The 54,716-nt window shown below is 60.5% G+C and carries 59 protein-coding genes and 3 tRNA genes (1 of these 62 running past the window's edge); 34 read left to right on the forward strand and 28 right to left on the reverse strand.

Translation table 11 applies throughout. The features are described from left to right. The 10 genes from serS to AC1DIJ_RS24380 all read right to left on the reverse strand — a co-directional run. A protein-coding gene (serS, locus tag AC1DIJ_RS24335; RefSeq protein WP_112387973.1) for a serine--tRNA ligase crosses the window boundary here: on the reverse strand, positions 1–29 show its 5' end (the start). Its footprint begins 1,255 nt before the window's first position; 29 of the gene's 1,284 nt are visible here — the first part of the coding sequence; it begins with the start codon at positions 27–29; its stop codon lies off the left edge, out of view. Positions 30–126: 97 nt separating this feature from the next. Next, positions 127–954 (reverse strand): twin-arginine translocase subunit TatC, encoded by an 828-nt coding sequence (tatC, locus tag AC1DIJ_RS24340; protein ID WP_112387972.1) that lies wholly within the window; start codon positions 952–954, stop codon positions 127–129. Continuing rightward, complete coding sequence (gene tatB, locus AC1DIJ_RS24345; RefSeq protein WP_112387971.1) at positions 951–1,619, reverse strand: Sec-independent protein translocase protein TatB; 669 nt, start codon at positions 1,617–1,619, stop codon at positions 951–953. The genes tatC and tatB overlap by 4 nt, the downstream gene beginning before the upstream one ends. Before the next feature lie 49 nt (positions 1,620–1,668). Next, positions 1,669–1,860, reverse strand: a complete 192-nt coding sequence (locus AC1DIJ_RS24350; protein ID WP_112387970.1) for a twin-arginine translocase TatA/TatE family subunit — start codon at positions 1,858–1,860, stop codon at positions 1,669–1,671. Positions 1,861–2,047: 187 nt separating this feature from the next. After that, complete coding sequence (scpB, locus tag AC1DIJ_RS24355; RefSeq protein ID WP_112387969.1) at positions 2,048–2,764, reverse strand: SMC-Scp complex subunit ScpB; 717 nt, start codon at positions 2,762–2,764, stop codon at positions 2,048–2,050. Then, complete coding sequence (locus tag AC1DIJ_RS24360) at positions 2,761–3,621, reverse strand: segregation and condensation protein A (RefSeq protein ID WP_112387968.1); 861 nt, start codon at positions 3,619–3,621, stop codon at positions 2,761–2,763. Before AC1DIJ_RS24360 ends, scpB begins: the two co-directional genes overlap by 4 nt. A gap of 20 nt (positions 3,622–3,641) precedes the next feature. Then, entirely contained in the window at positions 3,642–4,655 is a 1,014-nt protein-coding gene (nagZ, locus tag AC1DIJ_RS24365; protein ID WP_112388162.1) for a beta-N-acetylhexosaminidase, read from the reverse strand. 121 nt (positions 4,656–4,776) lie between these two features. Then, positions 4,777–7,770, reverse strand: a complete 2,994-nt coding sequence (locus tag AC1DIJ_RS24370; RefSeq protein ID WP_112387967.1) for an SPOR domain-containing protein — start codon at positions 7,768–7,770, stop codon at positions 4,777–4,779. A 61-nt stretch (positions 7,771–7,831) separates the two neighbouring features. After that, positions 7,832–9,589: an arginine--tRNA ligase gene (gene argS, locus AC1DIJ_RS24375; RefSeq protein ID WP_112387966.1), complete on the reverse strand. Its 1,758-nt coding sequence runs from the start codon at positions 9,587–9,589 to the stop codon at positions 7,832–7,834. A 65-nt stretch (positions 9,590–9,654) separates the two neighbouring features. Beyond that, positions 9,655–10,872 carry a deoxyguanosinetriphosphate triphosphohydrolase gene (locus AC1DIJ_RS24380; protein WP_112445171.1) on the reverse strand — a complete coding sequence of 406 codons (1,218 nt, stop codon included), beginning with the start codon at positions 10,870–10,872 and terminating at the stop codon, positions 9,655–9,657. 221 nt (positions 10,873–11,093) lie between these two features. Between AC1DIJ_RS24380 and erpA the strand changes: the two genes are divergently transcribed. After that, positions 11,094–11,426 carry an iron-sulfur cluster insertion protein ErpA gene (gene erpA, locus AC1DIJ_RS24385; RefSeq protein WP_112387964.1) on the forward strand — a complete coding sequence of 111 codons (333 nt, stop codon included), beginning with the start codon at positions 11,094–11,096 and terminating at the stop codon, positions 11,424–11,426. A gap of 116 nt (positions 11,427–11,542) precedes the next feature. Further along, positions 11,543–12,334 (forward strand): exodeoxyribonuclease III, encoded by a 792-nt coding sequence (gene xth / locus AC1DIJ_RS24390; protein ID WP_112387963.1) that lies wholly within the window; start codon positions 11,543–11,545, stop codon positions 12,332–12,334. Between the two features lie 6 nt (positions 12,335–12,340). Here the strand turns inward: xth and exoR are convergent, their stop codons facing one another. Beyond that, on the reverse strand, positions 12,341–13,141 hold the full coding sequence (gene exoR, locus AC1DIJ_RS24395) for an exopolysaccharide production regulator ExoR (protein WP_112387962.1): 801 nt from the start codon (positions 13,139–13,141) through the stop codon (positions 12,341–12,343). Here exoR and AC1DIJ_RS24400 point away from each other — a divergent pair. After that, positions 13,132–13,620, forward strand: coding sequence for a hypothetical protein (locus tag AC1DIJ_RS24400; RefSeq protein ID WP_162705970.1), 489 nt, complete (start codon positions 13,132–13,134; stop codon positions 13,618–13,620). The genes exoR and AC1DIJ_RS24400 overlap by 10 nt on opposite strands. 246 nt (positions 13,621–13,866) lie before the next feature. On the opposite strand, the gene AC1DIJ_RS24405 is transcribed toward AC1DIJ_RS24400, so the two are convergent. The 4 genes from AC1DIJ_RS24405 to AC1DIJ_RS24420 all read right to left on the reverse strand — a co-directional run bounded on the left by AC1DIJ_RS24405 (position 13,867) and on the right by AC1DIJ_RS24420 (position 20,228). After that, positions 13,867–15,108, reverse strand: a complete 1,242-nt coding sequence (locus AC1DIJ_RS24405) for an OmpP1/FadL family transporter (RefSeq protein WP_112387961.1) — start codon at positions 15,106–15,108, stop codon at positions 13,867–13,869. Positions 15,109–15,509: 401 nt separating this feature from the next. Further along, positions 15,510–18,350, reverse strand: a complete 2,841-nt coding sequence (locus AC1DIJ_RS24410; protein ID WP_112387960.1) for a valine--tRNA ligase — start codon at positions 18,348–18,350, stop codon at positions 15,510–15,512. A 119-nt stretch (positions 18,351–18,469) separates the two neighbouring features. Then, positions 18,470–19,351, reverse strand: a complete 882-nt coding sequence (locus tag AC1DIJ_RS24415) for a DUF2497 domain-containing protein (protein WP_112387959.1) — start codon at positions 19,349–19,351, stop codon at positions 18,470–18,472. Positions 19,352–19,583: 232 nt separating this feature from the next. Then, positions 19,584–20,228, reverse strand: a complete 645-nt coding sequence (locus AC1DIJ_RS24420; RefSeq protein WP_112387958.1) for a protein-L-isoaspartate O-methyltransferase family protein — start codon at positions 20,226–20,228, stop codon at positions 19,584–19,586. Between the two features lie 656 nt (positions 20,229–20,884). Here AC1DIJ_RS24420 and AC1DIJ_RS24425 point away from each other — a divergent pair. Beyond that, entirely contained in the window at positions 20,885–21,028 is a 144-nt protein-coding gene (locus AC1DIJ_RS24425) for a hypothetical protein (RefSeq protein ID WP_162705969.1), read from the forward strand. Between the two features lie 21 nt (positions 21,029–21,049). Here AC1DIJ_RS24425 and AC1DIJ_RS24430 read toward each other — a convergent pair whose 3' ends face one another. Next, on the reverse strand, positions 21,050–21,283 hold the full coding sequence (locus AC1DIJ_RS24430; protein WP_112387956.1) for a hypothetical protein: 234 nt from the start codon (positions 21,281–21,283) through the stop codon (positions 21,050–21,052). Between the two features lie 159 nt (positions 21,284–21,442). On the opposite strand from AC1DIJ_RS24430, the gene AC1DIJ_RS24435 reads away from it, so the two are divergent. The 5 genes from AC1DIJ_RS24435 to AC1DIJ_RS24455 all read left to right on the forward strand — a co-directional run bounded on the left by AC1DIJ_RS24435 (position 21,443) and on the right by AC1DIJ_RS24455 (position 23,960). Beyond that, a tRNA-Cys gene (locus AC1DIJ_RS24435) sits at positions 21,443–21,516 on the forward strand. Between the two features lie 194 nt (positions 21,517–21,710). Continuing rightward, positions 21,711–21,944 (forward strand): hypothetical protein, encoded by a 234-nt coding sequence (locus tag AC1DIJ_RS24440; protein ID WP_112387955.1) that lies wholly within the window; start codon positions 21,711–21,713, stop codon positions 21,942–21,944. Between the two features lie 58 nt (positions 21,945–22,002). Further along, on the forward strand, positions 22,003–22,170 hold the full coding sequence (locus AC1DIJ_RS24445) for a hypothetical protein (protein WP_477831647.1): 168 nt from the start codon (positions 22,003–22,005) through the stop codon (positions 22,168–22,170). A gap of 144 nt (positions 22,171–22,314) precedes the next feature. Then, positions 22,315–22,956, forward strand: a complete 642-nt coding sequence (locus AC1DIJ_RS24450) for a DUF47 domain-containing protein (protein WP_112387954.1) — start codon at positions 22,315–22,317, stop codon at positions 22,954–22,956. Next, positions 22,956–23,960 carry an inorganic phosphate transporter gene (locus AC1DIJ_RS24455; RefSeq protein ID WP_112387953.1) on the forward strand — a complete coding sequence of 335 codons (1,005 nt, stop codon included), beginning with the start codon at positions 22,956–22,958 and terminating at the stop codon, positions 23,958–23,960. The genes AC1DIJ_RS24450 and AC1DIJ_RS24455 overlap by 1 nt, the downstream gene beginning before the upstream one ends. Before the next feature lie 9 nt (positions 23,961–23,969). Here AC1DIJ_RS24455 and AC1DIJ_RS24460 read toward each other — a convergent pair whose 3' ends face one another. Then, on the reverse strand, positions 23,970–24,269 hold the full coding sequence (locus AC1DIJ_RS24460; RefSeq protein WP_112387952.1) for a hypothetical protein: 300 nt from the start codon (positions 24,267–24,269) through the stop codon (positions 23,970–23,972). Between the two features lie 117 nt (positions 24,270–24,386). Here AC1DIJ_RS24460 and AC1DIJ_RS24465 point away from each other — a divergent pair. Beyond that, positions 24,387–24,461: transfer RNA gene (locus AC1DIJ_RS24465), tRNA-Asn, on the forward strand. Positions 24,462–24,484: 23 nt separating this feature from the next. Next, positions 24,485–24,805, forward strand: a complete 321-nt coding sequence (locus AC1DIJ_RS24470; RefSeq protein ID WP_162705968.1) for a hypothetical protein — start codon at positions 24,485–24,487, stop codon at positions 24,803–24,805. Here the strand turns inward: AC1DIJ_RS24470 and AC1DIJ_RS24475 are convergent, their stop codons facing one another. Next, a complete protein-coding gene (locus tag AC1DIJ_RS24475; RefSeq protein ID WP_112387950.1) occupies positions 24,806–25,126 on the reverse strand; it encodes a hypothetical protein in 321 nt (106 codons plus the stop codon). It abuts the gene before it with no gap. A gap of 180 nt (positions 25,127–25,306) precedes the next feature. Here AC1DIJ_RS24475 and AC1DIJ_RS24480 point away from each other — a divergent pair, with 180 nt between their 5' ends. The 6 genes from AC1DIJ_RS24480 (at position 25,307) to AC1DIJ_RS24505 (ending at position 32,097) form a co-directional block, all read left to right on the forward strand. Then, on the forward strand, positions 25,307–25,615 hold the full coding sequence (locus AC1DIJ_RS24480; protein ID WP_112387949.1) for a hypothetical protein: 309 nt from the start codon (positions 25,307–25,309) through the stop codon (positions 25,613–25,615). A gap of 152 nt (positions 25,616–25,767) precedes the next feature. Further along, positions 25,768–27,219 carry a cryptochrome/photolyase family protein gene (locus tag AC1DIJ_RS24485; protein WP_477831648.1) on the forward strand — a complete coding sequence of 484 codons (1,452 nt, stop codon included), beginning with the start codon at positions 25,768–25,770 and terminating at the stop codon, positions 27,217–27,219. Next, positions 27,216–28,562: an FAD-dependent oxidoreductase gene (locus AC1DIJ_RS24490; protein ID WP_112387948.1), complete on the forward strand. Its 1,347-nt coding sequence runs from the start codon at positions 27,216–27,218 to the stop codon at positions 28,560–28,562. The genes AC1DIJ_RS24485 and AC1DIJ_RS24490 overlap by 4 nt, the downstream gene beginning before the upstream one ends. Then, a complete protein-coding gene (locus AC1DIJ_RS24495; protein WP_112387947.1) occupies positions 28,559–29,413 on the forward strand; it encodes a DUF1365 domain-containing protein in 855 nt (284 codons plus the stop codon). Before AC1DIJ_RS24490 ends, AC1DIJ_RS24495 begins: the two co-directional genes overlap by 4 nt. An 80-nt stretch (positions 29,414–29,493) precedes the next feature. Continuing rightward, positions 29,494–30,753 (forward strand): SAM-dependent methyltransferase, encoded by a 1,260-nt coding sequence (locus tag AC1DIJ_RS24500; RefSeq protein ID WP_112387946.1) that lies wholly within the window; start codon positions 29,494–29,496, stop codon positions 30,751–30,753. A 36-nt stretch (positions 30,754–30,789) separates the two neighbouring features. Beyond that, a complete protein-coding gene (locus tag AC1DIJ_RS24505) occupies positions 30,790–32,097 on the forward strand; it encodes an MFS transporter (protein ID WP_477831649.1) in 1,308 nt (435 codons plus the stop codon). Here the strand turns inward: AC1DIJ_RS24505 and AC1DIJ_RS24510 are convergent, their stop codons facing one another. Next, the gene (locus AC1DIJ_RS24510; protein WP_112387944.1) at positions 32,098–32,934 is read right to left on the reverse strand and encodes an SDR family NAD(P)-dependent oxidoreductase; all 837 of its coding nucleotides are present in this window, start codon (positions 32,932–32,934) and stop codon (positions 32,098–32,100) included. It lies immediately after the preceding gene. 101 nt (positions 32,935–33,035) lie between these two features. Further along, complete coding sequence (locus AC1DIJ_RS24515; RefSeq protein ID WP_477831650.1) at positions 33,036–33,692, reverse strand: ChrR family anti-sigma-E factor; 657 nt, start codon at positions 33,690–33,692, stop codon at positions 33,036–33,038. Between the two features lie 217 nt (positions 33,693–33,909). Between AC1DIJ_RS24515 and AC1DIJ_RS24520 the strand changes: the two genes are divergently transcribed. From AC1DIJ_RS24520 to AC1DIJ_RS24545, 6 genes are all read left to right on the forward strand, one after another. Continuing rightward, the gene (locus AC1DIJ_RS24520) at positions 33,910–34,950 is read left to right on the forward strand and encodes a cysteine synthase A (protein WP_112387943.1); all 1,041 of its coding nucleotides are present in this window, start codon (positions 33,910–33,912) and stop codon (positions 34,948–34,950) included. 6 nt (positions 34,951–34,956) lie between these two features. Further along, the gene (locus AC1DIJ_RS24525) at positions 34,957–35,694 is read left to right on the forward strand and encodes an alanyl-tRNA editing protein (protein WP_112387942.1); all 738 of its coding nucleotides are present in this window, start codon (positions 34,957–34,959) and stop codon (positions 35,692–35,694) included. A gap of 43 nt (positions 35,695–35,737) precedes the next feature. After that, on the forward strand, positions 35,738–36,607 hold the full coding sequence (sseA, locus tag AC1DIJ_RS24530; RefSeq protein WP_112387941.1) for a 3-mercaptopyruvate sulfurtransferase: 870 nt from the start codon (positions 35,738–35,740) through the stop codon (positions 36,605–36,607). A 4-nt stretch (positions 36,608–36,611) separates the two neighbouring features. Then, positions 36,612–37,172: a GNAT family N-acetyltransferase gene (locus AC1DIJ_RS24535; RefSeq protein WP_112387940.1), complete on the forward strand. Its 561-nt coding sequence runs from the start codon at positions 36,612–36,614 to the stop codon at positions 37,170–37,172. A gap of 103 nt (positions 37,173–37,275) precedes the next feature. Further along, a complete protein-coding gene (locus AC1DIJ_RS24540) occupies positions 37,276–38,067 on the forward strand; it encodes a M15 family metallopeptidase (protein WP_112387939.1) in 792 nt (263 codons plus the stop codon). 75 nt (positions 38,068–38,142) lie between these two features. Then, complete coding sequence (locus tag AC1DIJ_RS24545) at positions 38,143–38,643, forward strand: DUF1203 domain-containing protein (protein WP_112387938.1); 501 nt, start codon at positions 38,143–38,145, stop codon at positions 38,641–38,643. A 16-nt stretch (positions 38,644–38,659) separates the two neighbouring features. Here the strand turns inward: AC1DIJ_RS24545 and ald are convergent, their stop codons facing one another. Then, complete coding sequence (gene ald, locus AC1DIJ_RS24550) at positions 38,660–39,778, reverse strand: alanine dehydrogenase (RefSeq protein WP_112387937.1); 1,119 nt, start codon at positions 39,776–39,778, stop codon at positions 38,660–38,662. 157 nt (positions 39,779–39,935) lie between these two features. Between ald and AC1DIJ_RS24555 the strand changes: the two genes are divergently transcribed. From AC1DIJ_RS24555 to AC1DIJ_RS24570, 4 genes are all read left to right on the forward strand, one after another. Beyond that, a complete protein-coding gene (locus tag AC1DIJ_RS24555) occupies positions 39,936–40,397 on the forward strand; it encodes an Lrp/AsnC family transcriptional regulator (RefSeq protein WP_112387936.1) in 462 nt (153 codons plus the stop codon). Positions 40,398–40,469: 72 nt separating this feature from the next. Continuing rightward, complete coding sequence (locus AC1DIJ_RS24560) at positions 40,470–41,351, forward strand: DMT family transporter (protein ID WP_112387935.1); 882 nt, start codon at positions 40,470–40,472, stop codon at positions 41,349–41,351. Positions 41,352–41,435: 84 nt separating this feature from the next. Then, complete coding sequence (locus tag AC1DIJ_RS24565; RefSeq protein WP_112387934.1) at positions 41,436–41,771, forward strand: PilZ domain-containing protein; 336 nt, start codon at positions 41,436–41,438, stop codon at positions 41,769–41,771. 141 nt (positions 41,772–41,912) lie between these two features. Continuing rightward, positions 41,913–43,901, forward strand: a complete 1,989-nt coding sequence (locus tag AC1DIJ_RS24570) for a bifunctional 2',3'-cyclic-nucleotide 2'-phosphodiesterase/3'-nucleotidase (protein WP_112387933.1) — start codon at positions 41,913–41,915, stop codon at positions 43,899–43,901. 42 nt (positions 43,902–43,943) lie between these two features. Here the strand turns inward: AC1DIJ_RS24570 and AC1DIJ_RS24575 are convergent, their stop codons facing one another. Next, positions 43,944–44,906, reverse strand: coding sequence for a LysR family transcriptional regulator (locus tag AC1DIJ_RS24575; RefSeq protein ID WP_112387932.1), 963 nt, complete (start codon positions 44,904–44,906; stop codon positions 43,944–43,946). Positions 44,907–45,041: 135 nt separating this feature from the next. Here AC1DIJ_RS24575 and AC1DIJ_RS24580 point away from each other — a divergent pair, with 135 nt between their 5' ends. Then, a complete protein-coding gene (locus AC1DIJ_RS24580; RefSeq protein ID WP_112387931.1) occupies positions 45,042–45,656 on the forward strand; it encodes an FMN-dependent NADH-azoreductase in 615 nt (204 codons plus the stop codon). Positions 45,657–45,734: 78 nt separating this feature from the next. Here AC1DIJ_RS24580 and AC1DIJ_RS24585 read toward each other — a convergent pair whose 3' ends face one another. From AC1DIJ_RS24585 to ilvA, 3 genes are all read right to left on the reverse strand, one after another. Next, positions 45,735–47,006, reverse strand: a complete 1,272-nt coding sequence (locus AC1DIJ_RS24585) for a GGDEF domain-containing protein (RefSeq protein ID WP_112387930.1) — start codon at positions 47,004–47,006, stop codon at positions 45,735–45,737. Between the two features lie 193 nt (positions 47,007–47,199). Next, a complete protein-coding gene (locus AC1DIJ_RS24590; protein WP_112387929.1) occupies positions 47,200–47,532 on the reverse strand; it encodes an HlyU family transcriptional regulator in 333 nt (110 codons plus the stop codon). A 37-nt stretch (positions 47,533–47,569) separates the two neighbouring features. Further along, on the reverse strand, positions 47,570–48,826 hold the full coding sequence (gene ilvA, locus AC1DIJ_RS24595; RefSeq protein WP_112387928.1) for a threonine ammonia-lyase: 1,257 nt from the start codon (positions 48,824–48,826) through the stop codon (positions 47,570–47,572). A gap of 177 nt (positions 48,827–49,003) precedes the next feature. Between ilvA and AC1DIJ_RS24600 the strand changes: the two genes are divergently transcribed. After that, entirely contained in the window at positions 49,004–49,399 is a 396-nt protein-coding gene (locus AC1DIJ_RS24600; protein WP_112387927.1) for a VanZ family protein, read from the forward strand. Positions 49,400–49,432: 33 nt separating this feature from the next. Further along, a tRNA-Leu gene (locus AC1DIJ_RS24605) sits at positions 49,433–49,518 on the forward strand. Positions 49,519–49,523: 5 nt separating this feature from the next. On the opposite strand, the gene AC1DIJ_RS24610 is transcribed toward AC1DIJ_RS24605, so the two are convergent. The 3 genes from AC1DIJ_RS24610 to wrbA form a co-directional block, all read right to left on the reverse strand. Further along, the gene (locus AC1DIJ_RS24610) at positions 49,524–49,931 is read right to left on the reverse strand and encodes a GFA family protein (RefSeq protein WP_112388159.1); all 408 of its coding nucleotides are present in this window, start codon (positions 49,929–49,931) and stop codon (positions 49,524–49,526) included. A gap of 75 nt (positions 49,932–50,006) precedes the next feature. Then, positions 50,007–50,270 carry a hypothetical protein gene (locus tag AC1DIJ_RS24615; RefSeq protein WP_112387926.1) on the reverse strand — a complete coding sequence of 88 codons (264 nt, stop codon included), beginning with the start codon at positions 50,268–50,270 and terminating at the stop codon, positions 50,007–50,009. A gap of 423 nt (positions 50,271–50,693) precedes the next feature. Further along, positions 50,694–51,290: an NAD(P)H:quinone oxidoreductase type IV gene (wrbA, locus tag AC1DIJ_RS24620; protein WP_112387925.1), complete on the reverse strand. Its 597-nt coding sequence runs from the start codon at positions 51,288–51,290 to the stop codon at positions 50,694–50,696. 223 nt (positions 51,291–51,513) lie between these two features. On the opposite strand from wrbA, the gene AC1DIJ_RS24625 reads away from it, so the two are divergent. The 4 genes from AC1DIJ_RS24625 (at position 51,514) to AC1DIJ_RS24640 (ending at position 54,687) form a co-directional block, all read left to right on the forward strand. Continuing rightward, positions 51,514–52,290, forward strand: coding sequence for a competence/damage-inducible protein A (locus AC1DIJ_RS24625; protein ID WP_112387924.1), 777 nt, complete (start codon positions 51,514–51,516; stop codon positions 52,288–52,290). Positions 52,291–52,401: 111 nt separating this feature from the next. Next, a complete protein-coding gene (locus AC1DIJ_RS24630) occupies positions 52,402–53,244 on the forward strand; it encodes a universal stress protein (RefSeq protein ID WP_112387923.1) in 843 nt (280 codons plus the stop codon). Between the two features lie 159 nt (positions 53,245–53,403). After that, the gene (gene gpt / locus AC1DIJ_RS24635; protein ID WP_112387922.1) at positions 53,404–53,898 is read left to right on the forward strand and encodes a xanthine phosphoribosyltransferase; all 495 of its coding nucleotides are present in this window, start codon (positions 53,404–53,406) and stop codon (positions 53,896–53,898) included. Positions 53,899–54,093: 195 nt separating this feature from the next. Next, complete coding sequence (locus tag AC1DIJ_RS24640; RefSeq protein ID WP_112387921.1) at positions 54,094–54,687, forward strand: PDC sensor domain-containing protein; 594 nt, start codon at positions 54,094–54,096, stop codon at positions 54,685–54,687. The last annotated feature ends 29 nt before the right edge of the window (positions 54,688–54,716 follow it).

The raw sequence follows: 54,716 nt of genomic DNA on the forward strand, positions 1-54,716 counted from the left end.
TTCTCACGGATCCATTTGATATCGAGCATTGTCGTTCCGGGTCGTTACAAAACAGGAACCGGCCGGAGCCTGACCTGGCTGCGGCCGGAAGATACGGAAGCGTACGGGAAGAGATTGCGAAGCCGCTCAGACGCTGTCCGTGTTGGCAACATCCGCGGATCGTTCCGCCTCTTCGACCGACTGCCGCGCACGCTGGCGCTCGACGAGTCGAGCCGCGTGGATTGCAATCTCGTAGAGAAGGATCGTCGGCAGTGCAAGACCGATCTGGGACATCGGATCGGGCGGCGTCAGAACCGCAGCGACGATGAAGGCCATGACGATCGCGAACTTGCGCTTTTCGGCAAGCCACTGCGAGGTGAGCAGGCCGACGCGGGCGAGCAGCGTGGTAATGACGGGGAGCTGAAAGACCAGGCCGAAGGATAGCACCAGCGTCATGATCAGGCTCAGATATTCCGAGACCTTCGGCAGCAGCGAGATGGCGACGTCGCCATGGCCCGGCGTCTGCTGCATGGCCAGAAAGAACCACATGACCATAGGCGTGAAGAAGAAATAGACGAGTGCGGCGCCGAGCAGGAAGAGGATTGGCGAGGCGATCAGGAACGGCAGGAAGGCCGCGCGCTCGTTCTTGTAGAGGCCGGGCGCCACGAACTTGTAGATTTGCGCGGCGATGATCGGGAATGCGATCACCACGCCGCCGAACATGGCGACCTTCACCTGCGTGAAGAAGAATTCCTGCGGCGCCGTGTAGATCAGCTGCGCCTTGTCGACATCCATGCCCGCCCAGATGACGGCGAGCTTGTAGGGATAGACGAGGTAGTTGAAGAGATGCTTGGCAAAGAAGAAGCAGACGATGAAGGCGATGAAAAACGCGCCGATCGACCACATCAGCCGCCTGCGCAGCTCCATGAGGTGCTCGATCAAGGGCTGCGGCTTGTCTTCGATATCGCCGCTCATGCCTCATCCTTTTTCGTTGCCGCTGCCTTCTTCGGAGCAGCTGCGGTCTTCTTTGCTGGTGTGGCCTTTGCGGCCACGGTCTTGGCAGGCGCCTTTGCTGGGGCCGCCTTGGCGGCCGCAGTCTTTGCCGGAGCGGCAGAGGCCTTGGCAGCCGGTGCAGGCTTTGCCTCGGCCGCGGGAGCGGCAGCCACGGGCTCAACCTTTGCAGCAGCCACGGCACGCGGTTTGCGCACAGCCTTCTGCTTTTCAACGGTCGCGGCAACAGCCGGCTCGGGCAGCGGCGCCACGATCGGCGGCGTTTCCGGCAGGCTCATCGACGGTTCCGGGACGCTGACAGGAGGCACTTCGGTCTTGTTCTCGACCTTGGTGGCGCTCTGCAGGTCTGCCTTGATGTCGTTGCCCATCTGGCGCAGCGGGTTCATCGCATCGCGCAGCGTATTGGCCGGGTTCAGACGCTGGGCGTCGGCAAGTGTCTGACGCACCTCGTCGAGATCCGCCTCACGCAGCGCCTCGTCGAACTGTGCGCGGAATTCACCGGCTACCTTCTTGGCGCGCTGGGTCATCTTCCCGAACGCACGCAGCATCGGCGGCAGGTCCTTCGGACCGACCACAACAATCAACACGACCGCGATGACGAGCAGCTCGGTCCAGCCAATATCGAACATTCAAGGCTCCTGGATGGGAAGCGGGGCAAGCCACCCGTTTCCGGACTGGTTACTTCGTTTCGTCGGCCTTGTGATCGACGGTCTTGCCGTCAACCGGCGCGTCCTCGTCGTTCATGCCCTTCTTGAAGCTCTTGATGCCCTTGGCGACGTCGCCCATCAATTCCGGGATCTTGCCGCGACCGAACAACAACAGCACGATGACCAGAACGATCAACCAGTGCCACATGCTAAAAGAACCCATTACGCATACTCCCTGTTGCGATGTCTCTTCGATGTAAGAGTTTCCGCCATCGTTTCCAACACCAAAATTCCCCTTGGATTGACGCTTAATGTCACGGCTTCGGCCATTGTGACAAGTCATTGCGCCATCGAATTATGGTGATCACTATTGTTTTCGCCCTCGGTGTCAAAACAAAGACCAGCAACCGTTAATCTTCGGAGGCGCCGCCGGGGGCAAGAAGCCCCAATTCCTCCAGATCCATCTGGGTGATCGGGTCCTCATCCTCCGTCAGTTCGTCGCTCATCAGCGGTGACGGGATGTTGAAATTCGCCGGGATACGGCCAGAGAGCAGCCCTGCCCCCTTGAGCTCTTCGATACCCGGCAGATCGCGCAGTTCCTCAAGGCCGAAATGGTCGAGAAAGTCCCGCGTAGTGCCGAGCGTGACGGGGCGGCCGGGGGTGCGGCGGCGACCGCGGAAACGAACCCATCCAGCCTCCATCAGCACATCGAGCGTGCCGCGCGACGTCTGGACACCTCTGATGTCCTCGATCTCGGCGCGCGTCACCGGCTGATGATAGGCGATGATCGCCAGGACCTCGAGCGCGGCCCGCGAAAGTTTCTTCGCCTCGTTCTCATCACGGCGGATCACAAATGAGAGATCGGCGGCCGTGCGGAAGGCCCAGGCGTCGTCGACCTGCACCAGATTGACGCCGCGCGGCGCATATTGCTCCTTCAACCGGAGCATGATGGCGCGGACATTGAAGTGCTTGGCAATACGATCGGCGATGAAGGCCTCGGAAACGGGCTGCGACGAGGCGAAGACCAGCGCCTCGGCGATACGCTCTGCCTCAAGCTCCGCCTGGAAATCCCGGCTTTCAACGCCCTCGCCTTCCTCTCCGCCGACATCGCCCTCAGGATCGATCACAGTGGCGTCTCCTGCTCGATAACTTGCAATGTGGCGTGCTTCGGTCCGCGGCGCATGTAGAGTGGTTCAAAGGCGCCCTCCTGGCGGATTTCGAGCTTGCCCTCGCGCACCAGCTCCAGCGACGCCGCAAAGGCGCTGGCGATTGCCGTGACGCGTTCTTCCGGCGAGGTCATGTAGCGCAGCAGATAGTGCTCCAGCGCCGTCCAGTCGGAGACATCGCCGATCATCCGGGTCAAGAGCTCGCGCGCTTCGGTCAGCGACCAGACAGTGCGCCGGGCTATCGTGACCTGCGTCACCGCCTGGCGCTGTCGCAGCGATGCATAGGCGGTCAGGAGATCATAGAGGCTGGCATCGTAGGCGGACCGGTGGCGGTCCGGGATATGTTCCGGCGCGCCGCGGGCGAAGATATCGCGGCCGAGACGGTTGCGGTTGACGAGACCGCTGGCGGCCTCACGCATCGCTTCCAGGCGTTTCAGGCGGAAGGCGAGCGTTGCCGCCATCTCCTCGCCCGACGGGCCATCGTCCTTGATCTGCTGCGGGATCAGGAGGCGCGATTTCAGATAGGCAAGCCAGGCCGCCATGACGAGGTAATCGGCGGCCAGTTCGATGCGGATGCGGCGGGCGCTGTCGACAAACAGCAGATACTGCTCGGCAAGCGCGAGAACCGAAATCCGCGACAGATCGACCTTCTGATTGCGGGCGAGATAGAGCAGCAGGTCCAACGGGCCCTCGAAGCCCGCGACGTCGATCACCAGCGCCGGCTCGTGGGTGGCGCGTTCGGCCCCGTTATCCTGCCATAGCTTGTCCATCGGCGTTGCTGACGACGGCGACCGCTCGGGACCCTTGACTACGTTCAACTCTGCCTCGCTTCCAGTTTTCAGACGGTGGCGAACATCGCATCGAATTCACTGCGGATTGCCGCTTCTTCGGATTGGTCGGGTTTCGGCATGCCGGCTAGGACCGCTTCGGCGCGCTTCAGCGAAGCGTCCGACAGGACCGGCACGTTGGCGACCACCTGAAGCATCTCGTCCATGTGGCCGTTGCAATGCAGCACGATATCGCATCCGCCTGCAATGATATTCGCGGCGCGCTCGCCGATCGTGCCGGCCAGCGCATTCATCGATGTATCATCGGAAAGCAACAGGCCGTTGAAGCCGATGTGGCTGCGGATGACGCCGTCGATCACCTTGCGGGACGTGGTTGCCGGATTGGCATCGTCGATCGCCGTGAAGACGACATGGCAGGTCATCGCCGCGAGTTCATCCTTCATGGCGATGAAGGGCGGGAAGTCGTGGGCTTCGAGCTCCTCGCGCGAAACGGTGACGACAGGCAGCTCATGATGGGAATCGGCGAAGCCGCGGCCGTGACCAGGCATATGCTTCATCACCGGCAATACGCCGCCGGCCTTCAAACCATCGCTGGCAGCACGGCCCATCGCGGTCACCGTCTGGGGATCGCCGCCATAGGCGCGGTTGCCGATGACATTGCTGCTGCCTTCGACCGGCACGTCGAGCACCGGCAGGCAATCGACATTGATGCCGAACTTCAGAAGATCGAACGCGTGCAGGCGCGACATCAGCCAGGCGGCGCGAAGCCCCTGCTCCCGATCCTGGCGATAGATGTCGCCGAGCGCCTGACCGGATGGATAGTGCTGCAGGATCGGCGGACGGATGCGCTGGACGCGGCCGCCCTCCTGGTCGATCAGCACAGGCGCATGCCAGCCGACGCTTTCGCGCATCTCGGCGACGAGATCGGCGATCTGCTGCGGCTCGGAGATGTTGCGTCCAAAAAGAATGAAGCCCCAGGGGCGCTCGGCCCTGTAGAAGGCCTTTTCTTCCGGGGTCAGTGACAGGCCGCTACAGCCCAGGATCATCGCTTTTGATTCGGTCATACCCGAATCATAGAGGTGCTGAGGCGAATTGCGATAGAGGTCAACAGGCATTCACAGGAAAGGCTGGGCAAAACGAAAGCGGCGGGACCATGCCCGCCGCCTTGAATGCGTGTGATCGTGCTTACTTCGAGATCAGGCATGTGCCGCCAGCGGCACGATACTTTTCGCAAAGCGCTGCGGCTTCGTCCTTCGAGCCGGCCGGGATACGGACGCGGTAGAAGGTGCCCTTGCCGGCGATATCGGCCTTGCGGATTTCGAAGCTGCGGCCAGCCAGAACACTGCCAAACTTCTTCGAGAGGCTTGCGTAGGACTTGTTGGCTTCGGCCTCTGAGGGCAGCGATGCGATCTGGACACCGTAGCCGCCGGAAGGCGCTGAAGCCTGCGGCTGGGTGGCTGCGGGCGCCACAGAGGCAACCTCGGCCGGCTTCGGCGGCTGAGGAGCAGCAGCGGCTGCAGGCTTGGCAGCCGGGCGGACTGCCGGGACCGGAGCAGCATCTGCAGGCTTTGCCGCAGCCTGGGGCTCGACCTGCGTCGACTGAACCTGACGGACCGGCGGCTCGACATTAGCAGGGTTGCTCGCGGCAACCTTGGCAAGGACCGATTCGGACGCACCAGCCTGGGCAGGCGGCGTTGCCGTGTTCTCGACCGGGGTGGAGCGGATGTCGGCAGAAGCGACTTCGGTGCTGGCCGGGAAGCTGGCAGCCGAGCCGTTCGGCGTGATGGTGGTCGTCTTGACCTGTTTGACAACAGGCGCATCGACGGGTGCTTCGTCCTCACGGGCTACCAGAGTCCCGTCAGGCTTGACGATCATCGTGCGGACTTTGCGCGGCGAAACGGCCGGGACGCGGTCTGCGTCGCCGTCATTTGCTGCCTGCTCCGGCTGATTTTGGTCCGGAAGAAGACGCGGATCCTGCGTATCGCTGACCGGGGTGCTCATCGCCTGGTCGGTGACATCGCCGTCATTGTCTTCAGGGGCAATCTCAGGCGTCAGTGTGCGCTGAACGACGTCGACAGGTTCCTCATCCGAGGACACCAGGGCCGTCTGCTTCGGCGTCTCGGTGGCGCCAGCGACACGGTCGTAAACGGCCTTGTCCTGGTTCGGAACGGTCTTGCCGCCCGGATTGTCAGGAACGACCTTAACAGGTTCCTTGTCGGCGGAAATGATGCGCGGCTCGCCCGAGCCACCGGCAATGCCTGAGTCGGCTACGACCGTGTACAGACCGTAGGCACCGCCTGCGAAAACCACCACCATGGCAGCGGCGGCAAGCATGCGCTTCATCGAGCGGGCGCGGTGCATGTCTTCGGCTGCGCCTGCGGACTGAATGTGGACTTCCGCGAGCTGCTCGGTGCGCTGCACCGGCTCGCGCATGCTGCGGCGAAGGTCTTCCTCAAGCGCGCGCTCCAGATCGTCAAGACCGGCAACGGCAGGTGCTGCGGCAGGCTTCACGGCGGCAGGAGTAGCGGCCGGCGGCGCCCAGGCGGGAGCAGCGGCAGGTGCACGCTCTGCAGACTTCATCGGCTCAAAGAGGCTGGCAATCTCGGCGTCGACGTCGAAATCGAAATCAGAAGTCTGCGCGACAGGCTTGTGCTGTTCGACAGGCGGCAGCGCCGGAACATGCATCTCTTCGACAGCCTCCGGATGCCCATCGGCATCGGCAATCATCGACGGATCGAAAGGCAGTTCTTCAACGGGCTCAGGTGCGGCTGCCTGCACGGGAGCGGTCCGCTGCGGCGCCGGGGTAAAGACAGAGGCAGCAGGCACATAGGAAACAGGCGCAGGCGTATAGGCAGGCTGCGCCACCGGACGCGGCGCCTCATCAAGCACAGGCGCGGGTGCAATCGGACGCGCGGCGGCAACAGGTACCGGAACGAATGCGGCAGCAGGCGCGGCCACCGGTGCCGGAGCAGCAGCGACCGGCTCGGGCAGCGGCTTCACGGGTTCGGCGAAATCAAGATCAGCGAGTTCCAGTTCGATGCCCTCGAGATCGAGCTCGAAGTCATGACCGGCAAACGGGTCTTCCTCTTCCGGAGCAGCCGGCTTGGCAGCAACGGGAGCAAAGGCCTGAACCGGCTCGGCATGGCGAACGGGAGCAGCTTCGACGGGCACCTCATGATGAACCGGCTCGGCAGCGCGCTGCGGGACCGGGTAGCGGGAGACGTCGGCCAGCAGATTATCGATATCGAACGCCGTGGCCGCATCCTGCGGCAAAGCTTCGGTCAGCGCGGCATCCGATGCCACGACGCCATCCTTGGCGGCGGCGGCTAGATCGAAACCGGCATCGTGCGAAACGGGTTCAGCGTAGGCTTCGACGGCTGCCGCTTCGGCGACCGGCTCGTGCTGTGGCAATTCGGCGACTTCGTGGCGATCGATCTCGGCCGGAAAACCACCGGAAACCGGCAGAAACTCATCGGCGACATCGAGAGCTGCAAGTTCGTGAATTGCAGCTTCGGATGGAATGGTCTCGACCACCTGCGGCGCGGCGGCAACGGGCGCAGCGGCGACCGGCTCGGGCACCATGGCGACAGGAGCCGCCGGTGCTTCACGGCGAGCCGTGTGGAAATTGGCAAGCGGCAGCTTGATGCTGGCAGCCGACCACTGCGGCGCCTTCTGAGCCGGTGCCACCGGCTGAACAGCAGCCGCCGCACCGATCGACATTTCAAGCTCTTCGATCAGATCACGGGCGCCGTTCGACACTGGCTCGGACTGCTGCGCAGTCCAATCCGCCGAAGCAAAGGCTCCCGCAGCATTCCAGGCGGAAGCGGCTGCCGGCTCGGCATGGACGACCGGCTCAGGCTCTACGGCCTGTGTCTCGTAATAGGTCGGCTCCGGCTCGACCTGAGAAGTCTGCTCGTAAGTGACGGGCTCGTAGGCCGCGACCGGCTCGGCCGGATGGTCGACAACATCCGGTGCGCGCGGTTCGTCATAGCTCTCGAATTCCCGCAGCAGCTCGTCTTCGAGATCGAAGGCGGGCTCCTGCCGGACCGGCTCTGAAACAGTATTGGCGGCTACCCGCGGCTCGAAGCCAACGATGCGCGCGAGTTCCGCAAGCGGATCGTTTTCATCGAACAGCTCCGTCTTCTGTCGCGCGTCATACGCAAGTTGTTTGTCTGCCATACCCATCCCACTCAAAAGCCAACGCGGTCAATGCCAGCGCAATGTGGGGATTTGGTGACGTTTATCGCATTTCATCCGGTGCGGCGGTACCAGTAATGGCAAGACCCGACTTCAAAACCGAAGCGACAGCGTACACCAGCCCTAGTCTGGCAATACTCGATTCTCGGCTCTTATCGTTAACAAATCGTAATTCAGTCTGATCTTTACCTTTGTTCCAGTGTGCATGGAACGAACTGGCGAGGTCGTAGAGATAGAAAGCGACCCTGTGAGGCTCCTGTGCCTGGGCCGCGGATTCGACGACGCGCGGGAACTCCGCAGCCTTCGCAATCAGCTGCAATTCCGCGGGATCCGAGATTCCGGAGACGGCTTTTGCAAGCTCTGCGGGGGTCACGTCGAGGTCCGGAAACGCCTCCCTCGCCTGCCGGAAAACCGACATGCAACGGGCATGCGCATACTGCACGTAAAAGACCGGATTATCCTTCGACTGTTCCGTTACTTTGGCGAAATCGAAGTCAAGCGGCTCGGAACTCTTCCGGTACAGCATCATGAAACGCACCGAATCGCGGCCGACTTCCTCGACCACGTCGCGCAGCGTCACGAAGTCGCCGGAGCGCTTCGACATCTTCACCGGCTCGCCATTGCGATAGAGCTTCACGAGTTGGCAGAGCAGCACCGTCAGCTTCGAATTGCCTTCCGAAACGGCACGCGCGACAGCTTCCAGACGCTTGACGTAGCCGCCATGGTCGGCGCCGAGCACATAGATCATCTCGTTGAAGCCACGGTCGAACTTGTTCTTGAAGTAAGCAACGTCAGCGGCAAAGTAAGTATAGGAACCATCCGACTTGATCAGCGGACGATCGACATCGTCGCCGACCTCGGTCGAGCGGAACAGTGTCTGCTCGCGGTCTTCCCAATCCTCGGGCAGCTGGCCCTTCGGCGGCGGCAGAGAACCCTTGTAGACGAAGCCCTTGAAGGTCAGGTCGTTGATTGCGGTCCGGATAGCGGCGGCACCGCCATCATGCAGCGTGCGCTCGGAGAAGAACACGTCGTGGTGAACGTTCAATGCTGCCAGATCCTCGCGGATCATCACCATCATTGCATCGATCGCCTTGTCCTTGACGATGGGCATCCACTGCTCTTCCGGCATATTGTGCAACCGCACGCCATATTCACTGGCCAGTGACTGGCCGACCGGCACGAGGTAATCGCCCGGATAGAGACCTGCCGGGATCTCGCCGATCTTCTCGCCGAGGGCTTCGCGGTAACGCAGGAAGACCGAGCGTGCCAGCACGTCGATCTGCGAGCCGGCATCGTTGATGTAATATTCCTTCTCGACGGCATAGCCGGCAAAAGACAGAAGATTTGCCAGTGCGTCGCCGACAACGGCGCCGCGGCAATGGCCGACATGCATCGGGCCGGTCGGGTTTGCCGAGACGTATTCGACATTGACCTTGCGGCCGATGCCAAGCGTCGAGCGGCCGTAATCAGTGCCGGCGCCGATCATCGACGCGAGCAGCCGCTGCCAGTAGCCGACGGACAGCTTGATGTTGATGAATCCAGGACCGGCGACGGAGACGTCAGCCACATCCGGATCTTCCTTCAACTTGCCGATGATGATTTCGGCGAAGGCCCGCGGGTTGGTGCCGAGCGGCTTAGCCAGCACCATCGCTGCGTTGGTCGCAACGTCGCCATGAGTGGCGTCACGCGGCGGCTCGACGGCGATGCGGCCGAAATCGAGCTCGGATCGCTTTTCCTTGACCAGATCGATCTGTTCAAGGGCGGTTTTAATCCTGGCTTCGAAATCGGTAAAAAGGTTCATCGCACTCTTCCATGCATAGGCTGTGCCACAAGGCATCGACCGGCCTTTTGCCGGGCGCGTGCTGCCTATCGCAAATCGGGAGTGTGGTCAAACAATCGCCTGTGAGCGCTGATAGCATAGGTGTCGGTCATGCCGGCCAGATAGTCGCCGACATGGCGGGCTTTCGGCGCGTCTGCAAGGCCTGCGATATGATCGACCCAGTAGTGGCTCTGCATCTCCTTCGGGTTCGCCATATAGGCGCCGAAGAGGTCGGTGACGATCTGCGCGGCCCCTGCCCGGATGCGCATGATCTCGGGATGGCGATAGATGCGCTTGAAGAGCATCTGCTTGATCAGCCTGTCGGTTTCGGCCATCGCCGGCGAGAAGGTGGCGATGACGCGGTCGGCGTGACGGATATCGTCAGCGCTCTCCGGCTTGATCTGCGACAGGCGCTGCTGCGCGACGGAAATGACATCCTCGACCATGCGGGTGATCTGACGGCGCATGATTTCATGGGTGAAGCGGCTCGCCTCGAGGTTCGGATAGCGCTCGCGCACTTCCGCCATCAGCCCGGCGAGGAAGGGAATTTCCTCCAGCATCTCGAAGGTCAGGTAGCCGGAGCGCAGGCCGTCGTCGATATCGTGGGTATTATAGGCGATGTCGTCGGCAATCGCCGCTACCTGCGCCTCAAGGCTTGCATAGGTGTCGAGCTGCAGGTCGTGGATCTCGCAATAATCGAGGATCGGCTGCGGGACCGGCCCGCGCGTGCCCTGCCCGTCCTTCGTCAGCAGCGGGCCGTTGTGCTTCACGAGGCCTTCGAGGCTTTCCCAGGTCAGGTTGATGCCGTCGAATTCGGCATAGCGGCGCTCCAGCTTGGTCACGATCCGCAGTGACTGGGCATTGTGATCGAAGCCGCCATAGGGCAGCAGCACCTCATGCAGCGCATCTTCGCCGGTATGGCCGAAGGGCGTGTGGCCGAAATCGTGGACCAGCGCCACGCCCTCGGCCAGATCTTCATCCAGCTTGAGTGCACGGGCCAAAGCGCGGGCGATCTGTGCAACCTCGATCGTGTGCGTCAGGCGCGTGCGGTAGTGGTCGCCATCCTGGGCGATGAAGACCTGCGTCTTGTGCTTCAGGCGGCGGAAGGCCGTGGTGTGGACGATGCGGTCGCGGTCGCGCTGGAAGTCGGAACGTGTCGGGCTGGAGCTTTCGTCATAGAGCCGCCCGCGGGTCGTCCAGGGGTCTGCCGCATAGACTGCCCGCTCGCTGTTTCCAAAACCCAATGCATGCCTGTCGATCGTCATTCTTCACCGTCATTCGAGCTCGCGGCCGGATCGCCCATTGACGCCGCTTCACGCTCTTCATACCTATAGTCAGTATATACGGCAAAGCGGCGCTTTCTTAACCGCTTTCCGCAATAATGCGTTTCAATGACGCATGTGATAAATTCTTTTGATATCAGCCGTTTGAAAGATCATCGGCTTCTATCAATTCTCTCCGGATCTTGACCCCGGCAGGAGGAAGCATGACAGAGACCACAGTAACCCTCTCCGATGCCGCGGCAAAGCGAATCGCCGCCATCGTCGGCGCCGAAGCCGGCAAGAGCGCCCTTCGCGTCTCCGTCGAAGGCGGCGGATGTTCGGGGTTTTCCTACAAGTTCGATCTCGCCGATGGCGTTCAGGACGACGACGTGATCGTCGAGAAGAACGACGCGAAGGTGCTGATCGACAGCATGTCGCTGATCTATATGGCGGGCTCGGAGATCGACTTCGTTGATAACCTGCTCGGCCAGTCCTTCCAGATCAACAATCCGAACGCGGTCGCCAGTTGCGGCTGCGGCACCAGCTTTTCGATCTGAACAACATCAGAGCACCCAAATCAGACCGGCCGAAGAAATCTCTTCCGGCCGGTTTATCGTCTTGTCCGGACGCTGCCCATCACGATACAAGATCGGCACGAAGCAAGAGGTGATGGATGAAGATCGCGACCTGGAACATCAACGGCGTCAAGGCGCGTATCGACAACCTCACGCAATGGCTGAAGGATTCCAGCCCTGACATCGCCTGCCTGCAGGAAATCAAGACCGTCGACGAAGGGTTTCCTCGCCTCGAGATCGAGGCGCTCGGCTATCACGTCGAAACCCACGGCCAGAAGGGTTTCAATGGCGTCGCGATCCTTTCCAAGAGCAAGCCTGACGAAGTGAACTGCGGCCTGCCCGGCGACCCGCTGGATGAGCAGGCGCGCTTCCTCGAGGCCGTCTTTTCGTTACCCGGCAACAAGGCGCTTCGCATCGGCTGCCTCTACCTGCCGAACGGCAACCCTGTTGATACCGAGAAATACACCTACAAGCTCGCGTGGATGGAGCGGCTGCGGCAATTCGCGATCCAGCGTCTCGAATATGAGGAAGCCTTCATCCTGGCCGGTGACTACAACGTCATTCCCGAACCGCATGATTGCTTCGATCCGAAGGTCTGGGAGAATGACGCGCTGTTCCTGCCGCAGACGCGCGAGGCTTTCCGCAGGCTCGAAGCCCTCGGCTTTACCGACGCGGTGCGCGCGACCACCGATGCGACACAGCTCTATTCATTCTGGGATTATCAGGCCGGTGCCTGGCCGAAGAATAACGGCATTCGTATCGACCATCTGATGCTGTCGCCCGAGGCTGCTGACCGGATGACGTCGACGGCGATCGAAAAGCATGTCCGCGCCTGGGAAAAGCCGTCGGACCACGTGCCCGTCGTCGCCTATTTCGACTTCGCCGCTTAAAGGAAATCAGTCGCCGCTGGTGGCGATATTGTGGGAGAGCGATACCGCCGCACGGCGGTCTCCTTCGGTGGCGACCGAGAACGCCTGCTCCTGCAGCGATTCCATCCAGCCACAGTCCTTCGGCTTGCAGCGGTCGAGCGCCGCCGTCATCATTGCCAGACCGCGGGCCGACTGCCCTTCCTGGAAAAGAATATTGCCGAAGACCGACATGGCACCGGGATGCCCGCTCTTGCGGGCCTGGTTCAGCCACTTCTTGGCCTGCAGCGGATTGGCGCTGCCGCCATCGCCGGACAGCATCATCTGCGCCAGCTGGAACTGCGCCTCCGGCACGCCGAAGGTGGAGGCGACCTGGAAATAAAGCTGGCGGGCCTGATTGAGGTCGGTCTTGACGGGGCTACCCGGAATGCCGTGCTTGTAGTAGCTGGCAAGCGACAGAAGCGCATTGATGAAGAAGCCGGTGTCTTCGGAGCCGGGCTCGACGCCCTGCTGGGCAATCTCGCTGTAGATCTTGAAGGCCTCGAAATCGTCCTGGGTAACGCCATCACCGTCGGCATACATATTGGCCAGCGCCCAGCGCGAGCCGGTGTGCCCCTTCTCGGCCGCGTATTTATAGGCTTCAACGGCCTCTTCCTTCTGGCCGCTCTTGTAAGCCTTGAAACCGAACTTGAAGAGATCGAAAGGACCGGATTCCTTGGTCACGCCGGCATTGATATCAAACGCGCCGGCTGGGGATGCAATCGCCGCTGAAAGAGCGATGGACAGCCCCATGATAGATGATCTGAAAAGTCTGAACTCGGATGTCAGCATTTCACTCGGTTTCTTTCGCTTCCATCGCAGACCAGCCCGGCAGCAAAAACTCCGCTGCCACGCGTCCCGGCGTATTCCCTCCAGGCGAGCGATCCCGCGGCGAGCTCTCTGGCTCCTTTGCCCGCGTCGCATCCAGCCTTTCGCCCTTCTTCGAGGGCGTGAATTTCCTGCGCATCGCGATGGACCGCCCGGTTTCCGGCCCGGCCCGCCTGCAATGCCTGCGGCGTCATTTTTACGGAGGAAATGTCTCTCTCTCCGCCTCGCCAATAGTCGTAAACACCAAATGTGACCAAACCGGTATCGGCGTGATCGCGGCGTTCTTCAGCGCCCATCATGGACGCGGAAACATCGGAGAATGGACAGATGGAAGACACGACCTGAGAGCGAAGTTTTTCGGCGGAATCGCCTTGCGGGAAAAGCTGAATCGCCAATGGAGCGGAATGAAATCCGGCCCCCGATCGGCCCTCGCCTGTCCCTGAAAAAACTCGACCCATCTTACTTTTCAAACGCACCCTACGCCTGCCATTCCCTTGCCCGAAGATACCGCTGCGCTCTGTTTGTGGCGGGAAATGGACAAATTGTCCCTGGAGAGAGCTTACGCCAACTGTCGTAAAAAACTGTTGCGGATTCGTCACAAAATGGGATGGCCAAAAGGCATGATTAATATGGCAGCAAGCAAAGAAAAGCCCGGCGCTGGGCCGGGCTTTGTGTTTGGCAGGTCTTGATTAGAACTTGACCTTAATGCTGGTCGATAGCGCAGTGACGAGGTCGTTGCCAAAGGAATAGGTCACGTCGTCGCCGTACGTCACGCCGTCACGGGTGAATGTCCCGGATTCGCCACTTGTCATAAGACCGATCGCGCCTGCCACACGCCATTCGATGTTCTCCGTCGGCGTATAGGCTGCCCCCAGACCGAGCATCCATGTGTCAGTCTGCGAACCGTAGCCGTCGCTGGTGCCGCGGTCCCATGTTAAACTGACAGCACCGGCCCACTGATCGTTGAACTTGTGACCGATACCGCCACCGATCGTCCAACCGTCACGGTAGGCGAGATCAAGCGATGCAAGGCCGCCGGCAGGACACGTCCCAGTCGTAGGGCAGAATGCGACGGATTGTAGGATGCTCCAATTCGTCCACTTGATATTGCCGAACGCAAGCCAATCGGGAGCAATGCCGCTTTGAACTTTGAGTTCCAATGAGTCTGGCGCTTCAGCCGAACCTGTGACGGGCGTGATTTTTCCGCCATATCCAGGCACAATAGGAACCTGAGTGAGGTCGACGGTCCCCTCAAGGTTATCGTACTTCACACGGCTATTATAAACCAAACTTGCGCGCAGAGCGTATTCAGGGATTTCGTAAGCAATACCTGCACGCCAACCCCACGAGTCGTCGCTCATGTCGAGACGACCGATACCGTCACCCGGCTGACTGAACAGCGCAGGATTAGCGACATATCTGGTCTTGAAGCCCTCGATCTCCTGATAGAAAGCGCCGCCGATCACGCGGAACTGGCCTGGACCTGCATCAAATTTGTACGAGCAGGTTGCTCCATAGTTGTGACTGGTAACTTTCGTTTCGATATTGCTATTGGCACCGACCCAGCCAATGCCAGGATCGCTATGGGCCCCGAAGGGCTCCGAGTAGTCAACCAAGCAATCTACCGGCCCAAGACCAGTCTTGATACCGACGTAGGGGATCGCGTAATCCTTAGTCTCATCCGCGGATGTCGAACCACCGCCTAACCCGTTGTTTCCAAACCCGTCAGAAGAATCGATATCCTTCACATTCTTCAGCTTGCGCTGCGGCATCACATAGGTAACGCCCGAATTGAACGAAAACGGACCGGTATCGAACAGCTGATCGATATTGTAGCCGCCGCGTTCCAGACCGCCCGCAAAGGACGGCGTCGCGGCGGACGAAAGGATGATGAGCGATGCTACGCCCTTGGAAAACATACGAGATGCCATTGTGTCTCCCCCACTCAAGCAATGCAGATGATGCACCTTGCAAAGGAATAGCGCGGATGACAATGCGCGCCTTCATGACGCCACAATGCATGCAAGAAGTTAAATTGACGTAAGAAATTGACGAGCACGTCAAATTTTTGCGTATGGTAAAATTTTATCCCAATAAAATAATCATTCCGGGTTAGTTTTGGATTATCCTTCCAAGCCGATCTGCCCCTGTATCAATCTGACAACAGTCAGTTTTTTCGGCCCTACCCACTGAATAATTTGCAAAACCGCCCGATTCAGCGTGATCGGCGGCGCATATGAGCAAGTTCTTCCGATTCGGATTGCTGCGAACGCAAAACGGCGCCCGTGCAAGTCCGGACGCCGCTTTGGAATAGTTTACTACCAAGAGTGGATTAAGCTTCGTTCACCCTCGCCAGCGCAACCGTCAGGCTTTCCATCTGCCCCTGCAGTTCGGCCAGGCGCTCGCGCTCGGCTTCGACCACTTCGGGATTGGCGTTGGCGACGAACTTCTCGTTCGACAGCTTGCCGTTGATGCGGGCCATCTCGCCTTCGGTCTTGCCGATCGCCTTTTCGAGACGCGACTTCTCGGCCGAAAGGTCGATCAGGCTGCCGAGCGGCAGGCAAGCCGTGGCTTCGCCGACGACGATCTGTGCCGCGCCCTTCGGCGCAGCGTCAGCTAGCGAGACAGTCTCCACGCGCGCCAGACGCTTGATCGCCGCATCATGGCGCGACAGGCGCTCCCTGGTCTGCGCATTGGCATTGACGAAAACCAATGGTGCGGTTGCCGCCGGCGGGACGTTCATCTCGGCGCGAACCGAACGGATGCCCGACACCAGATCGATCAGCCAGTTGATCTCGTCGGCGGCGGCATCGTCGGAGAAGGACGGTGCCGGCCAGTCCGCATGGCAGACGAGTGTATCGCGCTCGATGCCTTCACCTGCGGTATGCGCCCAGAGTTCTTCGGTCATGAACGGCATGAAGGGATGCAGCAGCTTGTAGATCTCTTCGAGAATATAGGCGCTGCAGGCCTGGGCTTCCGCCTTGGCGGCCTCGTCCTCGCCGCTGAAGACAGGCTTCAACAGTTCAAGATACCAGTCGCAAACCTGGTTCCAGACGAAGCGGTAAAGCGCGCCGGCCGCATCGTTGAAGCGGTAGGCCTCAATGGCTTCCGTTACGTCACGTTCCGCACGGGCAAGTTCCGTCAGGATCCAGCGGTTGATGGTCAGCTTGACGCTATCAGGCGCGAAGTTCGGGTCGCTTTTGGCGCCGTTCATCTCGGCAAAGCGCGTCGCGTTCCAGAGCTTGGTTCCGAAGTTGCGGTAGCCGGCGATACGCGCCGGGTCGAGCTTCACGTCGCGTCCCTGCGCCGCCATGATGGCCAGCGTGAAACGCAGAGCGTCGGCGCCGTATTCGTCGATCAGCTCCAGGGGATCGATGACGTTGCCCTTCGACTTCGACATCTTCTGGCCGTTCTTGTCGCGGACCAGCGCGTGGATGTAGACGGTATGGAACGGCTCGACCGGATTGCCGTCCTCATCCTTCATGAAGTGCAGACCCATCTGCATCATGCGGACCACCCAGAACGGGATGATGTCGAAGCCGGTCACCAGAACGTTGGTCGGATAATAGCGCGCCAGTTCCGGCGTCTTTTCCGGCCAGCCGAGCGTCGAGAACGGCCAGAGTGCCGACGAGAACCAGGTATCCAGAACGTCTTCGTCGCGGGTCAGGATCTCGCCCGGCTTGAAGTTTTCGAGCAGGTCCTCGACATAGGCCTTCATCGGGCCTTCATGCGACAGATAATGCTGGATCGCAGCCTGCAGCGCTTCCTCTTCGGTCTTCTCGACGAAGACCTGACCATCCGGGCCGTACCAGGCGGGGATCTGGTGTCCCCACCAGAGCTGGCGCGAGATGCACCAGGGCTGGATGTTTTCCATCCATTGGAAATAGGTGTTTTCCCAGTTCTTCGGCACGAACTTGGTGCGGCCTTCGCGAACCGAGGCGATCGCCGGCTTGGCGAGCGTCTTGTTGTCGACCCACCACTGCTCGGTCAGACGCGGCTCGATCGGCACGCCGCCGCGGTCTCCGTGCGGAACCATGTGCTTGTGCGGCTCAATCTTGTCGAGCAGACCGGCTTCTTCGAAAATCTCGACGATGATCTTGCGTGCCGCGAAGCGATCCTGGCCCTCGAGACGATCCCAGGCGCCGTGGAGGGCCGCCGGGTTGTCGAGACCTTCCAGAAAGTCCTCGTTTTCCTTGATGGTGACCGAACCATCGACGTCAAGAACGTTGATAGCGCGCAAGCCGGTGCGCCGGGCAACGTCGAAGTCGTTGAAATCATGCGCCGGCGTCAGCTTGACGGCGCCGGTACCGGCGGTCGGATCGGCATAGCTGTCGGCGACAACAGGGATCTTGCGGCCGACGATCGGCAGGATGACGTGCTTGCCGACGATCGACGTGTAGCGATCGTCGTCCGGATTGACGGCAACGCCGGTGTCACCAAGCATCGTTTCCGGGCGGGTCGTGGCGACGACGAGATAATCGCGGGTTTCGAATTCCGTCGGCTTGCCATCTTCGTCGAAGGCAACCGGATGCTGGTAGGTGACGCCCTCTTCCAGCGGATAGCGCAGATGCCAGAGGTTACCCTTGACCTCGAGCTGCTCGACTTCCATGTCCGAAATCGCCGTTAGCAGCTTCGGATCCCAGTTGACGAGACGCTTGTCCTTGTAGATGAGCCCCTGCTTGTAAAGCGTTACAAATACCTCAAGAACGGCCTGCGACAGACCCTCGTCCATGGTGAAGCGTTCGCGCGACCAGTCACAGGAGGCGCCAAGGCGCTTCAGCTGGTTAAAGATCAGGCCGCCCGATTCAGCCTTCCATTCCCAGACCTTGTCGATGAAGGCGTCGCGGCCCATGTCGCGGCGGCCCGGAAGCTGCTGTTCCATCAGCTTGCGCTCGACCACCATCTGCGTGGCGATACCCGCATGGTCCATGCCCGGCTGCCACAGCACATCCTTGCCGCGCATGCGCTCGAAACGGATCATGATGTCCTGCAGCGTATTGTTGAGCGCGTGGCCCATGTGCAGGGAGCCCGTCACGTTCGGCGGCGGGATGACGATCGTGAACGTTTCGGCACCGGGCTTCTTGTTGGCGCCAGCGCGGAAAGCATCGGCTTCGTCCCATTTCGCAGCGATTTTGGGTTCGACTGCGGCGGAATCATAGGTCTTGTCGAGCATTTTATGACCAAACTTCGGGGTTTTAGGATGCGGGTTTGTAAATAGGATGGCTGCGGGCAAGTCAATAAAAAAGCCGCCCCGGAGACCGGAGCGGCTTGTTCGGTAAAAAGCGTTTCCGGTTAGCGGCGCGGACCGCGCGCCACGCGCTCGATTTCTTCACGCACGAGGCGTTCGACCAGCGTCGGCAGATTGTCATCCAGCCATTCGCGCAGCATCGGACGCAGCATGTCTTCGGCGATCTCATCGAGCGACCGACGCTCGGCGCCATCGATGGCAAGCGCCAGCTCTTCGAAGGAACGTGCGACCTGAAGGCTGGCATCCTGCGAGATCAGCGCCTGGGCTTCTTCCATGATCTGCGGCAGAAACTGGGGCATGGCAGCCGGGGCTTCGGCGACGGGTGCCTCCGGCGCGATTTCGGCCTGCGGAGCGATCGTTGCCTGCGGCTCCGGGAACACTTCTGTGGCAGCGGCTGCTACCGGCTGAGGGGCAGCGTCCACCGGTGCGGCTTCGGCAACAAGCGGCGCCTGCTTCGGTGCCGGCAGCGGAGCAACGACGGGAGCGGATACATGCTCGACCGGTGCACGGACCTGTTCAGCGACGGGCTCGGCCACGGGTTCCGGCTGGCGGAAGACCGGCGGAAGCTCGCGCGGCGGCTGGGCTGGCAGACGCTCGGAGGCGGCACGAACCCGGGCGGCGACATCGGCAAGCGACATGGAGCGCGCGGGCTCCTCGATATCGCGCGTACCTGCCGAATTGGCGGCGACGAAGCGCGGATCGGCCTGCATCACCGGCTCGGGAAACTCGACATTGGCATAGGTGTCGTCGACGGTCAGACGGATGTTGGAGTCGCTGCCTTCGTCTTCGCCGTCATCGCCGTAAACCGGCGGCAAAGATTGGGAAATGGCCTTTCCGGCACCCGGATCATTGCTCTCGATGATCTGGCGGATCGACGCCAGGATCTCTTCCATGGACGGTTCACGCGCTACGCTTGGCTGAGCCATATCTATCCCCGTTATGCTAAAAGCAACGATCGGATTGCGTGGTGTGGGCATCCGAATCACCCAGACACTAGAATACCCAAGACGCGAAAAAAATCATCGCGAATCAAATGAATGCGTCCATGCACAGTTTTGTTGGATGAACTGCGGACCGTCTGCCCGGCCCGGTTTCAGCGCCGCAAACGCAAACGGGCGCCGGAGGCGCCCGCATCGTCAAAGAGCAATGCAATGCTGCTCAGAACACAAATTCGCGCAGCTTTGCGAAGCCCGGAAGCGGCTTGACCGACGCGTTGAAGAAGACATTTTCGGAAACGGCGCCGCGCTCGGAAACGAAGACCTTGGCGCGGGCGGCGTTGCCGTAACCCTCGACCGTGACCAGACGGCCGCCCTCGGCGAGCTGGCCGAGAAGAGCTGCCGGAACCTGCTCGACGGAACCGTTGACGAAGATCAGATCATAAGGCGCGCCGGCCGTATGGCCCTTCTCGAGACCGCCGGTCACAACGGCGACATTCGGATAGGCTGCGAGATTGGCCTTTGCCGTTGCGGCAAGCGCTTCATCGGATTCGAGAGCGGTAACCGAACCGGCGATCAGCGACAGCAGCGCCGAGGTGTAGCCGGTACCGCAGCCGACTTCGAGAACCGTGTCGTCCTTGGTGATCGCGGCAAGCTGCAGCAGCTTTGCCAGCGGCGAGGCTTCCATCAGGAAGCGGCCGGGACAGATCTCGACGTCATTATCGATATAGGCCAGCGCCTTCGACTTTTCCGGGACGAAAGTTTCGCGCTCGACCGTCAGGAACGCGCTCAACACGGAATGGGACGTCACGTCCGTCGTACGGATCTGGTTGTCGACCATCTTCACGCGTGCTGCTTCGAAATCCATCTTATCCTCTTGCCCGTTTTCGGCGCCTACATGCGTCTCTTAATCCCGGGTTCGGATGCTTTCAAGGCTCCGCGCGCGGCTGCGGCAAGAATACTTGAGTGGACGCGGCGCTGTCGCGTGCGCCGGAGCGCATTCCAAACTCCGAAGTGGCATAAAGCGTGGCCCTGTGGTATTCTTGCAACCGGAGGAAATGAGGAGGAGCAGGCCATGTCTGCCATGTTCGTGCATTTCACACTCTTCGACTTGTTCATCGGTGCGGCGCTCGTCGGCATTCTTTGCTGCGGGCTGGTCAACAGCCGGACGAGTTGAGGACAATCACAGCGCAGCAGGCAGGAATCAGTAGGCCCGCTCTTTAGGTTCGAATGCGAAGCACGGGTTTTACGATTTTCATTCTGCTGCTGATCGCCGCCGCAAGCGTCATTCTTGCGGGCGTCTTGTCCATGCGGCTATCCCTAGCGGGAACGCTCGGAGATTGCTTCACTGGAGCATGCGGCTACACGACCGTGTTCATCGCCTGGCCGGGCTTGACGCTTAGCTTTTTTGCCATCGGCGCCTATCTTTATCTGAAATCCGCACCAAAACCCTGAACAGCGTTTCAGGAACATGTCAGCTTCGCTTGCGATAAAGGCCGCAATCGAAGCGAACGCGGAATAGGCATGAACAGATCCCTGATACTCGGCGCCTGCTTTATCGGCGGTTTCGTCGCAATCATTCTCTGTATTCCACTGATCGGCTCTGCCGCACCCAGCGTCACCACAGGTGGCGTCTCGCCGATTGCCGCGCTTCAAAGATCGAATTGAGGCGTTGGATAGCCGCGCGGATCAGCGCATTGTCTTCAAAAGCGCCGCCAATGCCGCGGCATCCGCCCTCGCCACCCGCTCCTGCATATGCCCTTCGGCAAGATAGCCAACGGCATCCAGCGCTTCCTGCTCACTCCATCCGGCGGCAACCGCCGCCTCGATCAAATCGCGGAACGCGAACTGAAGCGCGTCCTGGCACCGAATGTGGCGGTCGGGATCATCCTTGGTGACAAAGGGTTTTGAGATATTCCTCATATATGGATAATGAGCGGATTCGCTGAATGATCAAGGGCGCTGGATGCCGATTGACGGTGGACGAGTTGTTGCCGGTCAAGATTTTTCGAAAAACACCTCTTGCGGTTTCCTTTGGATCATTCTAAATCCGCGCCACCACTGAACAAGTCGTTCACGGATGGCCTCGTGGCGGAGTGGTGACGCAGAGGACTGCAAATCCTTGTACCCCGGTTCAATTCCGGGCGAGGCCTCCAAACTCAACAATCCAAGCTTGTATTGCCGGAATACATCCCCGCCCCTGCGGCCGGTGATGTATTATCCATTTTTGGGATAATGCTGTTTAAGCTAAAGCTTATCTGTGAATATAATCAGACTCTACTTCTGATAATATAGACATGATCAAAATCCCATGTGACGTTGCATCCTGCGTATAGAAGCGGGATGACACATGGCGAAAACGAGATACATTTTCGATCATAAGTCTGAGAAAGCGGTCCTATTTCAAGCAGGCAAGTTTTTGTTCCCAATCGGCGGCAGCAAGGCCGAGCACTGGATCGACGGAGACTATGTTTTCTCCCTGACGACGCAAAAAATTGCCTACTGGATCCTCGGCCAGGACTTGTATGGCCATATCGGCAACGGCGAACTGACCCGCGAGCCGCTGTTCTACTTCGGTGAATGAGCAGACTTGACTATTTGCTTAAATGAGAACAAAATAGGAACATAAAACGGAGGTTCCTATGACCCATGCCGAACAGGTGATTGAGAATGCGCTTGCGACCGTGGCTGCCAGCCGCGCCGAGCGGGAAAAGGACGAGGAGCGCAGACGGCGCGTGTTCGGCAAGATCGATATCGGCCTGCCCCTGCCTCAGATCAAGAACCGGCAGCTGACACTCGACCTTCATTAAGAGAATCGTATTCCCGAGGCTGTGTGAAACCTGCCTCAAACGCGTGGAAAAGCCTGCTGGCGCGGTATGTTCGGCCCGGCTTTTATTGCAACAGGACCCCATTTGTGACAGTTGCGTGACAACTCAAGCACTCACGGGGTCGCCATGTTAAGCTGGTTTCGCAAACTTCTTCCGCGCGAAGATCGATTCTTCGATCTTTTTGCTCAGCACTCGCGCACCGTCGTCGGCGCGGCGGAATCGCTGAACGAATTGTTGGCCGGAAACGATACCGAGCGGCATTGCAACCGCATCGTCACGCTGGAAAACGAGGCCGACGATATTACCCGCGAAGTTTTGCTGGCCGTGCGCCGCAGCTTCATCACGCCATTCGACCGCGGCGACATCAAGGATCTGATCCAGTCGCTCGATGACGCGATCGACATGATGCACAAGACGGTCAAGACCATCCGCCTGTTCGAACAGAAGAGCTTCGATCCCGGTATGCAGGAGATGGGCAAGGAAATCGTCAAGGCGGCACATCTGATTGCCGAGGCCATTCCGCTTCTCGACCGGATGGGCGCCAATGCGCAGCGGCTGACATCGATCGCTGAGGAAGTCACTCGGGTCGAAGGCAAGTCGGACGAGCTTTACGATCTCGGTCTGAAAGACCTGTTCCGCCGTCACGGCGCCTCCAACCCGATGGCCTATATCATCGGCAGCGAGATCTATGCCGAGCTCGAAAAGGTGGTCGACCGGTTCGAGGACGTTGCCAACGAAATCAGCGGCATCGTGATCGAGAACGTCTGATGGATGCCACCCTCGCCTTTCCGCTGCTGATCGGACTGATCGCGGTCGCGCTGTTCTTCGATTTCCTGAACGGACTGCACGATGCGGCGAACTCGATCGCGACAATCGTCTCGACTCGTGTTTTGAAGCCCCAATATGCCGTGATGTGGGCGGCGTTCTTCAATTTCATCGCCTTCCTGTTCTTCGGTCTGCATGTGGCGGAAACGCTGGGCACCGGTATCATCAATCCCGAGATCGTCAGCCCGCTGGTGATTTTTGCGGCCTTGATGGGCGCGATCATCTGGAACATCGTCACCTGGGTCTTCGGGATACCGTCGAGCTCGTCGCATGCACTGGTCGGCGGTCTCGTCGGCGCCGGCCTCGCCAAGGTCGGCTTCAGCTCGATCGTCTGGGGCGGCCTGCTGAAAACGGCAGGAGCCATCGTGCTGTCGCCGATGATCGGCTTTCTGCTGGCGCTGTTCCTGGTGCTCGCCGTCTCGTGGATCTTCGTGCGGCAGACGCCGTTTGCCGTCGACAGCACCTTCCGCATCTTGCAGTTCGTCTCCGCTTCGCTTTATTCGCTTGGCCACGGCGGCAATGATGCGCAGAAGACCATGGGCATCATCGCCGTGCTTCTCTATTCGCAGGGCTATCTCGGCGGCAGCTTCCACGTTCCGCTCTGGGTGGTGCTTTCCTGCCAGACGGCGATGGCGCTCGGTACGCTCTTCGGTGGTTGGCGAATCGTCCACACGATGGGATCGAAGATCACCAAGCTCAATCCGATGCAGGGTTTCTGCGCCGAGACCGGCGGAGCGCTGACGCTGTTCGGCGCGACATGGCTCGGCATTCCGGTTTCGACGACGCATACGATCACCGGCGCCATCATCGGCGTCGGCGCGGCAAAGCGCGTCTCAGCGGTGCGGTGGGGGCTTGCCGGCAATATCGTCATCGCCTGGGTGGTAACGCTGCCGGCGGCGGCATTGATCTCGGCGCTGTTCTACTGGGCCGCGGGCTTCTTCGCCTGATTCCAGACTTTAGCTACCGGCGGGCCTGCCCCGCCGGTGCCACCAGACCGACAGCCTGCGGCGCCAGCGGCGCGCCAAAGGCAGATCGTGCGACAGCACGATGAAGCCCAGCGGCAGCATCCAGAAGCCGAGGATGGGCAGAAACCCCAGGAAGCCACAGACAATCAGCAGCAGTCCGATGCCGATCCGCGCCATGCGCGAGCGCGGCAGCGGGATGCGCCAGGAGCCAAGAACGAGCTCGCCGGTCGCATGATCGATGCCAAAGTGCTTGGCGCGCGAATTTCCAGTGTTGTTTTTCCCGTCAGTCATCCACAGGAGATGGGGATAAGTGCAGCAATTGCAAGCAGATGTCATTTTTTTGAAAAAACCGCTTGGCAAATCGAACAAGCATTTGTATTAGCCCACTCACACCGCGGCAAGCGGTGATCCCTGGTAGCTCAGCGGTAGAGCATTCGACTGTTAATCGACAGGTCGCCGGTTCGAATCCGGCCCGGGGAGCCAGATTCATCAGCATAGCTGATAGATTGAATGAGCCGGTTCGTCAGCGAACCGGCTCTTCTTTTTTCTGCACTTCGATGTGTGGAACAAACCCCGCCCTCGCCGCTTACCATCTGATGGCAGAGGATTTTTCAGAACGGTGCGAGCAAGCCCTTCAGCGGTTCATGGCGGAGTTCGGCATAACCGAGCGCGACAAAGCGATGCGCCATATCGTGCAGGATTGGCTGATCAGCCACGGCTATGCCGAAACGCGCGAAGGCAAAGCCGAACGCACCGATGGCGATAGCGGACGCGATCCGGAGTTCGTGCAATATCCAAGCTATTACAAGGATGGCGGCACGCTCTGATCAGAGCGACGACGATGCCGTGTTGATCAGATCGCAATCGATGCGCAGGCCGATCTCGCTGACGCAGAAGCGCCCGCTGTCTTCGCCATCACTCGACGCGAAATTCAGCGGCGGCGGCACGCGGACCGGTTCAGCCGTCCAAAGGACCGGCCGCGACAGGTCAAGACGCTGGCTCTCAGCAGATTCGCTCTTCAGGATAGCAGTGGCCGCCATCATGCCGCCGATCGTCAGGGCAACCGACAGGGCGGCTTTGAACGACATATCCGCTGCTTCGATAAAGGAAATGACCACCTGAACCCCACGCGCCGCATCATGCGACATGGCGCTTCCTAATCACGCGGCCGAAGCCGTGGCCAGCGGCTTCGCGTGTTAAGGTTTACGCGTAACCACACCGGCTTTTGCGGACTGAAACTTCAACGGGAAATTTCGGAACAATGGCTCGCCCCACGGGTTTCGCCTTGGTCACCCATAGTGAAGAAGCAGAATAGGAGGAGTTTCTCCATGCGTAAGACATTTGCCGCAGCATCGCTGCTCGCGATCGGCCTTGCCGCACCCGCCTTCGCGCAATCGGCACCGGCCTACGATACGACGGCACCGGATGCACCGCGCTATTCGTCCGATATGAGCGTTGATAACAACGGCACGCATCCTGTGCGGGTCGAGCCGGTCGATCCGGTGACGACCGAGAGCATCGGCGAGCCGCGCGGCGTGCTCGATTGCCCGAATATGCCGCAGCAGGGCGTTGTCGATAGCCGTGCCGGTCAGGGTGGAGCGTCGATCAGCGATCGCTGCCGCGAGTATGACAACTGACCGACATAGTTCCCCGGAAAGGGCCGGTTTCGACCGGCCTTTTTCATGTCCGCCTGACGTGTGAATAAAACTGTCTCTCCGTCTGAAACTTTTGATCCAGAGGCGCCGTAAGTGCGTAGCAGACCAAAAGAACAGAACAGGGAATGACGGCGTTGGCGAAGGCAGTGGAAAAACCGGTTATTGTCTGGTTTCGCAAGGATTTGCGTCTTGACGATAATCACGCGCTGCACGAGGCCTGCGCCTCGGGAAAGCGTGTTATCCCTGTCTATATCCRCGAGCCCGAATCGTCGGGCAATGGCCCGCTTGGCGCTGCCCAGGCCTGGTGGCTTCACCACTCTCTTGAAGCACTCGACCGCTCGCTTCAAAAACATCACAGTAAACTTGTGCTTTTGAGCGGCAACGCGCTCGATGTGCTGCACGCGCTGATCAAATCGACGGGTGCCGAAACGGTGCTCTGGAACCGCCGCTACGATCCGCCCGGGATCGCCATCGACACGCGTATCAAGCACGAGCTGGAACGGCAGGCTGTACAGGCGCAGAGCTTTGCCGGGCAGCTGCTACACGAGCCTTCGAAGCTGAAGACCGGCGGCGGCACGCCCTACCGGGTCTACACGCCTTTCTGGCGGGCGCTGGAGGGCTCCGGAGAGCCGCCGCATCCGCTGGAAGCGCCGAAGAAGATCGCCTTCCCCAGCCATTGGCCGCAATCCGACAGCCTCGCCTCCTGGAAGCTATTGCCGGTGAAGCCGAACTGGGCGTCGGCCTTCGACGAGGTCTGGACGCCTGGCGAGGACGCGGCGCTGGAGAAGCTTGCCGATTTCGTCGACGATCGCCTCAGCGGCTACAAGAAGGATCGCGACTTCCCCTCGGTTACAGCCACCTCCATGCTGTCCCCGCATCTGGCACTCGGAGAAATATCGCCTGCCCGCATCTGGGATGCGACGCGGGGATTGTCGAAGCGCGTCTCTCCGGATGATCTCGTGCATTTCCGCAAGGAACTTGCCTGGCGGGAATTCTGCTATCATCTGCTCTTCCACTTTCCGAAGCTGCCTTACGCCAACTGGAACAATCGTTTCGACGGTTTCGAATGGCATAACAACAAGGCGCATTTCGACGCCTGGACGCGTGGTCTGACGGGATATCCGATCGTCGATGCCGGCATGCGCCAGCTCTGGCGCCACGGCATCATGCACAATCGCGTCAGGATGATCACAGGCTCGTTCCTGATCAAGGATCTGATGATCGACTGGCGGCGCGGTGAAAAGTGGTTCCGCGACACGCTTGTCGATGCCGATCCGGCGAGCAACGCTGCCAACTGGCAGTGGGTCGCGGGCTCCGGCGCCGATGCCTCGCCATTCTTCCGCATCTTCAATCCGGTGCTGCAGGGAGAAAAGTTCGATCCCGACGGCACTTATGTGCGCGAATTCATCCCCGAGCTCGCAAAGCTCGACACCAAATACATCCACCGCCCCTTCGATGCACCGGCTGCGGTGCTGGAGAAAGCTGGCATCATTCTTGGTGACACCTATCCCAAACCGATCGTCGATCACGCCGCCGCCCGCGACCGCGCGCTGAAAGCTTACAACGCCATAAAGGACGCTGCATGAACGCGCATTTTCACATCGCCCGGCCGCCGCAGGAACGCTTGAGAATCGCCGTGATCGGCTCCGGCATTTCGGGTGCTTCGGCTGCCTGGGCACTCAATCCGGTGCATGACGTCACGCTGTTCGAAAAGAACAGCCGCCCCGGCGGGCACACGGCGACCGTCGATGTCGATTATGACGGGAAGCACATTTCTGTCGATACCGGCTTCATCGTCTATAACGAATGCAACTACCCCAATCTCACCGCGCTGTTTGCCGAGCTCGACGTCGCAACGCATGCCAGCGACATGAGCTTCTCGCTGTCGCTGGACGAGGGCCGTCTTGAGTGGAGCGGCTGCGGTCTCTCTTCGCTGTTTGCGCAGAAACGCAATCTGCTGCGCCCGTCCTTCCTGTTGATGATCCGCGAGATCCTGCGCTTCAACAAGACCTGCCTGGAAGACCGCGCCGCCGGCCATCTGGCATCACGCTCGATCGGCGATTATCTCGATTGGCGCGGCTTTTCCCCCGGGTTCACCAACAATTACCTGGTGCCGATGGCGGCTGCCATCTGGTCGACGCCGTCGCAGCGGATGATGCAGTTTCCGGCCGAGCACTTCGTCAACTTCTTCGACAATCACCGGCTGATCTATACCAAGCAGCATCAGTGGCGGACGGTGACCGGCGGCAGCCGCAACTATCTGGAAAAGTTGCTGGCGCCGCTCGGCAGCCGGTTGAAGCTTTCCTGCGGCGTGCGCGGCGTGATGCGTAACGCTGATGGCGTGACCGTGATCGACGACAGTGGCAACGAGCAGCATTTCGACAAGGTGATCTTCGCCTCGCACAGCGACCAGACGGCGAGAATGCTCGTCGATGCCACCGATCGCGAGAAGCGGTTGCTCGGGGCCGTACCCTACCAGCCGAACCGCGTCGTGCTGCACCGCGATCTGTCGCTGATGCCCAAGCGGCAGAAGGTATGGGCATCGTGGAACTACCTGCGCTCCAGCGAGGACGATGGCCGCGCCGAGGTTGCCGTCAGCTACTGGATGAACCGGCTGCAGGGCATCGATCCCACGCTGCCGCTCTTCGTGACGCTCAATCCCGGGCGCGAGCCGGATCCGGCGAAGGTCTTTGCCGAGTTCAGCTACGAGCATCCGCAATTCTCGGCGGAAGGCATGGCGGCCCAGCGGGAGATCGCGTCGATCCAGGGAAACAACAATTGCTATTTCGCGGGCGCCTGGACGGGCTACGGGTTCCATGAGGATGGACTCGTATCCGGCCTGGCGGCGGCGGAAGCCCTGGGCGGGGTGATCCCCTGGCGGGCCATCCAGGCTTCTTCCCGCGAACCTCTTCTGGACGCGGCGGCATGACTGTCCGCCCGCAAAAGCATGGCGCGAGCATGGGGCGGAATGGTCCGCCGCCGGATGCCGCCGCCGCGCTCTATTGCGGCAGCGTCATGCACCAGCGCATGAAGCCCTTCGGACACCGCTTCCAGTACAAGGTCTTCTCGCTGCTCGTCGATCTCGACCGGCTTGCGGAAGCCGACCGCCTGTCGCCGGTATTCTCCGTCAACAGCCGCAACCTCGTCGCTTTTCACGAAGCCGATCACACCGGTACCGCCGGGATGCCGCTGCGCGCCTATGCCGACCGGCTGCTTGAGGACGCCGGACTTGGCGAGAGGGCGGCGCGCATTCTGCTCGTCTGCTATCCGCGTATCCTCGGTTACGTCTTCAATCCGATTTCTGTCTATTATGCCTATGGTGCGTCCGACGACCTCATCGCCATGATCTACGAGGTCAGGAACACTTTTGGCGAGCGGCACACCTATGTTTGCCCCGTCGGTCTTGGCGAGCTTTCGGACAGCGGGCTACGGCAGAGCTGCAGCAAGCTTTTCCATGTTTCTCCCTTCATCGGCATGGATATGGACTATCACTTCCGCATGCTTCCGCCGGGCGACGAGATCCGCTGGCGGATCCTGGAGACAGATCGGCAGGGACCGCTGCTCGCGGCGACCTTCTCCGGCGCGATGAAGCCGCTCGCCACCGCCACCCTTGCCGGGCTGACGGCGCGCATTCCCTTCCTGACCTTCAAGATCGTCGCCGGCATCCATTGGGAGGCGCTCAAGCTCTGGATCAAGGGGGCGAAATACATCTCGCGCCCTGCCCCGCCGCCACCGGTAAGTGTGCGCCATCCATCCCATATTGCAGAAGCTGCTGAATGACATTAGCGTTCGCAGAAATGCCGGGGGGCTGGCTCATGCAATCTCTGTCCTTAACCGGCTAACGGCTGGAGGAACCGATCATGACCACTGCAGAAGACTGGAATTCCTTTGCCCGCGGCGCACTGGCGCTGACGGCCGATAATCTTGGCCGCTTTTCGAAGGGTCTGCCACTGAAGGCGAAGTTCGCGCTGCGCGGCCTCCTCCAGATGCAGCACGGCGCGCTGGCGCTCGAACTTCCGGACGGACGCAAGGCGCTGATCGAAGGCCGGATCGAAGGTCCTCGCGCCGCCGTCAAGCTGAACAACTGGAACCTTGCCAGCCGGGCGATGACCAGCGGCACGATCGGCGTGGCCGAGACCTATATGGACGGAGACTGGCAGAGCCCCGACATTACCGCCTTCCTCGAACTGTTCCTGATCAACGGCGAGGCGGCGGAGAAATATTCGAACGGCAGGAAGGGCATCATGCGGGTGTTCGAGCGCATCCGCCACTGGATGAACACCAACACCAAGACCGGTTCGAAGCGCAACATTTCGGCCCACTACGATCTCGGCAACGACTTCTACAAACAGTGGCTCGATCCGACGATGACCTATTCGTCGGCGCTCTATTCCACCGGCGCCAACGATCTGCAGTCGGCACAGAACGCCAAATACCGGGCGCTCGCCGAAGCGACCGGCATCAAGCCGGGCGATCATGTTCTGGAGATCGGCTGCGGCTGGGGCGGCTTCGCTGAATTCGCCGCCAGCGAGATGAATTGCAAGGTGACAGGATTGACGATCAGCCGCGAGCAGCTGGCTTTTGCCGAAGAGCGCATCCGCAAGGCGGGGCTTGCCGACCGGGTCGAGCTGCGCTTCCAGGATTACCGCGACGAGAAAGGGCTCTACGACCGGATCGTCTCGATCGAGATGTTCGAGGCCGTCGGCGAAAAATACTGGCCTGCCTATTTCTCCAAACTGCGCGAATGCCTGAAGCCGGGCGGCAAGGCCGGGCTGCAGATCATCACCATCAAACCCGAGGCTTTCGATCAGTATCGCAGCAATCCCGACTTCATCCAGAAATACGTCTTCCCGGGCGGAATGCTGCCGACGCAGGACCATCTGGCGGAACTCGGCCGCAGGGTCGATCTGTCGCTGGTGAAGGATTTCGGCTTCGGCCTCGATTACGCCCGGACATTGGCCGAATGGCGCGAACGCTTCTGGAATGTCTGGGAGCGGGTCCGGCCGATGGGCTTCGATGAGCGTTTCAAGCGCCTCTGGGAATTCTACCTCTTCTATTGCGAGGCAGGCTTCCGCGCCAAGAATATCGACGTCCGCCAGGTCGTCTTTTCGCGCAGCTGACGACAGCGGATGAGCGGCGAGCGGCATGGAGCAAATGTGACAGCCGCGACCCGCCTCGCCTATGCGCTGCCCGCCGCCCCGCTCGCAGCGCTCGGCCTGCCGCTCTACGCCGTCGTTCCGACCTATTATACCGAGACGCTCGGCCTGCCGCTTGCGGCCGTCGGGCTGACGCTGCTGCTGGTCCGTGTCTTCGATGCGGTCTGCGACCCTATCATCGGCGTGCTTGCCGACCGCTACCGGCCGAGATTCGGGCGACGGCGGTTCTTCTTTGCGCTGTCGCTACCGGTGGCGGCGATCGCGGCGCTAGCGCTCTATGCGCCGCCGGCCGGTGCGACGGTGGTCTGGCTCGGTCTCTGGGGCTGCCTTCTATCCCTCGGCTTTACGCTGGCGCTGGTGCCATACTCTGCCTGGGGCGCCGAACTGGTCAGCGATTATGCGGGGCGGACGTCACTTGCCGCACAGCGCGAAGCGACAACGCTGGTGGGAACCCTGATCGCCATCGTCCTGCCCTTTGCAATCGGCCTTGATCCGGCGGGCGGGATTTCGGGATTGGCCGTGCTCGGCATTGCCGTCGCCATCTCGCTGCCACTGATCGGCGCGTTTACCCTATGGAAAGTCCCGGAACCTTCGGAGCATACGGCTGCGATCGTCGGCTGGCGCAAGGGGCTCGGCTATCTCGCCGCCAATCGTCCATTTGTCCGGCTGCTGTCCGCCTATTTCATGAACGGGCTTGCCAACGGCATCCCCGCCACGCTGTTTCTTTATTTCGTCTCGGCGAGGCTCGGCATGCCCGAGGCACGCGGTCCGTTGCTTTTCACCTATTTCCTTGCCGGAATAGCCGGAGTGCCGCTGGCGGCGTTTGCCGCCAAACGAGCAGGCAAGCACCGCGCCTGGTGTCTGGCGATGATCGCCGCTTGTCTGGTGTTTGCCGTGGCACCTCTGCTGCCGTCGGGTGCCGTCTATTCGTTCGGCCTTATCTGTGTCCTGACCGGGCTGATGCTGGGCTTCGATCTGTCGCTGCCGCCTGCGATGCAGGCCGACGTGATCGACGAGGATACGGCGAATTCGGGCGAACAGCGCAGCGGCCTCTATTTCGCCGCCTGGGGACTGGCGACAAAGGCCTCGTTGGCCCTGGCTGCCGGACTGGTGTTTCCAACCCTGGCGTTGTTCGGCTTCGATGCCGCGAAGGGAGCAGAGAACGCGCCTGCTGCGCTGACGGCGCTCGGCGTCATCTACGCATGGGTGCCGATCGCACTGAAGCTCGGCGCCGTCGCATTGATGTGGAATTTTCCGCTCGACGAGGCGAAGCATCGCGAGTTGCGCCATCGGATCGAAAGCCGCTGATCACTCGGCCGGATGTGGAGTAACGGGGTGATGGCTGTGCTTTCCGACCGGCCGTTCGTTCCAGCCGGTGGAGCGGTTGAGCAGCCAGAAATACAGGCTATAGGGCAGCATGCGCAGCAACTTCAATTGATAGGTGAAGCGCTTCGGGAAGCTGATCTCGAAGGATTGGGATTTGAGGCCGGCGGCGATCTCCGACGCCGCTTCCTCGACGGATATCAGCGACGGCATCGGGAACTCGTTCTTCTGCGTTGCCGGCGTATCGACAAAGCCCGGGCAAATAATCTGGATGCGGATTCCCATCTTGTCGAGATCGAATTTCAGGCTCTCGGCCATATTGATGAGTGCGGCCTTACTGGCGCCGTAGGCAGCGCTCGTTGGCAGCCCGCCATAACCCGTCACCGACGAGACGATGGCGATCTGCCCCTGCCCCTTGCCCTTCATGTGCCTGACGGCAGGCACCAGACAGTTGACCACACCTGAGAGGTTTACCGCAAAGGTCTTCTCGAAGTCGGCAATATGCAGCTCTTCGGCATGAACGGGCAGATAGACACCTGCATTGAAGATCGCCATGGCGAGCGCGCCGTGTTCATATTCGATCGAGGCGAGCACATGTTCCATGTCCTCGGCATCGGTCACGTCACCATCGAGAACGATGATGCCGCCCGGAAGGCCGTTGGCTTCGGACTGCAGTTCGGCGAGCTTTTCGTGATCCCGGGCAGTGACGGCAACCTTGTAGCCCTCGCCTGCAAGCTTCAGCGCCAAGGCTCGGCCGATGCCGGAACTGGCGCCTGAAATCCAGACGATGCCGTGTTCGGGGCGGGCAATGAAATCGCGCATATGAAATACCTCCAGGACTGCCGGATTCAACACCAAACCACGTCCGGAAGTTCCCCGAGTGCTCCCGGATTCAAGCTCATATCACGCTATTGTGGCTGCTTTCAGCCGATCAGATCGCCGATCAGCTGGCGGAACGACCCTGTGAGCTTGATCGGTGCGTCGAGCACGGAAAAAGCAATGCACGGACGCTCCTTCTCGGCGACCGGCCGGTGGTTGAGAGTCTCGTCAGCAACGGAAATATCGCCCGGCCCGAAGCGGCCCCGTTCATCGATGAAAGCGCCGTCGAGGATAAGGATCAGCTCCATGCCCTTGTGGGTATGTGCCGGAAGCGCACGGCCGGGACGGATCCACATCAGGCTAACCTCGCAGCCATCTATATCCGTCGAATATTCCTTGAACCCGGGAAGCTTGGTCTTCCACGGCACGGTATCGGCATCGAAGCCGACAAGCTCGCGGATGGGGCGTGGGAAGACAGGCTTGGCAGAGTTCGATTGGCGGGCAGCCGATGGCATGTCTTTTGAAGCAAAGATCGCCTTCAGGCGCTGGTCGCGATCGGCGATCGGCGTACCATCCGTCAGCTCGAGCGCTTCGCCGGCGAGCAGTTCCAGATCCGTCACCAGGCCGCGGTTATCCGGCTTCAGTTCCAGGTGGGACGCCACGAGCACGCGCGCCGGTTCTGGCAATGAACCGGCGACATAATGCGCCATCAATGCATCGACACTGTCTATATGCTCATGAACCATATCGGTTTCGGCCACGCCCTGTTCCTGCGCTCCGCAATTGCTTGTCGTCGTCCATACGCGGAAAGTCAATCTTCGGATCACCCGCCACTTTTGGGCCGACTTCGAGACTTCCCGAAACTGAAGACTAATTTTACCGGCGCGGGCAATGGCGAGGAATAGCATTTCTTGCCAACCCTGCCTTGTGAAGGGAAAAGACCGTTCTTACAGTAAGAGCTCCAAAGAGGCAGATTCCATGACCTTCTACCCCTCCGTGATCGAAGCGATCGGCAACACCCCGCTCATCAAGCTGAAGGGCGCGTCAGAAGCGACCGGCTGCACCATTCTCGGCAAGGCTGAATTCCTCAATCCCGGCCAGTCGGTGAAGGATCGCGCCGCGCTCTACATCATTCGCGACGCCGAGAAGAAAGGCCTGCTGAAGCCGGGCGGCGTGATCGTCGAGGGCACGGCCGGCAATACCGGCATCGGCCTGACCGTCGTCGCCAAGGCGCTCGGCTATCGCACCGTCATCGTCATTCCCGAGACGCAGAGCCAGGAAAAGAAGGATGCCTTGAGGCTGCTCGGCGCCGAACTCGTCGAAGTGCCTGCCGTCGCCTACAAGAACCCGAACAACTACGTGAAGGTTTCGGGACGTCTTGCCGAACAGCTGGCAAAGAGCGAACCGAACGGCGCCATCTGGGCCAACCAGTTCGACAATGTCGCCAACCGTCAGGCACATATCGAAACCACAGCCAGGGAAATTTGGCAGGATACCGATGGCAAGGTGGATGGCTTCATCTGCGCCGTCGGCTCCGGTGGCACGCTGGCTGGCGTCGCGGCCGGTCTGAAGGGCTTCAACAAGGACATCAAGATCGGTATCGCCGACCCGGAAGGCGCCGCGCTCTACGAATTCTACAAGAACGGCGAACTGAAATCCTCCGGCTCCTCGATCACCGAAGGCATCGGTCAAGGGCGCATCACCGCCAATCTCGAAGATTTCACGCCTGATTTCGCCTATCAGATCACCGATGCCGAAGCGCTTCCCTATGTATTCGATCTTGTCGAGCATGAGGGGCTTTGCCTCGGCGGCTCGACCGCGATCAACATCGCCGGTGCCGTTCATCTCGCACGGGATCTCGGACCAGGTCACACAGTGGTGACAATCCTCTGCGACTACGGCAACCGCTACCAGTCTAAGCTTTTCAACGCCGACTTCCTCAAGTCCAAGGGCCTGCCGGTTCCGGGCTTCATCAAGTCCGCCGCAGATATCAACATACCCTACGAACCAGCAGCGTGAGACCCGATGCCAGTCAATGCCCTCTATCGTGACGACTTCTACCTTTCGACATCGGAGGCGGTCGTCACCGCCGTTCACGACGATGGGGGCATCGAACTGGACCAGACCTGCTTCTACGCGACATCGGGCGGACAGCCCGGTGACACCGGCTTTCTGGAGCGCGCCGACGGCTCGAAAATAGAACTCGGCCAGACGAAGCACGGCGCTGCCAAGGATATCATCATCCATGTACCGCTGGAGGGGCAGCCGGTTCCCGCAGTCGGCGAAAAGCTGGTGCTGCATGTCGACTGGCCGCGCCGCTACAAGCTGATGCGCATGCACACCGCCTGCCATCTGCTCTCCGTCGTCTGTTCCTTCCCGATCACCGGTGCGGCCGTTGGTGAAGACGAAAGCCGTGTCGATTTCGATATGAGCGAGACGATCGACAAGGACGAGGTGACGGCGAAGATGATGGAACTGGTGAACCAGAACCATCCGGTCTATCTGCAGTGGATCACCGACGAAGAGCTCGCCGGCAACCCTGGTATCGTCAAGTCGAAGAACGTGCGCCCGCCAATGGGTCTCGGGCGCGTCAGCCTTGTCTGCATCGGCGAGAATTCCGCGATTGACAGCCAGCCATGCGGCGGGACACATGTGTCGGAAACGCAGGAAGTCGGGCAGATTCACATTGCCAAGATCGAGAAGAAGGGCAAGGAAAACCGCCGCTTCCGCATTCGCTTCGGCGCTCCCGGCGACGAGGCGTAAGGCAGCCGTTTAAAGGCTGCATCAAGAGATCAGGGAGAGCAGAATGCGTGAAGACAAGAGCCGCTTCGTCGTTTCGGCCGATTGGCTGCAGGGCGAGCTTGGAAAGCCGGATCTGCGCGTCCTCGACGCCTCCTTCTATCTGCCGGCGCAGAAGCGCGATGCCGATGCCGAATATGCGGCGGGCCATATCCCGGGTGCGATCCGCTTCGACCAGGACAAGATCGCCGACCACTCCACCAACCTGCCCCATACGATCCCCTCGCCCGACTATTTTGCCACTGAGGCGGGCAAGCTCGGCATCAGCGAGAACGACCGGATCGTCGTCTATGACGGCATCGGCATGTTTGCCTCGCCGCGTGTCTGGTGGCTGTTCCGGGTGATGGGCGCAAAGAACGTCTTCGTCCTCGACGGCGGTCTCGATGGCTGGAAGGCCGAGGGACGTCCGCTGGAAACGGCAAAGCCCGATTATGCGGCTGCGACCTTCAAACCCAACTATGACGAGGCCCGCGTGGTCACGCTCGATCGCATGCGCGACATCGTTTCGAGCGGCGCGCTGCAGATTGCCGATGCCCGCAGCGCCGGACGCTTTGCCGCCGCCGAGCCCGAGCCGCGCGCAGGCATGCGCTCTGGCCATATGCCCGGCGCCCGCAGCCTTCCGTCCGGAGTCTTCGCCACGCAGGGCCGTTTCAAGTCGCTGCCCGAACTGAAGCAGACGATTGAAGACGCCGGTATCGACTTGTCGAAGCCCGTCGTCACGTCCTGCGGTTCCGGCATCACCGCGGCAATTATAACGCTGGCGCTGGAATCACTCGGCCATACCGACAACAAGCTCTATGACGGCTCATGGAGCGAATGGGGCAGCCGCGACGACACGCCTGTCGTCACCGGCCCACCCGATCCGATCAAGGCTTGAGCGTATGGCAAAATCTCCTTCGTCGCTATCCGCCCACATCACCCGCCTCGAAATGACCTCGCCGCCGAAGGCGAGCCTGCCGATGCCTGTCAATATCCAGACGGCGATCATGCGGACGACCGAGATACCGCTGCCCTTCTACCGCCATCTCTACCGGCAGGTCGGGGCCCGCTGGCAGTGGGTCGACCGTCTCCGGTTGACCGATGAACAGCTGACCGCAACGCTGCACGACAAGCGCAACAATATCAGCGTGCTCTATGTCAACGGTGCACCCGGCGGATTCTATGAGTATTTCTGCCAGGACGAGGACACGATCGAGCTGTCGCATTTCGGCCTGATCGAGCACGCGCTCGGCCTCGGCATCGGCAAATGGTTCCTGCTCCAGGCACTCTATGCGATCTGGACGCTGAACCCGAAGCGGGTGCTGACGACAACCAACAATCTCGATCATCCCCGCGCCCTGCAGCTCTACCAGATGTTCGGTTTCTCTCCGGTCTCGACCGGCACGGGCATCGTCCGGCCGCTGAGCGACAAGGAATTGCTGGAGCTGGCGAAACGCGGCTGACCACAACCGAAATACACCCTGGGTTGTCGATTGAAATACAACTAAAGATGGATTAACGATCTGCGAAGCGCTATTTTCTTCCTCATCAGAGGGAGGGAAGACAATGCCGATAGGGATCTACAACCACCCGCTTTTCGGGGTCGTGAAATTCAAGACGCAGCATAACGATTGGCGGCGTGGCGACCCGATCACGTTCATCGATGGCTTCAGCTCATCCGATGTCGTCAACGTTACCGTACCGCAGCTAAGGCGAATCCCGCATACCAACGGTGGCGTCATCAAATTCCACAAGCGCGGTCAGAACCAGCTGCTGGCAGCATTTGAGGACATCGAGCGGCTCGGATTGCTGAAGCATATCGACAGCTGTGCAGGCGCTTTCTATCAGCGGCTGAAGAAGCCGGTATCTGGAGCGCTGAGCAAGGAGCCATCCAACCACTCATTTGGGATCGCTATCGACCTCAACTCGGACGACAAATGTCTTGGCTGCACGACCGCACCGCTTGCGCCGGTTTTCCAGCACCACGGCTTTCGCTGGGGCAAAGCTTTCAACGATCCGATGCACTATGAGATCGCGAAGTTCATCGACAACGACGCGCCGTCGGTCAAGGACGTGACGATGAACGTGAACAGCAATCCTCTCGCAGCGGATGTGAAGAGCATATTCGGCGATCTTTTCGTGACGGTCGCGGATGTCGGCAAGATACCGGGGCTGAAGGTTACGGATATCGGGCCGTCAGAAGTCGCTGTGGATGCGGCTCATAGCAGCGAGACATTCCCAACACTGCGGTTCGGAGAAGTGAGTTTCGCGCCCCTGCCACAGATCCTGGGGTTTGCAGGCCTGAAATCGGTCTTCGACAACGGCACGAAAATTCTCGACGCTGACAAACTCGCTTAGCGAAACCTCACAGGAATCGGGTGGTTCGCTTCCTGATAAAGGCGCATTTCATGGCGGAACCCTGAGGAGACTGCCATGACCGATATCCGTTTTTCCGCAATGCCGACTGCCGACGCCGAACAGCTCTGGAATGGCGGCACCGATTCCTATGGCTTCCTGCCGGAGACGATGGTGTCCGATGGGCCCGGGCATCCCTGCCGTCACTGCCTTGGCAATATCGATGCCGGGGAAGAATTGCTGGTTTTTGCCTACCGGCCGTTTCCCGAGATGCAGCCCTATGCCGAAACCGGGCCGATCTTCCTGCACAAGCGCCGTTGCGAGCGTTACCAGGCCGAAGAGATCGTCCCGCCCGTTCTCAGCAGTACCGACTACATCGTTCGCGGCTACTCCGAAAACAACCGCATCGTCTACGGCACCGGCGCGGTAACGCCGACGCGTGATATCCCGGCCTATGCCGGTGGCCTGCTGGAGCGGCCTGGTATCGCCTATGTGCATGTCCGCTCGGCACGCAACAACTGCTTCCAGTGCCGCATAGAAAAGGCGCCGGACTCTCGCGAAGCCGGCGCCTTCATCTAACGTAACGTGATGGGAATTACGCCACGTTGAGGACGCTTTCCGGGGCGTATGCTTCATAGCCCAACGCTTCGGCAACCGGCTTGTAGGTGACGCGGCCCTTGTGGACGTTCAGGCCGTTGCGCAGGTGCTTGTCTTCGGCAATGGCGCGCAGGCCGCGGTCGGCGAGCGCCAGGCCGTGGACCAGCGTTGCGTTGTTCAGCGCATGCGCCGAGGTGACGGGCACGGCGCCAGGCATGTTGGCGACGCAGTAATGCACCACGCCATCGACCTCATAGGTCGGCTCGGAATGGGTCGTTGCATGCGAGGTTTCGAAGCAGCCGCCCTGGTCGATGGCGACGTCGACGATGACGGAGCCCTTCTTCATGCCCGACAGCATTTCGCGGGTGACGAGCTTGGGCGCGGCAGCGCCCGGGATCAGCACGGCGCCGATGACGAGGTCGGCCGAGAACACTTCTTCCTCGAGCGCCTGGATGCTGGAATAACGCGTGTGGACGCGGCCGTTGAAGATATCGTCAAGCTGGCGCAGGCGCGGCAGCGAACGGTCGAGAATGCTGACATCGGCACCGAGACCGGCTGCCATCTTGGCGGCATGCAGGCCGACGACGCCGCCGCCGATGACGGTGACCTTGGCAGGCAGAACGCCGGGGACGCCGCCAAGCAGGATGCCGAGGCCGCCATTGGCCTTCTGCAGCGCCGTGGCGCCGGCCTGGATCGACAGGCGGCCGGCCACTTCGGACATCGGCGCCAAGAGCGGCAGGCCACCGCGCTCGTCGGTGACGGTTTCATAGGCGATCGCGGTGACGCCGGAGGCCAGCAGACCCTTGGTCTGTTCCGGATCCGGCGCGAGATGGAGATAGGTATAGAGAAGCTGACCGTCGCGGAGCTGCGCCCATTCGGAGGGCTGCGGTTCCTTGACCTTAACGATCATGTCGCACTTTTCGAAGATTTCCTTTGCCGTGGCAGCGATCTTCGCGCCGGCGGCGGCATAGGCGGCATCATCGGCACCAATGCCGGCGCCTGCCTTGGTTTCGACCCAGACTTCATGGCCATGGGCGACATATTCACGAACCGAAGCTGGTGTCAGACCGACACGATATTCATGGTTCTTGATTTCCTTCGGGCAACCGACACGCATTAGGCGTTCCTCTCATATATGCCCGCTTGGCGCGGGACGTTTTCAATGGGTGAATCCAACCACTGCCGTTGCGAAATGTCCTTGCAAAGAGGTATTGCCTGAAAGCTATTTTTCGAAGATTGTGCGGTTTCATCGACCCAAACCGAAGGTTCTTCGAATGTCTGAACTCGACAGTATCGATCTTGCGATTCTGAGAGCGCTTCAAGCAAACGCCCGGATTACCAACGCCGAACTTGCCAACAAGGTGGGCCTCTCGGCTTCGGCCTGTTCTCGACGTCTCGACATCCTGGAAAAGAACGGAGCGATCGCCGGCTATCACGCGCGCCTTTCCAATAAGGTGCTCGAATACAAGATGATCGCGATCGTCCATATCTCGCTGTCGGGCCAGTTCGCCAAGACGCTGTCGGAATTCGAAGTGGCAGTGAGGCGCTGTCCGAACGTGCTGGTCTGCTACCTGATGTCGGGCGAGTACGACTACATTCTGCGGGTCGCCGCCCGCGATCTCGAAGATTACGAGCGAATCCACCGCGATTGGCTCTCGGCGCTCCCCCATGTCGTGAAGATCAACTCCAGCTTTGCGCTACGTGAAATCTTCGACCGGCCGAATGTCGGCTTCTGAGACCTTGCAAAGCGCCGGGAATCCTGACCAAGCTTGTGGCAAGCGGACACTCCCACTGCCTGACTGCAAGACATGAAATCCAAGACGCAAGGCTATATCTTCGTCCTTCTGGCGCTGACGATCTTTTCGGCACAGGATGCGATCTCCAAGCATCTCGGCGGCCTGTACCCGCCGATCTTTGTGACGATGATCCGCTACTGGGCCTTTGCGCTGTTCACCATCCTGCTGGCCTCCAAGATGCGCGGCGGCATCCGGCAGACTGCCCGCACCAAGCGGCCGCTGCTGCAAGTCACGCGCGGCGTTCTGCTTGCCGTTCAGGTCGTGCTTGCCATTACCTGCTTTGCGGTCATCGGGCTGGCGCATTCGCAGGCGATCTTTGCGGCGACGCCGATCATCATCGCCCTGCTCTCCATGCCGATCCTCGGTGAGCGCGTCGGCTGGCGGCGCTGGACGGCGATCGGCGCCGGGCTTTTCGGCGTCCTGCTGATCCTGAAGCCGGAGGGCGAGTTCTTCGACGTCAAGCTGATGCTCGCCATCGTCTCCTGCTTCATCTTCGCCTTCTATGTCATCGCGACACGTCTGGTGTCGCGCGACGACAGCTCGATGACCAGCTTCTTCTATACCGGCGTCGTCGGCGGCATCACCATGACGCTGATCGGTCCCTTCTACTGGACCTGGATGCTGCCGGGCGATTGGGGCTGGATGGCGCTGGTCTGCATGACCAGCATTTCCAGCCATTATTTCCTGATCCGCGCCTACGACATGCTGGATGCGGCAGCCGTGCAGCCGCTCACCTATCTGCAGCTCGTCTACGCCTCGATCCTCGGCGTCACCATTTTCGGCGAAAGCATCAGCCTGACCACCGTCATCGGCTCGGTGATCGTTGTCGCCGCCGGCATCTTCACCATCTGGCGCGAACATGTCGTCGGCAGGCGGACTGCAAAGGCACATTAGATTTTGTGCAATTTTATCTAACTGCCTAAAAGGATTTCAATTTTTCCTTGCTACGGTCTCGGCATATCTATCCGGAGACCCTGCATGACCCGCAATCTCAACATCATTACCCGCAAGTCGGAGCGCAAGTATTGCCGCGTGTTCGGCAAGCTGCGTTACCTGAACCAGGAAATCGACGCCCGCATCGTCAACTTGTCGACGACAGGCATCGCCGTCGATCTTCGCACGCCGGTCGCCGCCGCGTCCGGCAGCCGCGTGCGCATCGAAGCCGAGGACCTCGGGGCCCTCGAAGGCATCATCCGCTGGAGCCATAACGGCCGCCTCGGCATCCACTTCGACCCGAATTCCAACGCCCGCGCCCAGGTCGCCTCCTACTTCCGTTTCTTCCACAGAGACGTGAAGCCGGTGCTGGCGCGCTAGACGACACAGAGAGTTGAACGGCAGTGGGCGCGCTCGACAGAACAGGCGCGCCCACTGTCATTTTACGGATGCACTCCCGTGCAAATCATTCTACGTTCGACCCCGGGCTGGGCGTTGCGTGATTTTTTGAAGGAGTGTTTGATGTCTTCCATTCTCGATTTGCACCCGATAAGCCGCAGGTCTCTCCTCAGCGGAATCGCCGCGACCTCGGCCTTCGTCCTGCTCCATCCCTTCACCGCCCGCGCCGCCGCCAACCAGGCGCATCTGAGATTGATGGAAACGACGGATATTCACGTCAACGTCTTTCCCTACGACTACTATGCCGACAAGCCGAACGACACGATGGGACTTTCACGCACCGCGACAATCATCGATTCGATCCGAGCGGAAGCTGCCAACTCGCTGCTGATCGACAATGGCGACGTGCTGCAGGGCAATCCGATGGGCGATTACATGGCCTATCAGCATGGCATGAAGGACGGCGACGTCCACCCTGTGATCAAGGCGATGAACACACTCGGCTATACGGTCGGCACGCTCGGGAATCACGAGTTCAATTATGGCCTGGACTTCATGTTCAAGGTGCTCGGCGGTGCCAACTTCCCGTTCGTCTGCGCCAACCTGACGAAGGGCCAGCTCGCCTCCGATCCCAAGAAGGACGACCTGTTCTTCAAGCCCTACTTGATCGTCGAAAAGCAGATCAAGGACGGCGCCGGTAAGGAAAGCCCGGTCAAGATCGGCTTTATCGGCTTCGTGCCGCCGCAGATCATGCTCTGGGATATCAAGAATCTTGAAGGCAAGGCGCAGACCCGCGATATCGTCGAGGCCGCCAAGGCCTGGGTGCCTGCCATGAAGGAAGAGGGTGCGGATATCGTCATCGCGCTGTCCCACTCCGGTATCGACGGCACGGCGCCATCTGAGAAGATGGAAAATGCCTCGCTCTATCTCGCTGCCGTCGATGGCATCGATGCGATCTTCACCGGCCACCAGCATCTGGTGTTCCCCGGTCCAAAGACCTGGGACGGTATTGCCAATGCCGATCCGGTCAAGGGCACGCTGCATGGCAAGCCGACTGTGATGGCCGGTTTCTGGGGATCGCATCTCGGGCTGATCGACCTGCTGCTGGAGAAGGACGGCAAGAGCTGGAAGATCGTCGATTTCACCGCCGAGGCGCGGCCGATCTATCATCGCGACGAGAGCAAGAAGGTGGTGGCCGACGTCGCCGACAAGAAGGAAGTGGTGGAAGCCGCCAAGGCCGAGCATGAGGCAACGCTCGCCTATGTGCGGACACCTGTCGGCAAGACTTCAGCGCCTCTCTACTCCTATTTCGCACTGGTCGCCGACGACCCCTCGGTACAGATCGTCAGCCAGGCGCAGACCTGGTACATCAAGCAGATGCTTGCCGATACCGAGTTCAAGGATCTGCCTGTTCTCTCGGCAGCAGCGCCCTTCAAGGCCGGTGGCCGCGGCGGCGCCGATTACTATACCGACGTTCCGGCGGGCGACGTGGCGATCAAGAATGTCGCCGACCTCTATCTCTATCCGAACACCGTGCAGGCGGTCGTCATCACCGGCGAGCAGGTGAAGAACTGGCTGGAAATGTCGGCCGGGATGTTCAACGAGGTGAAGGTGGGGTCCAAGGATGCGCCGCTGCTGAACAACGACTTCCCGTCCTACAATTTCGATGTCATCGACGGTGTCACCTATCAGATCGACCTGTCGCAGCCGCGCAAGTACGACAATGACGGCAAGGCGGTGAATGCGGCTTCGAACCGCATCCAGAACCTGCAATTCGAAGGCAAGCCGATCGATCCGAAGCAGAAGTTCGTGGTGGTGACCAACAACTATCGCGCTGGCGGCGGCGGCAAGTTCCCCGAGATCGCCTCCGACAAGGTGGTATTCCAGGCGCCGGATACGAACCGCGACGTGATCGTCCGCTTCATCCACGATCAGGGCACGATCAATCCGTCGGCTGACGGCAACTGGACCTTCAAGCCCCTGCCAGGCACGACCGCCGTCTTTGAAAGCGGACCGAAAGCGAAGCAGTTCCTGGGTGACATCAAGGGCGCCAAGATTGAAGAAGCTGGCGATGCCACCGAGGGCTTCGCCAAGTTCCGGCTGGTTCTCTAAGGCGCTGACAATCTGAGGAAGGAGGCCGGCGGCAGCGCCGGCCTATTCTGCCGCTTCCTGCACCGAGGTCAGCGCGGCAAGCTGCTCCTGGAATTCGCTGTGGCTCGGGCACATCGACAGGAGATTGCGGAAGCGATCGATCAGCCAGGCGGTGGCCGGACCCGGGGGATTGGCGATCTTGTGAAGACTGTAGATCGGGTACTCGCCCTGCTCATAGGCAGGAAGATCGAGCTGCACGAGCTTGCCGGAATTCAAATCGTCGCGTGACACCGAAGCCGGCAGACCACCCCAGCCGAGACCGCCTGCAATCAGCTGGTGCTTGATGGCGATGTCGCTGACGCGCCACGTCCGGTAGGACAGCACGTTGAAATCGCGGCCGTTGGTGATGCCAGACGTATCGCGCACCACCATCTGAACCTCTTCACGCACGTCCGAAAGCGTCAACGGCCTGCGAAGCTTGGCGAGCGGATGGAAGGGCGCGGCGACGGGGATCATGAAGGAATGGCCGATCCGCTCTGCAACCAGCGTATCGTCCTGCTTCATCAGTGCGCCGCCGATGCCAACGGTCGCATCGCCGGTTGCCACCATGTTCATGACTTCACCGAGCTCGCCGACCATCAGGTTGACGGTCACCGACGGGAATTTGACACGGAATTCGCGTAGCACCATCACCACGGCCTGCGACGGCACCATGACGCTGATGGCGATCGACAGTTCAGCTTCGAGTCCCTCTTTGAGGTTCTTCACGCGGGCGCGCATAACTTCCAGATCGGCGACCAGGCGGCGGGCGTCGGCGAGCATCGCGTGGCCGGCCTTGGTCAGCTTCGGCTGGCGGGCGCCGGAGCGCTCGAAAAGCTCGACCTCCAGCTGCGCCTCAAGATTGGCGATCGTGTAGCTGATCACCGATTGCGCACGGTTCAGCACGCGCGAGGCGGCCGAGAAGCTGCCGGTATCGGCGACGGTCAGAAACACCTGCAGCTGGTCGAGGGTGGGGTTCGGGAGCATATCTAATCCATCGATAGTTTCGATCTATATTATCCCAGTTTTTTAGATAGCTGGCCAGACCTATTTCTCATGTCGAAGCCACGGCAAACCTCCCTTGCTGCCGCGGCAAACCCAATTCGAAATGAGGAGCCTGCCATGTCTTCCATCCTTCTTCTGACCTCCAGCCCGCGCGCTGAATCGCTGTCGACGACGATCGCTGCCGATCTCGCCAACAAGATCGCCGCCCAGAATGCCGGCAGCGTCGTTGTTCGCCGCGACCTTGCCGCCAACCCGTTGCCGCATATCGATGACCTCTTCACCGCCGCCATCCGCAAGCCTGCCGACCAGCGCACCGCGCAGGAAGCCGAAGCCGTCAAGACCTCCGACGCGCTGGTTGACGAGCTGCTGGCCGCCGACACCATCGTCATCGGCACCGGCCTCATCAACTTCAACATCTATTCTTCGCTGAAGACCTGGATCGACAACGTTGCACGTGCCGGCCGCACTTTCAGCTACACCGAAAACGGCCCTGTTGGCCTTGCCACCGGCAAGAAGGTCTATGTGGTGCTCGCTTCGGGCGGCGTCTATTCGCAGGGCCCAGCCGTCAGCATGAACCATGCCGTTCCGTACCTGAAGTCGGTTCTCGGCTTCCTCGGGATCACTGACGTCGAGACCATCTATGTCGAAGGCCTGGCCTTCGGTCCAGAAGCGGCCGAAAAGGCAATCGGCGCCGCCAAGGCCCGCGCAGAAGAAATCGCCCTCGCCGCTTAACGGCTCGACGCATCCCCAAAGAAAACGGCCGGTTCACCACCGGCCGTTTTTCATTGTCCGGCTATGGCCTTCGGAAATTCAGCTGACCTTGACGAGACCGGAGCGGCCGACTACGCAGTTGCGGCCGCTCTTCTTTGCCTGGTAGAGCCGGTCGTCGGCGGCAGAGAGAACCGTCGTGAAGCTGACGCCGTCTTCGTCGGCCGTCGCGACGCCGATGCTGACGGTCACCGGCTTGCCGTCGGGCGTCTTGACACTGGTGGCGATCGTCCAGCGGAGACGTTCGGCGACCAGCAGGCCTTCTTCCTGATCGGTTCCCGGGCAGATGGCGACGAATTCCTCGCCGCCGAAGCGGAAGACGCGGTCGGCCGAGCGCAGAATGGTGCCGAGGCGCGCGGCAATCGCCTTCAGCACTTCATCGCCCTGCAGGTGACCGAAATTGTCGTTCACGTCCTTGAAGTGGTCGGCATCGATGATGATCACCGTTCCCGGCAGTCCCTGGCGCAGCGCCTCGCGGATCATCACCGGCGCTTCCAGCTCCATACGGCCGCGGTCATAGACACCGGTCAGGATATCGCGTCCGCTGCGGTCAAGCAGATCGTTGTAGCGCTCGCGGAAGGTCAGATCCCCGAAGACGTCGCTGATCGAACGCGCCGAGGACGGCAGGCGATCGCGCCTGACATAGATCTCGTAGACTGCGAACAGCACCGTGTAGATCAGGACGGCGAACATTTTCGCCTTCCAGCCATCCCAGAAAGCCGCCAGCGGCACGTCCATGAAATAATGCAGCGCGCCGAAGAAGCCGACCTGGTCGAAGGTCAGAAGCACGAAACCGCAGATCATGAAGCGCAGGATGACTTTGCGCCGGATGTAACGGCCGAGCCGCTCATAGAGCAGGATGATGCCAATCGAATCCAGGTAAAGCAGTGCCGTGCCCCAGATCATCAGCCAGCCCATTTCCTTGAGGAAACCGAAATCGGCCTCATTGCCGGGCGAAAGCTGGATAGTGTGGTGCAGCTGCAGGATCCAGGCGATTGCCACCGTCAGCAGATTGCCGATGAAGAGACCATAGATTGGCTGGCGGACGGTTGCGGCATCCTCCTGCAGATAGAGCATGAGGATCATCATCAGCTTACCGGCAAAGAACACCGAAGAGCCTGGCGATGCCACGCCGAAGGGCAGCGAGACGTAGAAGACCGCCGCCAGATAGGTTTCCATGAAATGCATCACGCCGAGCGCGGCGACGAAGACACCAAGGCCCAGGCGGTTTCTGAAGTGCAGGAGTGTCACCATCAGCGCGAAATAGCCGATGGCTTCAAGAACGAAGAGGCCGAGATTGGTGGCTTCGATCATCGCGGCGCTCTCCCAGGCGAATTCCGCGCATCATTCACCGCCTGCGCAGGGCGCGCATGCGGGCGATGAGCCAGTCCGGATGGAGAGCGGGTTGGAGCAACCACGAAATGATCCTGCGATTCCCTTCGCAGCACCTTTGGCGGAAATCACTTAAAATTAAGTGACAGAAGCCCGTATCCGGCGCTAGGCGAACCTAGACCTGGCGCTGCTTGACACCGTCGCCGAAAAGAGACGCGCCGTGCTGGTCGATGATCTGCTGTGCCTTGCGCACGGTGCACTCATTGGCATCGTCGAGCGAGGAGAACATATCGGCGCGGATGAAGGTGCGAACGAGCACATCCTCGCCTGCTCCCTTCTCGATCCGGCCTGCCAGGCGGTACTGGCCGCCTTCCTTCTGCGGTTCGGCATAGATGGCGCAGTCGCCGTAGAGCTGCGGCTCAACGGATTTGCTGCTGCCGCTGCTCGCAGCCGCCTTGTCGCCGCCACCTGAGAACATCGAAAAAATGCTGGAGAATATCGAAGCCATGTTTCGCCTTTAACACGAGGGACTTGATGCCGCAAAGTCAAATGATCAGGTTTGCCAGGATCTCGTTTTCGGTAATGTCCTCGAAGCCCATGCCCGATTTGTCGAAGTTCTCGATCAGTGTCGCGAAATTCTCAGGCGCCTTGGTTTCGATGCCGATCAGGATCGAGCCGAAATTGCGCGCCGTCTTCTTCAGATATTCGAAGCGGGCGATATCGTCGTCCGGGCCAAGCATATTGAGGAAATCGCGAAGCGCTCCGGGGCGCTGCGCCAGGCGCAGGATGTAGTATTTCTTGAGGCCCGCGTAGCGCATGGCGCGCTCCTTGACATCAGGCAGGCGCTCAAAGTCAAAATTGCCGCCGGAGACGACGGCAACGATGGTCTTGCCGCGGATAGCCTCCGGGTCCATCGCAGCAATCGCCGTTAGCGACAGAGCGCCGGCGGGCTCGAGCACCACGCCTTCGACATTCAGCATTTCCGAGATCGTCACGCAGATCGCATTCTCGGGCATCAGCATCACCTGATCGGCCGGAAAATCCTTCAACGCTGCGAAATTGAGATCGCCGATGCGGGCCACGGCAGCGCCATCGACGAAGTTGTCGACCTTGGCGAGCGTCACCGCCTCACCCGCCTCGATGCTGCGCTTGAGGCTCGCAGCGCCCGCAGGCTCGGTGAAGACGAAACCGGACTTTGGCACGATGCCATCCAGATAACCGGTGATCCCGGCCGCCAGACCGCCGCCGCCCACCGGCATGACGATCATGTCGGGGACCTTGCCATCGGGCAGCTGCTGCATGATTTCGGCGGCCACCGTCGCCTGCCCCTCGATGATGTCTTCATGATCGAATGGCGGCACCATGACGCCGCCGATGGCTTCCACGTGATCGCGGGCCGCCTTGTAGCACTGGTCGAAGAAGTCGCCATAAAGCTTGATGGTGATAAATTCGGCACCGAACATGCGGGTCTTGTCGATCTTCTGCTGCGGCGTGGTCACCGGCATGAAGACGACGCCAGGCACACCGAAGTGGCGGCAGACGAAGGCAAAGCCCTGCGCGTGATTGCCGGCCGAAGCGCAGACGAAGGTGCGCCCCTCGCCGCCTTCGGCAATCGCCTTGCGGAAGAAGTTGAACGCACCGCGGATCTTGTAGGAACGCACCGGCGAGAGATCTTCGCGCTTCAGCCAGATCTCCGCGCCATAGCGCGCCGAAAGATGATCATTGAGCTGCAGCGGCGTTGCCGGAAACAGGCTGCGCAGCGCCTCCCCGGCATTTTCAACATCCTGACGATTGACGGTCATCGGTCCATTCCTCATTTCGAGGGTCCGCTATGACATAGAGCGCGGGCCGAAAGAAAGCCTGAAAGCGGCCGCGGCGGTTCGGTTGCGGCAAGCATTTCTTAAGCTCGCTTTCCACAACACGGCGCGGACACGGTTTTTTGCAGTGCACCCATGAGGCCGCGCTGCTAATGTGACGGAATGACAACACCGAAAATCATGAGACCGCTGGCCTGGCTGGTGCTGGCCGCGATCGTCTTCGTCACGATATCGCCGATCAGCCTGCGCCCGCACACGATGACCACGGTCGATTTCGACCGCGCGCTCGCCTACGCCGTTACCGGCTTCATCTTCGTGCTCGGCTATCCCAAGCAATGGAAGCTTATCGTCCTGCTGCTCGCCTTCGGCGCCGTCGCTATCGAGGCGCTGCAATATTTCTCGCCCAGCCGCCACGCTCGCCTGCACGACGGCATCATCAAGGGCATCGGTGCCGCGATCGGCGCCATGGCCGCCCACGGCCTCCTGAAAATCCGTGCCCGCAATTCGGCTCCCAAAGAGCCAGCGGACCCCGCTCCCTCCAGCGCCGCCCTTGACTGAATCGCTGATGTCGTTGATTGAGAAGCGCGCGCTGCGGGCGTGGCGAAACTGGTAGACGCAAGGGACTTAAAATCCCTCGGCCTTAGGCTATGCGGGTTCGATCCCCGCCGCCCGCACCAAGCCTCTACTCCGGGTCCTTTTCATAGACGGTGACGCCATCGGGCAGCTTTACCCAGCGGTGCCTGCGGCAATCGTAGACCGAATCCCGTGGCGGCGGGAAATCCGGATCGGCGAAGGCGCCGACGGCGACCGCCACCGAGCGATGCTCCTCGCCCTCCTCCGTGTGATAGAGATTGCTGCCGCAGACCGGGCAGAAGCGGAAGCGAAATCTGGCGCCCTGGTCGCCGGTGCGAATGTAGTCGGTGGCCCGGCCGGTCACCTTATAATCGGGACCGAAGGCTGCGAGCGCGGCGAAGACGCTGCCGGTCCGGCTCTGGCAGGCGAAGCAGTGGCAGACACCGACGCCGAGCGGTTCGCCTTCGACCGCTATCTGCAACTGGCCGCAGGTGCATTTGGCAATTCTCGTCACCATGCGCGAAACTCCGGGGAACAGGCTCAGCGCGAAAAAGCTGGCGCGGATCACAGCGAAGTCAAACGGCGGCGATGCTCAGCGATGGATCTTCCAATAGTCGGAGCCGGTCCGGCGCGAGATCAATTTCAGTGTGCCGTCGGGCTGCACCACATATTTCTCGAAGACGCGATAGCCGAACTTGTCGGGGAATTCGTGATCGACCACGTGGCCGGGCGCTGCTCCATAATAGACCACCCTGTTGCCATAGGTCAGGCTGCCGCGCATTGGCTCGGGCGGCGGCATCGTGGTGTTGCAGGCCGCCAGCGGCAGCAGAAGCATCAGAAAAACGGCGGCGCGCATCGGCGAATCTCCTTTGAAATCCGTCATATAGGACGCGATGGTAGGGCGTCACCGGCGACTGCACCATTTTTGCGCAGTCCGCCAGAATGCCGAAGGCTTTATCATCGCGTTCGAATGTGCTTGTATATTGTGCAGAACGGGGCGCTGGCGATTGATTGGCCGGCGCAAGATGCCAAGAATGACGATGCGGCGCATGTGTAGAGATTGTCTTGTGGGAGTAAGACGGTGGTATACGATTGGGATGGCGTCAGAACGAAACGTCTGAGATTCTACAAAGCGACTGCGGCCTGTATTTTCGCAACGGCGATCGCGGCAGTGTCTTTTCTTGCCCTGACTTCACAGCTTCATAATCTGGGCTGATACGCCCAGCAAAAACGGCGCAGCCGAGGCCGCGCCGTTCTCATTGATCAGCGTCAATAGGTGTTAGGCGAGCTTGGCTGCAAGCTTTGCAACGTGAGCGCCCTGGAAGCGTGCACCTTCGAGTTCGATCTCGGAAGGCTGGCGCGAGCCGTCGCCGTTGGTGATCGTCGATGCGCCGTAGGGCGAGCCGCCCTTGACTTCTTCGGTGCCCATCTGGCCCTGGAAGGCATAGGGAAGACCGGCATAAGCCATGCCGTGGTGCAGGAAGGTCGGGATGAAGCCGAGGATCGTCGATTCCTGGCCGCCGTGCTGGGTCGCCGAGGAGGTGAACATCGAGCCGACCTTGCCGACGAGCTTGCCGCCGAACCACAGACCGCCGGTCTGGTCCCAGAAATTGCGCATCTGCGAGGCAACGGTGCCGAAGCGGGTACCGGCGCCGACGATGATCGCGTCGTACTCGACGAGTTCGTCAACGGTTGCGATCTCGGCCTTCTGGTCGAGCTTGTAATAGGAAGCCTTGGCGACTTCTTCGGACACCAGTTCCGGTACGCGCTTGACGGTGACGTCGGCGCCAGCCGACTTCGCACCTTCAGCTACGGCATAGGCCATGGTTTCGATGTGGCCGTAAGCCGAGTAGTAGAGAACGAGGACTTTTGCCATTTCAAGCTCCGTCTGGGTTGATTGAGTTTGTAACCGGTGCCGGTTCTATCAGCCGCGCGTCCATGGCACAGCCCGCCTAAACAGAACTCAGTGTTCACTGTATGAAGACGCAAAAGTGCTTGCTGTCTTATTTTTGTGATTTTCGAACAGTTTTTCCGCCGCATTTGCAAGCGGCGCAATCGGCGCTACCTATAGCGGACGATTTTCATTCCGGACTGTTTCCATGACCAATCAGACCATCGTGACTGCCGCCATGCTCGCCATCGGCGACGAACTGCTTTCGGGCCGTACCAAGGACAAGAATATCGGCTATCTCGCCGATCTCCTGACGCTATCGGGCATCGATCTCAAGGAGGTCCGCATCGTCGCCGACGAGGAGGACGCGATCGTCGAGGCGCTGAATGCGCTGCGCGGCCGCTACGACTACGTCTTCACCTCCGGCGGCATCGGCCCGACCCACGACGACATCACGGCGGATGCGATTTCCAAAGCGTTCGGCGTGCCCTGCGAACACGATGCGAAGGCTATGTCACTGCTCGCAGACATGTACAAGCGCCGCGAGATGGAGTTCACCGAAGCTCGCCAGCGGATGGCGCGGATGCCGCGGGGTGCTGCCCATATCGACAATCCGGTCTCGACGGCACCGGGTTTCATCATCGGCAATGTCCATGTGATGGCCGGCGTGCCGCAGGTCTTCCAGGCGATGATCGGCAATGTTCTGCCGACGTTGAGAACCGGCGCCAAGGTGTTGTCGCTGGCGATCGACTGCCCCTATGGCGAGGGTGATATCGGCACGCCGCTGGCCGCGATCCAGAAGGCGCATCCGGAGACCAGCATCGGCTCCTACCCGCGCTATGTCGGCCAGAAATTCTCGACCGAGATCGTCGTGCGCGGCCGCTCGCAGGACGTCATCGACGCCGCCGGCAAGGAGGTGGAAGCGATGATCGAGGATATCCGTAAGGCCAAGGCGATTGGCGAAAACCATTCCGCCGAAGCTTGAGACACGCGGCCTTTTGCCGCCAAGCCTTTGATCTCAGTCAAGGAACCGGAGCACCATCGAAAGCATTCTTTAGACGCGGAAGTTCATTTCAGCCGCCCAAGGAGAATTGATATGTCCTACAAAACCATACTGGCCATTCTCGATACTGCCGATAACAGCGCGACCGTGGCAGATTTCGCGTTTTCGATTGCAGCGGCAAACAATGCCCATGTGATCGGGCTGCATGCCGAGACGCTGTCTGCGGTTCCGCTGGTTGCGCCGATGGAGATCCCGGATCCGGTTGCCGTTCAAGCGCTGCAGGACATGGCACATTCCGAAACGCTCGAGGTCGAGCGCATCTTCCGGCAGAAGGCGGAGGCGAGCGGCGTGCCCTTCGAATGGCGAAGCTTTGCAACCGCGACCGGCTACGGCTCGGCGCCGCTGATCGAAACCGCCCGCAGCGCCGACCTGCTGATTGCCTCGCAGGCCGACCCCGCCAAGCCTTCCGACAGCCATGTCGATGTCGACAGCTTCCTGTTCGAGAGCGGGCGTCCGGTGCTGATGATCCCCTATATCCTGCGCACGCCGAAGCCGATCAAGCGGGTACTGGTTGCCTGGAACGGCTCTAAGGAAGCGGCGCGTGCCACGCTGGATGCCCTGCCGATCCTCAAAGCCGCAGACGAAGTTGAGGTGTTCTCGGTCGATCCGGTCGATACGGCGACGCAGAGTGCCGGCATGGCCGGTGCCGATATCGCCGCAAATCTGGCCCGCCACGGCGTCAAGGTCAGCCTCGCCACCGCCGAAAGCGCCAACAAGAGCGCGTCGTCAGTCATCGAGAACCGGCTTTCCGACAACAGCGTCGATCTGCTGGTCATGGGCGCCTATACCCATTCGCGCCTCTGGCAGCTGATTTTCGGCGGCACCACCAAGTCGCTGCTGCAGTCGATGACGGCGCTAACGCTGCTCTCCCGTTGATGACATCTGGGCGGGACTTGCGTTTTGACCGCAAATCCCGCTATTTCAGGCGACCGGTGACGGGTTCCGGCACTTTTCGCGCAGCCCCGGCTGCGCGATTTGCGTTTGTGTCAGCCCAAGGTCGCCGGCGGTCTTTCTTTCATGCCGTGGAGCAGCCCCATGTCCCTTCCCGATAAAGCCTTTCCCGTTTCCTGGGATCAGTTCCACCGCGACGCCCGTGCTCTGGCCTGGCGCATCGCCGGGCTGAAGAAGGAATTCACCGGCATCGTCTGCATCACCCGCGGCGGGCTGGTTCCGGCAGCGATCATCTGCCGCGAACTGAACATCCGGCTGATCGAAACGGTCTGCGTCGCCTCTTACCACGATTACGTCAACCAGGGCGAAATGGTCGTGCTGAAGGGGATCGCACCGGAACTGCAGCAGAATGGCGGCGAAGGCATTCTCGTCGTCGACGATCTGACCGACACCGGCAAGACCGCCGCCCAGGTGCGCCGCATGCTGCCAAAGGCGCATTTTGCTTGCGTCTACGCCAAGCCGCAGGGCGTGCCGACGATCGATACGTTCGTCACCGAGGTCAGCCAGGATACGTGGATCTATTTCCCGTGGGATATGGGTTTCACCTATCAGGAACCGATTGCAAAAGGCCCCAAATAAACCTAAGGATGATATTTCCGACCGGCGCAGCTGGTGCGGGCATTGATTGTTATCTTAGTAATATTGCGAACGTATAGTGGGTGCTCGGCAAGGGCATCCACAGATTAACGGCACAAGGGCGCGCCGGCAAATCTGCCCCTGCCACAGATATATGCCGGCAACGGCGTGCCTCTGGGCGCGCAGCAAGGAAGGGTAATGCGGTACCGGGGTTGGGTTATTGCGGTCGTGGCTTCAGGGCTTTCGATCCTGCCAACTGCTGTCTTTTCCCCTGCCCTTGCAGAACCTGCCTATATCTCGGTGGTCCGGGAATATGTCGATAAGGTCGTGCGGCCGATGGTCAAGGATCCTGTTGTCATGAAGGCGATCAAGGACCAGAACATCAAATTCGGCGATGTCAGCAAAACCGACATCCAGGTGCTCGATTCCACCTACCGTGCCGAGATCGAGACCGGTCAATACCAGATGCTGACCAATCTCTCGGCGAAACCGGTCTCGCGATACCTCAAGGCCGAACAGGACAATTCGCAGGGCATCATCATTGAATTCTTTGTGACCGATAAAAACGGACTGAATGTCGGCGAGAGCCGTCCGACCGTGGATTACTGGCAGGGCGACGAAAATAAATATCTGAGAACCTTCGCCAGCGATTCGGATGAGATCTTCATCGACCGCGCCGAACGCGACGATGTCACGCAAATCCTTGAAACACAGGCAAGTTTCACGATCCGCGACGAGAATGGTGCGGCGATCGGCATCGCCACCGTAACGATCGCGTTGGACGCGATCTGAGCGTTCTTCGCATTCCGAATCGCAATGCC

It is taken from the genome of Rhizobium sp. 10N427 (assembly GCF_056394605.1).

What these genes read in the sequence shown, in the direction of transcription:
- AC1DIJ_RS24370 (WP_112387967.1), bottom strand. Translation starts at nt 7,770, where the DNA reads ATGGCAGACAAACAACTTGCGTATGACGCGCGACAGAAGACGGAGCTG.
- exoR (WP_112387962.1), bottom strand. Translation starts at nt 13,141, where the DNA reads ATGCTGACATCCGAGTTCAGACTTTTCAGATCATCTATCATGGGGCTG.
- nagZ (WP_112388162.1), bottom strand. Translation starts at nt 4,655, where the DNA reads ATGACCGAATCAAAAGCGATGATCCTGGGCTGTAGCGGCCTGTCACTG.
- argS (WP_112387966.1), bottom strand. Translation starts at nt 9,589, where the DNA reads ATGAACCTTTTTACCGATTTCGAAGCCAGGATTAAAACCGCCCTTGAA.
- ald (WP_112387937.1), bottom strand. Translation starts at nt 39,778, where the DNA reads ATGCGTGTCGGTTGCCCGAAGGAAATCAAGAACCATGAATATCGTGTC.
- sseA (WP_112387941.1), top strand. Translation starts at nt 35,738, where the DNA reads ATGCGTGAAGACAAGAGCCGCTTCGTCGTTTCGGCCGATTGGCTGCAG.
- AC1DIJ_RS24430 (WP_112387956.1), bottom strand. Translation starts at nt 21,283, where the DNA reads ATGAGGAATATCTCAAAACCCTTTGTCACCAAGGATGATCCCGACCGC.
- AC1DIJ_RS24580 (WP_112387931.1), top strand. Translation starts at nt 45,042, where the DNA reads ATGTCTTCCATCCTTCTTCTGACCTCCAGCCCGCGCGCTGAATCGCTG.
- AC1DIJ_RS24600 (WP_112387927.1), top strand. Translation starts at nt 49,004, where the DNA reads ATGACAACACCGAAAATCATGAGACCGCTGGCCTGGCTGGTGCTGGCC.
- AC1DIJ_RS24560 (WP_112387935.1), top strand. Translation starts at nt 40,470, where the DNA reads ATGAAATCCAAGACGCAAGGCTATATCTTCGTCCTTCTGGCGCTGACG.
- AC1DIJ_RS24405 (WP_112387961.1), bottom strand. Translation starts at nt 15,108, where the DNA reads ATGGCATCTCGTATGTTTTCCAAGGGCGTAGCATCGCTCATCATCCTT.
- AC1DIJ_RS24445 (WP_477831647.1), top strand. Translation starts at nt 22,003, where the DNA reads ATGACCCATGCCGAACAGGTGATTGAGAATGCGCTTGCGACCGTGGCT.
- wrbA (WP_112387925.1), bottom strand. Translation starts at nt 51,290, where the DNA reads ATGGCAAAAGTCCTCGTTCTCTACTACTCGGCTTACGGCCACATCGAA.
- AC1DIJ_RS24625 (WP_112387924.1), top strand. Translation starts at nt 51,514, where the DNA reads ATGACCAATCAGACCATCGTGACTGCCGCCATGCTCGCCATCGGCGAC.
- AC1DIJ_RS24410 (WP_112387960.1), bottom strand. Translation starts at nt 18,350, where the DNA reads ATGCTCGACAAGACCTATGATTCCGCCGCAGTCGAACCCAAAATCGCT.
- AC1DIJ_RS24420 (WP_112387958.1), bottom strand. Translation starts at nt 20,228, where the DNA reads ATGGATTTCGAAGCAGCACGCGTGAAGATGGTCGACAACCAGATCCGT.
- AC1DIJ_RS24555 (WP_112387936.1), top strand. Translation starts at nt 39,936, where the DNA reads ATGTCTGAACTCGACAGTATCGATCTTGCGATTCTGAGAGCGCTTCAA.
- AC1DIJ_RS24480 (WP_112387949.1), top strand. Translation starts at nt 25,307, where the DNA reads ATGCGTAAGACATTTGCCGCAGCATCGCTGCTCGCGATCGGCCTTGCC.
- ilvA (WP_112387928.1), bottom strand. Translation starts at nt 48,826, where the DNA reads ATGACCGTCAATCGTCAGGATGTTGAAAATGCCGGGGAGGCGCTGCGC.
- AC1DIJ_RS24630 (WP_112387923.1), top strand. Translation starts at nt 52,402, where the DNA reads ATGTCCTACAAAACCATACTGGCCATTCTCGATACTGCCGATAACAGC.
- AC1DIJ_RS24510 (WP_112387944.1), bottom strand. Translation starts at nt 32,934, where the DNA reads ATGCGCGATTTCATTGCCCGCCCCGAACACGGCATCGTCTGGATTTCA.
- erpA (WP_112387964.1), top strand. Translation starts at nt 11,094, where the DNA reads ATGACAGAGACCACAGTAACCCTCTCCGATGCCGCGGCAAAGCGAATC.
- gpt (WP_112387922.1), top strand. Translation starts at nt 53,404, where the DNA reads ATGTCCCTTCCCGATAAAGCCTTTCCCGTTTCCTGGGATCAGTTCCAC.
- AC1DIJ_RS24610 (WP_112388159.1), bottom strand. Translation starts at nt 49,931, where the DNA reads ATGGTGACGAGAATTGCCAAATGCACCTGCGGCCAGTTGCAGATAGCG.
- AC1DIJ_RS24615 (WP_112387926.1), bottom strand. Translation starts at nt 50,270, where the DNA reads ATGCGCGCCGCCGTTTTTCTGATGCTTCTGCTGCCGCTGGCGGCCTGC.
- AC1DIJ_RS24415 (WP_112387959.1), bottom strand. Translation starts at nt 19,351, where the DNA reads ATGGCTCAGCCAAGCGTAGCGCGTGAACCGTCCATGGAAGAGATCCTG.
- AC1DIJ_RS24490 (WP_112387948.1), top strand. Translation starts at nt 27,216, where the DNA reads ATGAACGCGCATTTTCACATCGCCCGGCCGCCGCAGGAACGCTTGAGA.
- xth (WP_112387963.1), top strand. Translation starts at nt 11,543, where the DNA reads ATGAAGATCGCGACCTGGAACATCAACGGCGTCAAGGCGCGTATCGAC.
- AC1DIJ_RS24525 (WP_112387942.1), top strand. Translation starts at nt 34,957, where the DNA reads ATGCCAGTCAATGCCCTCTATCGTGACGACTTCTACCTTTCGACATCG.
- AC1DIJ_RS24380 (WP_112445171.1), bottom strand. Translation starts at nt 10,872, where the DNA reads ATGACGATCGACAGGCATGCATTGGGTTTTGGAAACAGCGAGCGGGCA.
- AC1DIJ_RS24475 (WP_112387950.1), bottom strand. Translation starts at nt 25,126, where the DNA reads ATGTCGCATGATGCGGCGCGTGGGGTTCAGGTGGTCATTTCCTTTATC.
- AC1DIJ_RS24585 (WP_112387930.1), bottom strand. Translation starts at nt 47,006, where the DNA reads ATGATCGAAGCCACCAATCTCGGCCTCTTCGTTCTTGAAGCCATCGGC.
- AC1DIJ_RS24350 (WP_112387970.1), bottom strand. Translation starts at nt 1,860, where the DNA reads ATGGGTTCTTTTAGCATGTGGCACTGGTTGATCGTTCTGGTCATCGTG.
- AC1DIJ_RS24565 (WP_112387934.1), top strand. Translation starts at nt 41,436, where the DNA reads ATGACCCGCAATCTCAACATCATTACCCGCAAGTCGGAGCGCAAGTAT.
- tatB (WP_112387971.1), bottom strand. Translation starts at nt 1,619, where the DNA reads ATGTTCGATATTGGCTGGACCGAGCTGCTCGTCATCGCGGTCGTGTTG.
- tatC (WP_112387972.1), bottom strand. Translation starts at nt 954, where the DNA reads ATGAGCGGCGATATCGAAGACAAGCCGCAGCCCTTGATCGAGCACCTC.
- AC1DIJ_RS24535 (WP_112387940.1), top strand. Translation starts at nt 36,612, where the DNA reads ATGGCAAAATCTCCTTCGTCGCTATCCGCCCACATCACCCGCCTCGAA.
- AC1DIJ_RS24455 (WP_112387953.1), top strand. Translation starts at nt 22,956, where the DNA reads ATGGATGCCACCCTCGCCTTTCCGCTGCTGATCGGACTGATCGCGGTC.
- AC1DIJ_RS24590 (WP_112387929.1), bottom strand. Translation starts at nt 47,532, where the DNA reads ATGGCTTCGATATTCTCCAGCATTTTTTCGATGTTCTCAGGTGGCGGC.
- AC1DIJ_RS24425 (WP_162705969.1), top strand. Translation starts at nt 20,885, where the DNA reads ATGAACAGATCCCTGATACTCGGCGCCTGCTTTATCGGCGGTTTCGTC.
- AC1DIJ_RS24500 (WP_112387946.1), top strand. Translation starts at nt 29,494, where the DNA reads ATGACCACTGCAGAAGACTGGAATTCCTTTGCCCGCGGCGCACTGGCG.
- AC1DIJ_RS24575 (WP_112387932.1), bottom strand. Translation starts at nt 44,906, where the DNA reads ATGCTCCCGAACCCCACCCTCGACCAGCTGCAGGTGTTTCTGACCGTC.
- AC1DIJ_RS24640 (WP_112387921.1), top strand. Translation starts at nt 54,094, where the DNA reads ATGCGGTACCGGGGTTGGGTTATTGCGGTCGTGGCTTCAGGGCTTTCG.
- AC1DIJ_RS24440 (WP_112387955.1), top strand. Translation starts at nt 21,711, where the DNA reads ATGGCGAAAACGAGATACATTTTCGATCATAAGTCTGAGAAAGCGGTC.
- AC1DIJ_RS24400 (WP_162705970.1), top strand. Translation starts at nt 13,132, where the DNA reads ATGTCAGCATTTCACTCGGTTTCTTTCGCTTCCATCGCAGACCAGCCC.
- AC1DIJ_RS24570 (WP_112387933.1), top strand. Translation starts at nt 41,913, where the DNA reads ATGTCTTCCATTCTCGATTTGCACCCGATAAGCCGCAGGTCTCTCCTC.
- AC1DIJ_RS24540 (WP_112387939.1), top strand. Translation starts at nt 37,276, where the DNA reads ATGCCGATAGGGATCTACAACCACCCGCTTTTCGGGGTCGTGAAATTC.
- AC1DIJ_RS24545 (WP_112387938.1), top strand. Translation starts at nt 38,143, where the DNA reads ATGACCGATATCCGTTTTTCCGCAATGCCGACTGCCGACGCCGAACAG.
- AC1DIJ_RS24450 (WP_112387954.1), top strand. Translation starts at nt 22,315, where the DNA reads ATGTTAAGCTGGTTTCGCAAACTTCTTCCGCGCGAAGATCGATTCTTC.
- AC1DIJ_RS24520 (WP_112387943.1), top strand. Translation starts at nt 33,910, where the DNA reads ATGACCTTCTACCCCTCCGTGATCGAAGCGATCGGCAACACCCCGCTC.
- AC1DIJ_RS24460 (WP_112387952.1), bottom strand. Translation starts at nt 24,269, where the DNA reads ATGACTGACGGGAAAAACAACACTGGAAATTCGCGCGCCAAGCACTTT.
- AC1DIJ_RS24495 (WP_112387947.1), top strand. Translation starts at nt 28,559, where the DNA reads ATGACTGTCCGCCCGCAAAAGCATGGCGCGAGCATGGGGCGGAATGGT.